Source organism: Cytobacillus gottheilii, assembly GCF_018582665.1.
Classification (GTDB): domain Bacteria; phylum Bacillota; class Bacilli; order Bacillales; family Cytobacillaceae; genus Cytobacillus; species Cytobacillus gottheilii.
Window position 1 is genome coordinate 3,546,762 of record NZ_CP071709.1, and the last position, 50,739, is coordinate 3,597,500.

The 50,739-nt window shown below is 39.5% G+C and carries 47 protein-coding genes, 18 tRNA genes and 1 riboswitch (2 of these 66 running past the window's edge); of the genes, 20 read left to right on the forward strand and 45 right to left on the reverse strand.

From position 1 onward, the window contains the following. A protein-coding gene (locus J1899_RS17470; protein WP_066442915.1) for an NAD(P)H-dependent oxidoreductase crosses the window boundary here: on the reverse strand, window positions 1–1,066 show its 5' portion. It extends 215 nt beyond the left edge of the window; the window shows 1,066 of its 1,281 coding nt (coding positions 1–1,066); its start codon is at window positions 1,064–1,066; its stop codon lies beyond the left edge, outside the window. 186 nt (window positions 1,067–1,252) lie between these two features. On the opposite strand from J1899_RS17470, the gene J1899_RS17475 reads away from it, so the two are divergent. Further along, the gene (locus J1899_RS17475) at window positions 1,253–2,200 is read left to right on the forward strand and encodes a sugar-binding transcriptional regulator (protein WP_066442914.1); all 948 of its coding nucleotides are present in this window, start codon (window positions 1,253–1,255) and stop codon (window positions 2,198–2,200) included. Between the two features lie 72 nt (window positions 2,201–2,272). Here J1899_RS17475 and J1899_RS17480 read toward each other — a convergent pair whose 3' ends face one another. From J1899_RS17480 to J1899_RS17490, 3 genes are all read right to left on the reverse strand, one after another. After that, window positions 2,273–2,611: a hypothetical protein gene (locus J1899_RS17480; protein ID WP_066442913.1), complete on the reverse strand. Its 339-nt coding sequence runs from the start codon at window positions 2,609–2,611 to the stop codon at window positions 2,273–2,275. Between the two features lie 300 nt (window positions 2,612–2,911). Beyond that, complete coding sequence (locus tag J1899_RS17485; protein WP_066442912.1) at window positions 2,912–3,094, reverse strand: glycogen biosynthesis protein GlgD; 183 nt, start codon at window positions 3,092–3,094, stop codon at window positions 2,912–2,914. A gap of 13 nt (window positions 3,095–3,107) precedes the next feature. Beyond that, on the reverse strand, window positions 3,108–3,371 hold the full coding sequence (locus tag J1899_RS17490; RefSeq protein ID WP_066442911.1) for a YtzC family protein: 264 nt from the start codon (window positions 3,369–3,371) through the stop codon (window positions 3,108–3,110). A gap of 357 nt (window positions 3,372–3,728) precedes the next feature. Between J1899_RS17490 and mnmL the strand changes: the two genes are divergently transcribed. Both mnmL and mnmM read left to right on the forward strand, forming a co-directional pair. Continuing rightward, a complete protein-coding gene (gene mnmL / locus J1899_RS17495) occupies window positions 3,729–4,694 on the forward strand; it encodes a tRNA modification radical SAM protein MnmL/YtqA (RefSeq protein WP_066442910.1) in 966 nt (321 codons plus the stop codon). Beyond that, window positions 4,691–5,275, forward strand: coding sequence for a tRNA 5-(aminomethyl)-2-thiouridylate-methyltransferase MnmM (mnmM, locus tag J1899_RS17500; RefSeq protein WP_066442909.1), 585 nt, complete (start codon window positions 4,691–4,693; stop codon window positions 5,273–5,275). Before mnmL ends, mnmM begins: the two co-directional genes overlap by 4 nt. Window positions 5,276–5,323: 48 nt before the next feature. Here mnmM and J1899_RS17505 read toward each other — a convergent pair whose 3' ends face one another. Further along, complete coding sequence (locus J1899_RS17505; RefSeq protein WP_066442908.1) at window positions 5,324–6,424, reverse strand: tetraprenyl-beta-curcumene synthase family protein; 1,101 nt, start codon at window positions 6,422–6,424, stop codon at window positions 5,324–5,326. Between the two features lie 23 nt (window positions 6,425–6,447). Next, window positions 6,448–7,251, reverse strand: a complete 804-nt coding sequence (locus J1899_RS17510; protein WP_066442907.1) for an alpha/beta hydrolase — start codon at window positions 7,249–7,251, stop codon at window positions 6,448–6,450. A gap of 162 nt (window positions 7,252–7,413) precedes the next feature. On the opposite strand from J1899_RS17510, the gene J1899_RS17515 reads away from it, so the two are divergent. Continuing rightward, window positions 7,414–7,926 carry a gamma carbonic anhydrase gene (locus J1899_RS17515; RefSeq protein WP_066442906.1) on the forward strand — a complete coding sequence of 171 codons (513 nt, stop codon included), beginning with the start codon at window positions 7,414–7,416 and terminating at the stop codon, window positions 7,924–7,926. A 236-nt stretch (window positions 7,927–8,162) separates the two neighbouring features. Next, on the forward strand, window positions 8,163–9,029 hold the full coding sequence (locus tag J1899_RS17520) for a C39 family peptidase (RefSeq protein ID WP_214475511.1): 867 nt from the start codon (window positions 8,163–8,165) through the stop codon (window positions 9,027–9,029). A gap of 32 nt (window positions 9,030–9,061) precedes the next feature. On the opposite strand, the gene asnB is transcribed toward J1899_RS17520, so the two are convergent. From asnB to J1899_RS17535, 3 genes are all read right to left on the reverse strand, one after another. Continuing rightward, complete coding sequence (asnB, locus tag J1899_RS17525) at window positions 9,062–10,957, reverse strand: asparagine synthase (glutamine-hydrolyzing) (RefSeq protein ID WP_214475513.1); 1,896 nt, start codon at window positions 10,955–10,957, stop codon at window positions 9,062–9,064. Between the two features lie 1,351 nt (window positions 10,958–12,308). Further along, window positions 12,309–13,508 carry a methionine adenosyltransferase gene (gene metK, locus J1899_RS17530; RefSeq protein WP_066442903.1) on the reverse strand — a complete coding sequence of 400 codons (1,200 nt, stop codon included), beginning with the start codon at window positions 13,506–13,508 and terminating at the stop codon, window positions 12,309–12,311. Between the two features lie 245 nt (window positions 13,509–13,753). After that, window positions 13,754–13,870: riboswitch (SAM riboswitch) on the reverse strand. A gap of 98 nt (window positions 13,871–13,968) precedes the next feature. Then, window positions 13,969–14,343, reverse strand: a complete 375-nt coding sequence (locus J1899_RS17535; protein WP_066442902.1) for a thiol-disulfide oxidoreductase DCC family protein — start codon at window positions 14,341–14,343, stop codon at window positions 13,969–13,971. 215 nt (window positions 14,344–14,558) lie between these two features. Between J1899_RS17535 and pckA the strand changes: the two genes are divergently transcribed. Then, window positions 14,559–16,145 carry a phosphoenolpyruvate carboxykinase (ATP) gene (gene pckA, locus J1899_RS17540; protein ID WP_214475515.1) on the forward strand — a complete coding sequence of 529 codons (1,587 nt, stop codon included), beginning with the start codon at window positions 14,559–14,561 and terminating at the stop codon, window positions 16,143–16,145. A 105-nt stretch (window positions 16,146–16,250) separates the two neighbouring features. Here the strand turns inward: pckA and J1899_RS17545 are convergent, their stop codons facing one another. Continuing rightward, on the reverse strand, window positions 16,251–16,493 hold the full coding sequence (locus J1899_RS17545; RefSeq protein WP_151576062.1) for a DUF2584 domain-containing protein: 243 nt from the start codon (window positions 16,491–16,493) through the stop codon (window positions 16,251–16,253). A 39-nt stretch (window positions 16,494–16,532) separates the two neighbouring features. Continuing rightward, complete coding sequence (locus J1899_RS17550) at window positions 16,533–17,312, reverse strand: alpha/beta hydrolase family protein (RefSeq protein WP_214475518.1); 780 nt, start codon at window positions 17,310–17,312, stop codon at window positions 16,533–16,535. 123 nt (window positions 17,313–17,435) lie between these two features. Between J1899_RS17550 and J1899_RS17555 the strand changes: the two genes are divergently transcribed. From J1899_RS17555 to J1899_RS17565, 3 genes are all read left to right on the forward strand, one after another. Continuing rightward, window positions 17,436–18,431, forward strand: a complete 996-nt coding sequence (locus J1899_RS17555; RefSeq protein WP_214475520.1) for an ABC transporter substrate-binding protein — start codon at window positions 17,436–17,438, stop codon at window positions 18,429–18,431. Window positions 18,432–18,518: 87 nt separating this feature from the next. Beyond that, window positions 18,519–19,298 carry an ABC transporter ATP-binding protein gene (locus tag J1899_RS17560; protein ID WP_066442897.1) on the forward strand — a complete coding sequence of 260 codons (780 nt, stop codon included), beginning with the start codon at window positions 18,519–18,521 and terminating at the stop codon, window positions 19,296–19,298. Further along, window positions 19,276–20,082 carry an ABC transporter permease gene (locus tag J1899_RS17565; protein ID WP_246586510.1) on the forward strand — a complete coding sequence of 269 codons (807 nt, stop codon included), beginning with the start codon at window positions 19,276–19,278 and terminating at the stop codon, window positions 20,080–20,082. Before J1899_RS17560 ends, J1899_RS17565 begins: the two co-directional genes overlap by 23 nt. A 113-nt stretch (window positions 20,083–20,195) precedes the next feature. Here the strand turns inward: J1899_RS17565 and ytkD are convergent, their stop codons facing one another. Next, window positions 20,196–20,663 (reverse strand): RNA deprotection pyrophosphohydrolase, encoded by a 468-nt coding sequence (gene ytkD, locus J1899_RS17570; protein WP_066442895.1) that lies wholly within the window; start codon window positions 20,661–20,663, stop codon window positions 20,196–20,198. 199 nt (window positions 20,664–20,862) lie between these two features. On the opposite strand from ytkD, the gene J1899_RS17575 reads away from it, so the two are divergent. Then, on the forward strand, window positions 20,863–21,717 hold the full coding sequence (locus J1899_RS17575; RefSeq protein ID WP_425514979.1) for a DUF6612 family protein: 855 nt from the start codon (window positions 20,863–20,865) through the stop codon (window positions 21,715–21,717). 54 nt (window positions 21,718–21,771) lie between these two features. On the opposite strand, the gene J1899_RS17580 is transcribed toward J1899_RS17575, so the two are convergent. Further along, window positions 21,772–22,095, reverse strand: a complete 324-nt coding sequence (locus J1899_RS17580; RefSeq protein WP_066442894.1) for a hydrolase — start codon at window positions 22,093–22,095, stop codon at window positions 21,772–21,774. A 189-nt stretch (window positions 22,096–22,284) separates the two neighbouring features. On the opposite strand from J1899_RS17580, the gene J1899_RS17585 reads away from it, so the two are divergent. Beyond that, entirely contained in the window at window positions 22,285–22,542 is a 258-nt protein-coding gene (locus J1899_RS17585; RefSeq protein ID WP_066442893.1) for a DUF6154 family protein, read from the forward strand. Window positions 22,543–22,730: 188 nt separating this feature from the next. Here J1899_RS17585 and J1899_RS17590 read toward each other — a convergent pair whose 3' ends face one another. Beyond that, on the reverse strand, window positions 22,731–23,168 hold the full coding sequence (locus tag J1899_RS17590) for a Dps family protein (protein ID WP_066442892.1): 438 nt from the start codon (window positions 23,166–23,168) through the stop codon (window positions 22,731–22,733). Window positions 23,169–23,303: 135 nt separating this feature from the next. Here J1899_RS17590 and ytzI point away from each other — a divergent pair, with 135 nt between their 5' ends. Continuing rightward, window positions 23,304–23,474: a YtzI protein gene (gene ytzI / locus J1899_RS17595; RefSeq protein ID WP_082851616.1), complete on the forward strand. Its 171-nt coding sequence runs from the start codon at window positions 23,304–23,306 to the stop codon at window positions 23,472–23,474. 21 nt (window positions 23,475–23,495) lie between these two features. Then, window positions 23,496–24,944: a cardiolipin synthase gene (gene cls / locus J1899_RS17600; RefSeq protein WP_066442891.1), complete on the forward strand. Its 1,449-nt coding sequence runs from the start codon at window positions 23,496–23,498 to the stop codon at window positions 24,942–24,944. A gap of 73 nt (window positions 24,945–25,017) precedes the next feature. On the opposite strand, the gene J1899_RS17605 is transcribed toward cls, so the two are convergent. Next, the gene (locus J1899_RS17605; RefSeq protein ID WP_066442890.1) at window positions 25,018–25,491 is read right to left on the reverse strand and encodes an S-ribosylhomocysteine lyase; all 474 of its coding nucleotides are present in this window, start codon (window positions 25,489–25,491) and stop codon (window positions 25,018–25,020) included. Window positions 25,492–25,683: 192 nt separating this feature from the next. Between J1899_RS17605 and yidD the strand changes: the two genes are divergently transcribed. Then, complete coding sequence (yidD, locus tag J1899_RS17610; protein WP_066451402.1) at window positions 25,684–25,944, forward strand: membrane protein insertion efficiency factor YidD; 261 nt, start codon at window positions 25,684–25,686, stop codon at window positions 25,942–25,944. On the opposite strand, the gene J1899_RS17615 is transcribed toward yidD, so the two are convergent. Continuing rightward, window positions 25,922–26,485, reverse strand: coding sequence for a beta-class carbonic anhydrase (locus tag J1899_RS17615; RefSeq protein ID WP_066442889.1), 564 nt, complete (start codon window positions 26,483–26,485; stop codon window positions 25,922–25,924). The genes yidD and J1899_RS17615 overlap by 23 nt on opposite strands. 292 nt (window positions 26,486–26,777) lie before the next feature. On the opposite strand from J1899_RS17615, the gene J1899_RS17620 reads away from it, so the two are divergent. The 3 genes from J1899_RS17620 (at window position 26,778) to J1899_RS17630 (ending at window position 30,760) form a co-directional block, all read left to right on the forward strand. After that, entirely contained in the window at window positions 26,778–27,773 is a 996-nt protein-coding gene (locus J1899_RS17620) for a metal ABC transporter solute-binding protein, Zn/Mn family (protein ID WP_066442888.1), read from the forward strand. Window positions 27,774–28,241: 468 nt separating this feature from the next. After that, window positions 28,242–28,883 carry a pentapeptide repeat-containing protein gene (locus J1899_RS17625; protein ID WP_214475523.1) on the forward strand — a complete coding sequence of 214 codons (642 nt, stop codon included), beginning with the start codon at window positions 28,242–28,244 and terminating at the stop codon, window positions 28,881–28,883. A gap of 425 nt (window positions 28,884–29,308) precedes the next feature. After that, the gene (locus J1899_RS17630) at window positions 29,309–30,760 is read left to right on the forward strand and encodes an IS1182 family transposase (RefSeq protein ID WP_214475527.1); all 1,452 of its coding nucleotides are present in this window, start codon (window positions 29,309–29,311) and stop codon (window positions 30,758–30,760) included. A gap of 378 nt (window positions 30,761–31,138) precedes the next feature. On the opposite strand, the gene J1899_RS17635 is transcribed toward J1899_RS17630, so the two are convergent. From J1899_RS17635 to J1899_RS17655, 5 genes are all read right to left on the reverse strand, one after another. Beyond that, window positions 31,139–32,620 carry an o-succinylbenzoate--CoA ligase gene (locus tag J1899_RS17635; protein WP_214475529.1) on the reverse strand — a complete coding sequence of 494 codons (1,482 nt, stop codon included), beginning with the start codon at window positions 32,618–32,620 and terminating at the stop codon, window positions 31,139–31,141. 92 nt (window positions 32,621–32,712) lie between these two features. Further along, a complete protein-coding gene (menB, locus tag J1899_RS17640) occupies window positions 32,713–33,534 on the reverse strand; it encodes a 1,4-dihydroxy-2-naphthoyl-CoA synthase (protein WP_066442885.1) in 822 nt (273 codons plus the stop codon). Between the two features lie 75 nt (window positions 33,535–33,609). Beyond that, entirely contained in the window at window positions 33,610–34,428 is an 819-nt protein-coding gene (menH, locus tag J1899_RS17645; RefSeq protein WP_214475530.1) for a 2-succinyl-6-hydroxy-2,4-cyclohexadiene-1-carboxylate synthase, read from the reverse strand. After that, window positions 34,425–36,179: a 2-succinyl-5-enolpyruvyl-6-hydroxy-3-cyclohexene-1-carboxylic-acid synthase gene (gene menD, locus J1899_RS17650; protein ID WP_214475532.1), complete on the reverse strand. Its 1,755-nt coding sequence runs from the start codon at window positions 36,177–36,179 to the stop codon at window positions 34,425–34,427. The genes menH and menD overlap by 4 nt, the downstream gene beginning before the upstream one ends. After that, entirely contained in the window at window positions 36,176–37,582 is a 1,407-nt protein-coding gene (locus tag J1899_RS17655; protein WP_214475534.1) for an isochorismate synthase, read from the reverse strand. The genes menD and J1899_RS17655 overlap by 4 nt, the downstream gene beginning before the upstream one ends. Window positions 37,583–37,976: 394 nt before the next feature. Between J1899_RS17655 and J1899_RS17660 the strand changes: the two genes are divergently transcribed. Beyond that, complete coding sequence (locus tag J1899_RS17660) at window positions 37,977–38,909, forward strand: 1,4-dihydroxy-2-naphthoate polyprenyltransferase (RefSeq protein ID WP_214475537.1); 933 nt, start codon at window positions 37,977–37,979, stop codon at window positions 38,907–38,909. Between the two features lie 196 nt (window positions 38,910–39,105). Continuing rightward, complete coding sequence (locus J1899_RS17665; RefSeq protein WP_214475539.1) at window positions 39,106–39,864, forward strand: TraR/DksA C4-type zinc finger protein; 759 nt, start codon at window positions 39,106–39,108, stop codon at window positions 39,862–39,864. Between the two features lie 59 nt (window positions 39,865–39,923). On the opposite strand, the gene J1899_RS17670 is transcribed toward J1899_RS17665, so the two are convergent. The 6 genes from J1899_RS17670 to glgB form a co-directional block, all read right to left on the reverse strand. After that, the gene (locus J1899_RS17670) at window positions 39,924–40,136 is read right to left on the reverse strand and encodes a hypothetical protein (RefSeq protein ID WP_066442879.1); all 213 of its coding nucleotides are present in this window, start codon (window positions 40,134–40,136) and stop codon (window positions 39,924–39,926) included. A 264-nt stretch (window positions 40,137–40,400) separates the two neighbouring features. Beyond that, window positions 40,401–42,809, reverse strand: a complete 2,409-nt coding sequence (locus J1899_RS17675) for a glycogen/starch/alpha-glucan phosphorylase (protein WP_214475542.1) — start codon at window positions 42,807–42,809, stop codon at window positions 40,401–40,403. Further along, window positions 42,799–44,250 carry a glycogen synthase GlgA gene (glgA, locus tag J1899_RS17680; RefSeq protein ID WP_214475544.1) on the reverse strand — a complete coding sequence of 484 codons (1,452 nt, stop codon included), beginning with the start codon at window positions 44,248–44,250 and terminating at the stop codon, window positions 42,799–42,801. Before glgA ends, J1899_RS17675 begins: the two co-directional genes overlap by 11 nt. Beyond that, a complete protein-coding gene (locus J1899_RS17685) occupies window positions 44,247–45,278 on the reverse strand; it encodes a GlgC family sugar phosphate nucleotidyltransferase (protein WP_214475546.1) in 1,032 nt (343 codons plus the stop codon). The genes glgA and J1899_RS17685 overlap by 4 nt, the downstream gene beginning before the upstream one ends. A gap of 35 nt (window positions 45,279–45,313) precedes the next feature. Beyond that, a complete protein-coding gene (locus J1899_RS17690) occupies window positions 45,314–46,453 on the reverse strand; it encodes a glucose-1-phosphate adenylyltransferase (RefSeq protein WP_214475547.1) in 1,140 nt (379 codons plus the stop codon). Continuing rightward, complete coding sequence (glgB, locus tag J1899_RS17695; protein ID WP_214475550.1) at window positions 46,395–48,332, reverse strand: 1,4-alpha-glucan branching protein GlgB; 1,938 nt, start codon at window positions 48,330–48,332, stop codon at window positions 46,395–46,397. The genes J1899_RS17690 and glgB overlap by 59 nt, the downstream gene beginning before the upstream one ends. A gap of 252 nt (window positions 48,333–48,584) precedes the next feature. Between glgB and J1899_RS17700 the strand changes: the two genes are divergently transcribed. Then, complete coding sequence (locus tag J1899_RS17700) at window positions 48,585–48,782, forward strand: hypothetical protein (protein ID WP_066442875.1); 198 nt, start codon at window positions 48,585–48,587, stop codon at window positions 48,780–48,782. A 68-nt stretch (window positions 48,783–48,850) separates the two neighbouring features. Here the strand turns inward: J1899_RS17700 and J1899_RS17705 are convergent. From J1899_RS17705 to J1899_RS17790, 18 genes are all read right to left on the reverse strand, one after another. Further along, window positions 48,851–48,922: transfer RNA gene (locus J1899_RS17705), tRNA-Glu, on the reverse strand. A gap of 4 nt (window positions 48,923–48,926) precedes the next feature. Continuing rightward, window positions 48,927–49,017, reverse strand: a tRNA-Ser gene (locus J1899_RS17710). A 3-nt stretch (window positions 49,018–49,020) separates the two neighbouring features. Beyond that, window positions 49,021–49,095 (reverse strand) — tRNA-Asn (locus tag J1899_RS17715). A 9-nt stretch (window positions 49,096–49,104) separates the two neighbouring features. After that, window positions 49,105–49,181 (reverse strand) — tRNA-Ile (locus J1899_RS17720). Between the two features lie 7 nt (window positions 49,182–49,188). Continuing rightward, a tRNA-Gly gene (locus J1899_RS17725) sits at window positions 49,189–49,262 on the reverse strand. 20 nt (window positions 49,263–49,282) lie between these two features. Then, window positions 49,283–49,358, reverse strand: a tRNA-Phe gene (locus J1899_RS17730). A gap of 150 nt (window positions 49,359–49,508) precedes the next feature. Further along, window positions 49,509–49,585 (reverse strand) — tRNA-Asp (locus J1899_RS17735). A 3-nt stretch (window positions 49,586–49,588) separates the two neighbouring features. Beyond that, window positions 49,589–49,662, reverse strand: a tRNA-Met gene (locus J1899_RS17740). Between the two features lie 184 nt (window positions 49,663–49,846). Next, window positions 49,847–49,939: transfer RNA gene (locus tag J1899_RS17745), tRNA-Ser, on the reverse strand. A 12-nt stretch (window positions 49,940–49,951) separates the two neighbouring features. Beyond that, window positions 49,952–50,028, reverse strand: a tRNA-Ile gene (locus J1899_RS17750). A 13-nt stretch (window positions 50,029–50,041) separates the two neighbouring features. Beyond that, window positions 50,042–50,118: transfer RNA gene (locus tag J1899_RS17755), tRNA-Met, on the reverse strand. A gap of 24 nt (window positions 50,119–50,142) precedes the next feature. Then, window positions 50,143–50,218, reverse strand: a tRNA-Ala gene (locus tag J1899_RS17760). Between the two features lie 20 nt (window positions 50,219–50,238). Then, window positions 50,239–50,315: transfer RNA gene (locus J1899_RS17765), tRNA-Pro, on the reverse strand. A 7-nt stretch (window positions 50,316–50,322) separates the two neighbouring features. After that, window positions 50,323–50,399: transfer RNA gene (locus J1899_RS17770), tRNA-Arg, on the reverse strand. 15 nt (window positions 50,400–50,414) lie between these two features. Continuing rightward, window positions 50,415–50,503 (reverse strand) — tRNA-Leu (locus J1899_RS17775). Between the two features lie 7 nt (window positions 50,504–50,510). Beyond that, a tRNA-Gly gene (locus J1899_RS17780) sits at window positions 50,511–50,585 on the reverse strand. A gap of 10 nt (window positions 50,586–50,595) precedes the next feature. Beyond that, window positions 50,596–50,680: transfer RNA gene (locus J1899_RS17785), tRNA-Leu, on the reverse strand. 9 nt (window positions 50,681–50,689) lie between these two features. After that, window positions 50,690–50,739: transfer RNA gene (locus J1899_RS17790), tRNA-Lys, on the reverse strand; it runs 26 nt beyond the window's last position.

Below are 50,739 nucleotides of genomic sequence, written 5' to 3' on the forward strand. Positions count from 1 at the left end.
CCAACACTCCACGGATACAGTAACCGCCTATGCCATCTAATCTCTCTCCAGCTTTAATCTCTTTTTTAGAGACTGCTACTGTTTCTGAAACGGGAGCGCCAATTGGTGCAATTGCATATTCCTGATTTAAGACAGCCTTGGCAATGGTGATAGGCGTCTCCAAGCTTGCCAGGTGATAAGGACGATATAGGATATGATGATCACGATCTCCCTTTTTCATTAGATAATTCATTTCGTGTGCCACTGCCTCATTTTGGCCTTTCACAATGACAAACACTCCAGGAGCCAGACCATCAACATATTCCACAACACCATGCTGACTTAAAATGCCGCCATTGCTTTTTACATCCAGATCATTGATAACTGAATCTAAATCACCTGAAATACCATGCATGCCAACTACATCTGGGACAAAGCCAATTGCATTTGATAATAAATTCATCTCTGCCATTGTTTTCGTTCCATCCTGAAATGCTGCAAGCATATGTGCTGCCATTTTGTTTCTTTTTGCTTCTTCCCTTGTACTGTCCGGGTTTGCCGAGATTTTTAGTTTATTATTTTTCCCTTTTCCGGCCACTAAGACTTCCATGCCCATTGTTTTCGCGAATTCATATAGCTCAAAGGTTGCTGCAGGTTCATCTCCATCTGATCCTGTATAAATGAGACCTGCTGAATCATACAGCTTTTTCATTAATGGGCCAATTGTGATATCAACTTCAACATTTAATAACACAAGCTGTTTCTTAGCAAGAAGACATTCCAGTGATATTTTTGCACCAACCTCAGGAACACCTGTTGCATCTACAATTACTTCGATATCCTCTGACTGAATCACATCTTTAAAGTTTGAAGAAATGATTACCTCTTGTTTTTTATGAAGATTATAAGCATCCCTGGCTCTGGCGGCTGCCTCTACATTTATATCACTTATTCCAGTAACTTCCATTCCAGGGATTTGAGCAATTTGTGAGATCATCCCAAAACCCATTTGCCCTGCTCCAATGACACCAACTTTTATCGGATTTCCGTCTTTTTCTCTTACTAAAAGCTGTCTATATAGACTCATTTTTTTCTCCCTCCTGCCTTTCTGAACATTTGATCTAACACTGAACAAATTTCCTTTGATTAAAAAAATAACATTGTAAGCGCTTTAAGTCAAGAAGATACTTTTCATTTTTTTCGACAATTGCGATAATTTTTAGTAAAATTCTTTTTGTTCAGATACAGAAATAAATTTCAAAGGGTGAGTTGGTTGAATTGGGAAGAGCGCAAGGAAATTGTGAAAATCGCAATCTATTATTATTACCAAAACCTAACACAGGAACAAATAGCGAAGAAATTAAATGTTTCGCGGCCAGCAATATCCAGAAGTTTACAAAAGGCGAAAGATTATGGAATTATAAACTTCTACATAAAAGATGAAAGTTTTCAAATTGTTAATCTGCAGAGCTCTTTAGAAGAAAAATATGGTCTAAATAAAGTCATCATTGCTCCTGCCTATCACTTGAGCGAACACGAAGTATTCAATCTGGTCGTCAAAGAAGCAGTCCATTATCTAAAAAATGCCTTAAAATCGGTCAGTACCGTTGGGGTATCATGGGGAAATACACTGAGCACGCTTGTTAGAGAATTTCCATTTGAAGAAATCAAACATCTTACACTTTTGCCGCTAATCGGGGGAATTAGCAAGATGCATATTGAATTACATTCCAATCAAATATGCTATGACTTAATGAAGAAACTATATTGTAATAGTAATTTCTTAAATGCTCCAGCACTTGCAGAAAACACTTTAATTAAAAACGCCTTTTATGATAGCCCCCCTATTTTAGAAGTCCTGGAAGCGGGCAAAAATGTAGATATGGCGATTCTGGGGGTTGCAAGTCCCTACTCAAGTGATAACCTGATGAGAAAGATTGGGTATACAGGGAATCGCGATTTAAAAGAATTTGAAAGGTTAAATGTTGTTGGGGATATTAATTCACGTTTCTTTAACAGAGAGGGAAAAGAAGTGGATTGCAGAATTAATAACAATGTTATTGGAGTAAGCTTAGAAGATATTAAAAACATACCAAATATTGTACTGATCGCCAGCGGAGTGCAAAAAAGTGAAGCTGTTCTAACTGCGGTTAAAGCTGGTTATGCCCATACATTAATCATTGATGAAAAGATAGGCAATTATTTAATGGAAAAGAACTGAAGTGCCATTTTTGGAAGCGTTACCATGTTTATTGATAAATAAAAAGGCTGTTTTCAATTAAAAAACAGCCTTTCATTTATTGCCCTTAATCTTTTTATAAGCTTCCTTTGTTTCATGTAAATATTTGACAAGCCGATAAGGTTTTGTGAAAACTCTTCTAGGCAAGGCTTCAATCAATTTAATCCGATCGTCATTTTTATATTCTTCAGACATTCTAGAAGGCTTAGAAACAACTCTTTTATACACTTCTTTATATAATTCTCTCTTAAAGTCCAGGTCCATTTCATTGGTGCGCTTACATTTCTCGCATTGTACCCGATGCAGTTTTCCATTCAGATAACTTACATGATGAATGGTTTCATCCAAACATTTAGAGCAAAAAAGGTAAGTATCTATTTCTGTAAACTTCATACCTCGCCTCTCCTTTAGAAGTGCTTGTTTTACCCTATTTTACGAAAAAGTGTTTAAACTTAAAAGGAATTTTTATAAATATTTCTCAATCTATGTTATGTAAAACATCGTTAAATGTTTTATTAATATTCTAATTCCACAAACATATTTAAAGAAAACTTCTGACAGGCAACTGAAGAAAAGAGGTTTAGTTGACTTAACTAATAATTCCACTGCGTACATTGAGTATAGCTCTATGCTGTTCAATTGTCATTTCCGATTATATGAATAAACCCCGCAAATGCGGGGTTTTCTTTTCAGTTATCTTGACTGTTCTGGCTCCGGATGAAATTTTGATTTTACCGGCTGGCCGCCTGTTTTTTCATAGTTTTTCTTTGACTTCTTTATAATATCAAAATCCCGGCCCAGCTCCAAATCAGCATTATTGATTCCATTGCGCGTCTTTTGTTCCGGATTGTTTTGCTTTGAACGTTTTTTGACCATTTTTAGTCACCTCTTAATGGGGATTAATAATCATTTTATTTTGAAGCTGCTGCAGCTGGAGTCTCATACGGTGCAGCTGTTCCCGCTGCTGAGAATTTGCACTATGTGCCAGCTGGCTTAAATCATTATAGGCATTTTCAAGTGCTTCAAGGGCATTGGTATACCCGTCATCATTATAATGCTCCTGAAGACGTCCATCCTGAAGCTGATCGCCGGCGAAACGAATTGCATCTTCACATTGCTGTAAAAGCATATCAACAGATTCACGAGTTGCCATTCTGTTCTCCTCCTCAAGTCATTGCTCTGAAGCGTGTGCTTCATTCATTATTGTGTGCAATACGATGACTTCTTACTTACAGTTTCAAAAAGTATAAATTAGCAGTGACGAATTGCATACGAAGCGGGATATAGTATTGGGACAGCAGTCCTAATCACACCAAGCCGGTTTGCCAATCCTCAGATTTACTATTCGAAGTTGCTTCCAATTGCATTGGATAACCTGTTTACTTCATGATAAGATTATTCGTATGTTTATATTAAAAGCAGTTTGCTGCAGCGATTTCGGCATGGGAGAACTTGTAATTCCTCCTGTTTTCATTAATCGGACAGATCAGCAATAGGAGGTATTTTTCATATGAATGGAAATCCCTTTCCATATGCTACTGATGATAAAAGGTATCATACATGGAATTACCATTTACGTAATGAATTTGGACATAAAGTGTTTAAAATTGCCTTAGACGGAGGATTTGACTGCCCAAACCGTGATGGCACTGTGGCATTTGGAGGCTGTACTTTCTGCAGTGCTGCTGGCTCAGGGGATTTTGCCGGTAATCGGGCAGATGATCTCTCAAAGCAATTTCATGATATAAAAGCAAAGATGCATCATAAATGGAAAGACGGCAAATACCTTGCTTATTTCCAGGCATTTACGAATACTCATGCACCAGTTGCTGTGTTAAGAGATATGTACGAGCGGGTGCTGCAAGAAGAAGGGGTTGTCGGCCTTTCTATTGCTACACGGCCAGACTGCCTTCCTGACGATGTTGTTGAATATTTGGCAGAGCTGAATGAAAGAACGTATCTTTGGGTTGAGCTTGGACTGCAGACCGTCCATGAAAAAACAGCTGCCATTATTAATCGAGCCCACGACTATGCCTGTTATACAGAAGGCGTAGAAAAGCTAAGAAAACATGGCATTCGTGTATGTTCACATATCATTAATGGCCTGCCGCTGGAATCAGCTGAAATGATGATGCAAACAGCCCGAGAAGTTTCCAAACTGGATGTGCAAGGAATTAAAATTCACTTGCTTCATCTTTTAAAGGGTACTCCAATGGTAAAACAATATGAAAAAGGATTACTGCAATTTTTAGGCCAGGATGATTACGTAAGCTTAGTTTGTGATCAATTAGAAATTTTACCACCGGAAATGATTGTTCATCGCATTACAGGAGATGGACCGATCGATTTAATGATTGGCCCAATGTGGAGCGTAAACAAATGGTCGGTATTAAATGCAATTGATGCTGAATTAAAACGAAGAAATAGCTGGCAGGGAAAATACTTCGATACAGCTGGTCTGGAGGTAAAGGCATGAAGCTTGAAAGAGTGCTGCCATTTGCACGAACATTGCTGGAGCAAGCCATTTCCCCTGGAGATATTGCCATTGATGCAACATTAGGAAATGGTCACGATACCTTATTTCTCGCACGGTTAGTTGGTGATTCAGGCAGAGTATATGGATTTGATATCCAGGATGACGCTTTGCTCTCCACAAAGACACAGCTGATGCAGCATGAGTTAGCTGATCGTGTTACGCTTTTTCATAGCGGTCATGAAAACCTATCAAGCTGTATACCGCCCATCCATTACGGAAAGGTTACGGGAGCCGTTTTTAATCTCGGCTATTTGCCTGGAGGAGATAAGTCCATTGTTACTCGCCCGGATACCACGATCTCTGCCATTGAACAGCTGCTTGACATGCTGGCCCCGGAAGGAATCATTGTACTTGTTATTTACCATGGACATCCGGAAGGAGCCGTTGAACGCGATTATTTAATACGCTATGTCAAACAAATTGATCAAGCAAGAGCCAATGTATTACTGTATCAATTTTTAAATCAAAAGAACCATCCTCCATTTATTGTAGCCATTGAAAAGAAAAATGATTTAAGCTAAATCTTATAAAAAGGCAATCCGGTTACCGGATTGCCTTTTTGAATGGATCTATTCGTTCCGCACAGGTTTTAAATTTTGAAGAGGCAGCCACTTTTGCAAGGTGCGATAAATTCTCCCATTCCAATAAAAGAAATAGCTTACCATTCCGCCTGTTTTAATCATATTTTTTGCTACTCTTTTAATATTGATGTCCTTACGAACCTTATCGTCCGATAGATATACACCAAGCAGCCCTCTATTAATAAGATGATGAAACTTGCTATGCGGAAGCAGGCTTGTCTGCTTGTCCGCCTCTTGCACAAAATGTCTTAAACGATTAAAAAGCATTTGTTCATTTTCATAATAAAAACAAAAGTTTAAATCCCCACCTGCACGATCTTCCTCTTGATCAATGAGATAATCAAGCAGAATATGCAGTCCTTGAATATATGGAAAATACCCTTCTCTTATATGATCTGCATATTGGGGAAGAAAATCCTCTCTCAATGCATAAGATACCAGACAAAAGATCCCCAAGGTAGATCCTGAGCAAGCTGAAAACTCATACCATTCCATGTGTGGTATTTGTTCTTTATTCTGGCTGAACCACTTTTGAAGACGAGGAACCCTTTCGTCTGGTGTTACGTGCTTATGTATTTGCAGATCACAATAATATCTGCATAATTCAAGTAAATACTTCTCGATATTGTCATAATTCTTTAGTTTGCCCAGCGCATCTCTGCAAGAGGCAACAAGAGCTTCTAAATACCCCCCATCATTTTGATCATCCCGAAAGCGATAATATTGATTTCCAGGAGCAGAATCTAATGTCAAGGCATCCTCCATCGCATCGTGTAAGGCAGAAAAATCAGCAGGATCAAGTGAAGTGCTGCGGTCGCATAAGTTATCCAGATAATCACTGATGGTCTGATAGGCTACAATAAATTGAATGGCATCTTTATAATTTTCCGCTGCAATTAATGCCATTATTGATCCGCCTTCACAATGAAATGTTTTGCTTTCTATACTGGCCAAAGCCTGCGTGCGCAGTTCATGATTCGGAATGGCTTCCGCACGTATTTTCCATTTCTTAAGCTCAGCATGAACTTCAGGAAATATTTTTCTGTATACATTTGCCATTAAGCTAATGGGCATGGAAGGTACACTCATGATTCTCCCCCTTTCTAAAAAAATTAAATAATATAACCAATCGCTTTCAGCTGACTTTCCACAAAATCTTTTGCGTATTCAAATACTTCTTCTCTTCCTTCTTCATTAAAAATCTCATGATAATAGTTTGGCCATTCTTTAAAACGCTGTTCAGATAAAGGAGCCTTATTAAACCAATCTCTTACAAGCGTTTTATTCACGATTAGGTCGTCCCCTCCCTGCATAAGGAGAAGGGGAACATTCTGGGTTTTTTCAATTTTTTCAAAGGCAGTTTTCATCGCTGAAACCAGTTCTCTATACCACCGTACAGAAACCTTTTGTATATATAAAGAATCATTTTGATCTGCTTCTCTGACATCGGGATTGCTTGTTGCCATTTCAACTGTAATGCCTGAGCTAATCCTCATTCTAGGAATTACCTTGTTTAAAATAACTGAAGCAAATTGAATCATTTTCGGTGTTTGACGAACCAGCCCTAAGCATGGAGAAGATAAAATAACTCCTGCTAAATCAGTTTTTTGCTCTTGGAGCAGCCGGATAGCAATAAGACCGCCCATACTATGGCCTAAAAGAAAAACAGGCAAATCAAATTGATATGCTGCATCAACCCACTGTTCTGCTTCTTTTATATATTCATCAAAGGAGTCAATATGCCCTCTTCCTGATCTTGTCGTTAACCCTTGCCCAGGCAGATCTCCCATGATGACATGAAAACCAGACATGCGCCATTTTTCTATCAGCCAGCCATAACGGCCATGATGTTCCATCGCACCATGAATCATGACAATTACAGCTTTTGCATCTCCTTCGGCTTCCCATTTCCACATCTGCAATTCCTCCCCGGACTACTTCTTTCTTTCCTATTATAGCTTAGAAGCTTACTTACTTCACGATTAAACCTATCTCGATAGTTTAAGCCTTCATGCAGTCTCATTTCAATCATTGTGATAAAATATGGGCAAGACATTAAATGAAAGGCAGGTCTAAATATGATCTATCCTTATCAGGAAAAATATCCAAAAATCCATGAGTCAGTCTATTTAGCGGATAATACAATTATTACAGGCGACGTGATCATAGACGAATTTTCCAGTGTGTGGTTTAATTCAGTTATTCGCGGTGATGTCTCCCCTACTATTATCGGAAAACGGGTGAATATCCAAGACAATTCTGTATTGCATCAAAGCCCAGGCAGTCCTTTAATTATTGAAGATGAAGCTACAATTGGACACAGTGTTATCCTCCATAGCTGTAAAATCCGAAAAAAGGCGTTAATTGGGATGGGATCGATTATATTAGATGATGCTGAAATTGGCGAAGGTGCATTTATAGGAGCAGGCAGCCTTGTACCTCAAGGAAAAATAATCCCGCCGAACACACTAGCTTTTGGAAGACCAGCAAAAGTCATCCGTGAACTAAACGAAGATGACCTTAAAGATATGGAGCGTATCACTAGAGAATATGCAGAAAAGGGACAATACTATAAATCACTGAAGAAATAACTGTGCTATCCAGCGGGCTATTTTATGCTAAACACGTAAATTGAGAAATAAACCTTGAAGGCATATGCTGTCAAGGTTTATTACATCTAATAAAAGAAACTTTATCATATAGTTACCCCAAAATTTTCAAATATATCCCTAATTACTTCTGTGATTGTGTTCACATTTATTGAAAGAAACCGATATTAAATAAAAGAGCTCTAAAAAGGATTGTTCTACAAAGGCGGTGATGCGGAATGGGTTTATTGATAGGAGCTTTGCTTATTTTGATCATAATGAGCATTCTTGTCCTATTAGCAAGAAGGTCCCGTTCACGTTTATATAAACCATCTCTATTTATTTTACTTCTAATCGCTGCAACGGTTATTTCCTCTCTTGCAGGAAAGCAAAAGATTGTATTAGCGATGGAAAATTTCAGAAATTGGCTGGATGGACCTGTACAGTCTTCTGCATCATTGGAGACTGAGGAGGAAGAACCTTTAATCATAAAATTGAAAGAGAAGATTTTAATTGATGTGGCAGCACTCAATCAGTTTCCACAGCTTCCCCGCGGCTGCGAGGTCACTAGTCTCGCCATGCTGCTTACACATGCCGGGGTGAAAGCAGACAAGCTTACACTGGCAAAAGAAGTAACAAAGACGGATGTTCCTTATATAAATAAGAATGGACAAATTTCATTTGGACATCCAAATGATGGATTTGTCGGTGATATGTACTCATATGACAATCCTGGATTTGGGGTATATCATAAGCCAATCAAAAAATTAGCGGAACAGTATTTACCTGGAAGAATTATGGATTTAACCAGTTCCGACTTTACGGAATTAAAAATCCATTTATCCGATCATCGCCCTGTATGGGTGATCACGAATACAACGTATCAAAAGCTCCCTAAAAACATGTTTGAAACTTGGCAGACACCGAGCGGAAAAATTGATATTACTTATAAAGAGCACTCTGTTCTTTTAACAGGCTACGATCAATCATATGTCTATTTTAATGACCCGCTAACAGGTGAAAAAAATAAAAAAGCACCGCTTGATTCGTTTGCAGAAGCATGGGTTCAAATGGGCAGCCAAGCAATCACCTATCTATCTGAATAACGAAAAGCCTGGGCATATGCCCAGGCTTTTTCTTAGTGCTGCATCTGTTTAGCTTTTAGTGCTTCTTCTTCAAACGAATACTTCTTTTCAATATAGACTGCATGCCAAACCATAAACATAAGCACTGTCCATATTTTACGGCTGTAATCTGCTTTATTTTGGCAATGATCTTCAAGAAGCCTTAAAACATAATCCTTGTGAATTAAATGATCTGTTTGGCTTTCACGAATGATGTTTTTCGCCCATTCATTCATTTCATTTTTTAGCCAGTGACGAATTGGAACTGGGAATCCAAGCTTCTTCCTGTTCAAGACGTGATCAGGCACAACACCTTCAGCAGCTTTACGAAGAATATATTTAGTCGTGCCATTCGTCGTTTTTAAGCTTGTCGGAATAGTTGAAGCCACTTTAAACACTTCTTTATCAAGGAAAGGCACGCGAAGTTCAAGAGAATGTGCCATTGTCATTTTATCTGCTTTAAGAAGAATATCTCCGCGCATCCAAGTATGAATATCGATATACTGCATCGTATCAACCGGGTCATATCCGCGGCTTTCCGCATAAAGCGGCTTCGTGATGTCTGTATATTTCAAACCATCGTTATACACATGCAGGAGATTCTTCTTTTCCTGTTCTGTAAACATCTTGGCATTCCCGATATAGCGCTCTTCCATTGGTGTTACTCCGCGTTCAATAAAGCTTTTACCTTTCATGCCCTCTGGCATCATCTTCGCTAATAAACGCAAAAACGATTTCCCGACCGCAGGAATTTTGTTGAACATTTCTAGTGATTGAGGCTCTCGGTAAATATTATATCCGCCAAATAATTCGTCTGCACCTTCACCTGAGAGGACAACTGTAACGTGTTTCCGTGCTTCACGCGACACAAAATAAAGCGGTACACAAGCTGGATCTGCAAGCGGATCATCCATATGCCACATAATCTTTGGCACTTCATTCATATACTCTTCCGGCGTAATAATATAACTGATATTCTCAACACCAAGCTTTTCAGCCGTTTCCTGTGCCACATCTACCTCACTAAAGCCGTTGTGCTCAAAACCAACTGAGAACGTTTTAATGGATGGATGATATTCTTTAGCAATGGACGCAATGATAGAAGAATCGATACCGCCCGATAAGAAGGAACCAACCGGCACATCACTTCTCATATGCATTTTAACTGAATCGAACATTACATCTTTAATTTCTTTAATGAAATCTGTTTCTGATTTTTGAACAGGATGGAAGGATGCTTTCCAATAACGCTTAATCTCCATCTTTTCGCCCATTTTTTTCGTAAAATAATGGCCAGGTTCAAGCTTATGAATACCATCTGTCATCGTAAACGGTTCAGGCACAAATTGATAAGTTAAATAATGCTGAAGCGATTCATAGTTAATAACATCATTTTGCTGAGCCAGCATAATACTCTTCTTTTCAGATGCAAAGAATGTTTTCTCCCCATCATCAAAATAGAAGAACGGCTTGATGCCAAAAGGATCACGCGCGCCATATAAACGTTCATCCTGCTTATCCCAAATAACAAATGAAAACATGCCGCGAAGCTTTTCAACGGCCTTTTCCTTATAATAACTGAACAGCGCAATGATCACTTCCGTGTCAGAATGTGTTTCAAATGTCAGTCCCTCTTGAATTAACTCTTCACGGAGTTCTACATAGTTATAGATCTCTCCATTAAAAATAATCCAGTAGCGTTCATTTTCATATGTTAGGGGCTGATGGCCGCTTTCAATATCAATAATACTCAGTCTGCGGAAACCGAACTGAACATAATCATCGTAATAATAGCCAGAATCATCTGGACCTCTATGTGTAATCACATTGTTCATTTTTGTAAATTGTTCTTTAGCTTCTTCACGGAATTGCTGTGCCTGATTATGCACGCAACCTATAAAACCACACATGTATGTAGCACCCACTTATCTTTTCAGTCTTTAAACTTTCAACACAAATACCTTCTAATACTACCACTAATTAGCTGAAAATGGCACTATCTAATGTATTAAATTCGTGTTACTTTCATTGGAAATGGAAGGAAACAGGAAGTTGTATCATTCTTAGCTTTGACGATTTACAGTAAGGATAACCATCTGCGGTTACACCTATATACATTTGACGTAAAAAGATGTGAATTTGTTTCATTATTTATGGTTTGTGGCTGCGATGACTTAATTTAGGATTTGGTCGAGTGTTAAAATGTGAAATTCACTGGTAGAGGCCTTTTGGCACGACTGCATTTTTCTTTTTTTGGATTATAGAGGGGGGTTTCTTCCTTATGCGCGACTCTATTTTCCTTTTTCTGGATTATAGAGGGGGGTTTCTGTCTTTTGCGCGACTCTATTTCCCTTTTTCTGGATTATAGTGGGGTGTTTCTTCCTTTTGCGCGACTCTATTTTCCTGTTTCTGGATTATAGAGGGGTGTTTCTCCCTTTTGCGCAACTCTTTTTTTCCTTTTTCTGGATTATAGAGGGGTGTTTCTTCCTTTTGCGCGACTCTATTTTCCTGTTTCTGGATTTCAGAGGGGTGTTTCTGTCTTTTACGCGACACTGTTTTCCTTTTTCTGGATTATGGAGGGGTGTTTCTTCCTTTTACGCGACACCGTTTTCCTTTTTCTGGATTATAGAGGGGTGTTTCTGTCTTTTACGCGACTCTTTTTCCCTGTTTCTGGATTTCAGAGGGGTGTTTCTCCCTTTTGCGCGACACTGTTTTCCTTTTTCTGGATTATAGAGGGGGGTTTCTGTCTTTTGCGCGACACCATTTTCCTTTTTCTGGATTCTGTAGGGGTGTTTCTGTCTTTTACGCGACACCATTTCCCTTTTTCTGGATTATAGAGGGGTGTTTCTCCCTTTTGCGCGACTCTATTTCCCTTTTTCTGGATTATAGTGGGATGTTTCTCCCTTTTGCGCAACTCTATTTCCCTTTTTCTAGATTTCAGAAGTGAGTTTCTTCCTTTTACGCGACACCATTTCCCTTTTACTGGATTATAGTGGGATGTTTCTCCCTTTTGCGCGACTCCATTTTCCTGTTTCTGAATCCTAAGGGAGTATTTCTCCCTTTTCAACCTCTGTTTCCCTATATCTAGATTAATAAGCCCTGCATACCAACCTCTTTCGCTCCCCTCTCCTCATTCCAAAAGAAAGGCATCCCTCCTCACTTTCCAAGACCTAAGCCCTTGAAAATCTCTCTACAATAAAAAAAGCTAACCATCGGCATCTAAACCAATGATTAGCTTCTTTCGCTAATTGCTATCTGCTATTACTGAAGTGCTTCAGCACGAAGAGCGTCAGCTTTGTCAGTGCGCTCCCATGGAAGATCTAAGTCTGTACGGCCAAAGTGTCCGTATGCAGCAGTCTGCTTGTAGATCGGACGGCGCAGATCAAGCATATTGATAATGCCTGCTGGGCGCAAGTCAAAGTTGTTTCGGACAACATCAACAAGAACATCCTCAGATACCTTGCCAGTTCCAAATGTGTCTACAGAAATGGATACAGGCTGTGCTACACCAATTGCGTATGCAAGCTGAACTTCAACTTTATCAGCTAATCCAGCCGCTACAAGGTTCTTCGCAACATAACGAGCAGCATAAGCAGCAGAACGGTCCACTTTAGTTGGATCCTTACCAGAGAATGCGCCGCCGCCATGGCGTGCATAGCCGCCGTACGTATCAACAATAATCTTACGTCCTGTTAAGCCAGCGTCCCCTTGAGGTCCGCCGATTACGAAACGGCCAGTAGGATTAATGAAATATTTCGTGTTTTCGTCAATTAACTCACTTGGTACAACAGGGTTAATGACATATTCTTTTAAATTGCGCTGAATTTGCTCTAATGTCACTTCAGGGTGGTGCTGAGTAGAAATAACAATTGTATCAATGCGAACTGGTTTGTTGTTTTCATCATACTCAACTGTTACCTGTGTTTTACCGTCAGGGCGCAGGTAAGGAAGAATTTCCTCTTTGCGAACTTCAGTTAAACGGCGTGATAATTTATGAGCCAATGAAATAGGAAGCGGCATAAGCTCCTTTGTTTCATTACAAGCAAATCCGAACATTAAACCTTGGTCTCCTGCTCCAATTGCTTCAATTTCTTCATCGCTCATTTGGCCTTCACGCGCTTCAAGCGCCTGATCAACACCCATAGCAATATCTGCAGACTGCTCATCAATGGATGTTAAAACAGAACATGTTTCAGCATCAAATCCATATTTCGCACGTGTATAGCCAATTTCTTTAACTGTTTCACGAACAATCTTTGGAATATCTACATATGTAGAAGTTGTAATTTCTCCAGCAACTAATACAAGCCCTGTTGTGACAGACGTTTCTGCAGCAACACGTGCATTTGCATCCTTTGAAAGAATAGCATCTAAAATAGCATCAGAAATCTGGTCACAGATTTTATCCGGATGACCTTCAGTTACTGATTCAGAAGTAAACAAACGGCGTTTTGTTGACATCTGGGTTCCTCCCTAACTTCAAATTGGCAAGATTATTGTATGACAATGAATCTTAAATTGATACGGAACTCATTCCCTTAGTAGTATGAAATAAACATGGCGATTTTATTATAATTGGTCGAAAATCAGCGGTTACAGAAAGTTAAATCCGCTTGATTCTGCCGCCATAAAAAAGCGTCTGACTGCAAAATAAAAAACCTTCCCACAAGTGAAAAGGTTGAAAGCAAATCAATTCGCGCCTTTCACTCTTATCGTTCAAGGACTAGATCCTTGCTTCAGGTTAGCACCTTTGCCTTATTTTAAAAAATAAGCAGGTTGCTGGGTTTCATAGGGCCTGTCCCTCCACCAGCTCGGGATAAGAGAGTATCCGTTCAACTGTAAATATTAGCGCACAAGTCTAAAGGATGTCAATTTATTTTTCTAAACTAATTCTAATTCCTTATTAAACCAATCGGATTTATTACAAAGCACAGCTTCCATCATCACATTTTCGTCTGAAGAATTTATGTCTATTTTTAGCAACCATCTTATAAATAGGCTTTCCAATAAGGGGCACGAGCGGGAAGTACATCAATAGACCAGGCACAAAAGCAGGCGGGCATTGAAGCATAATCAATCTTACAGCATAGAAGCCTTTCAAAACTTTTCCACTTCCTGTAATCAGATGAATTTCTTTGCGCAATTCTTTTTGATTGTACCCTGTTTCCCCATTTGTTTTTTCATATTCCTGCAGAGAAACCCAGTTTATTTTATCCAGCCAATCGAGCTTTTCGAAAAGACGTCTCGACTCCTTGCATAATGAACAAGTTCCATCATATAAAACGGTCATTTTCATTTTGATCAGCTCATTTCGTTGTTTTCTTTATTTTAACATTCCCATTATAAGTATGTAAAAAAACAGTCCGGGAGGGTTGCACATTTATTTAATTCTTTTTCATAACACACACAAATAGTATAGACTATTCATATAAATGTGTTATACTATTCGAGAGATGTAATCACTTTCATACTTTGTACTACTAATTCTAAAAAAAGGAAGGTATTCATCAGATGAACTCTGTTAGCCTGTCGAACGGATTATCACAACTATTAAATTCCGAGCATACTCAAACTCAGCTTTCTGTCCCGCAGCTTGTTGAAAAAGTATTAAAAAGGGGCGAAGGTGTGTTAACCTCTACCGGCGCAGTTCGTGCCACTACTGGAACATATACAGGACGTTCCCCTAAAGATAAGTATATTGTTGAAGAAGCTTCAACGATTGATAAAATTGATTGGGGCCCTGTAAACCAGCCGATTTCTGAAGAAGCATTTTCCCGTTTATATGACAAAGTCCTGACTTATTTAAAAAATCAAGATGAAGTTTTTGTCTTTAAAGGATATGCAGGTGCAGATGCAAAACATCGCCTTCCCATTCAAGTAATCAATGAATACGCATGGCATAATTTGTTTGCACATCAGCTCTTTATCCGGCCAACCGCTGATGAGCTGCCTGGTCATAAGTCTGAATTTACTGTTATTTCAGCCCCAAACTTTAAAGCAGATCCTGAGATTGACGGCACAGGATCCGAAACTTTTATTATTATTTCTTTTGAACGGCGCACGGTGCTGATTGGCGGAACAGAATATGCTGGAGAAATGAAAAAATCAATTTTTTCGGTTATGAATTATATACTTCCTGAAAACGGAATCCTCCCGATGCATTGCTCAGCCAATGTCGGAAGAGAGGGTGATGTTGCCTTATTCTTTGGATTATCCGGAACAGGAAAAACGACCTTATCAGCTGATAACAATCGCCGTTTAATTGGAGATGATGAGCACGGATGGTCACCGAATGGCGTATTTAATATCGAAGGCGGCTGCTATGCAAAATGCATTAATCTTGCAGCTGAAAAAGAGCCGCAGATTTTCAATGCAATCCGTTTTGGAGCTGTTCTTGAAAATGTTGCTCTAGACCATGAAACTAGAATAGCTGATTATGATGATAACACGCTGACAGAGAATACGAGAGCTGCTTATCAATTGCAGGCAATTAATAATATTGTTGATCCAAGTGTCGCAGGGCATCCAAATACAATTATCTTCCTGACGGCTGATGCGTTTGGCGTACTGCCTCCTATTTCTAAACTTACGAAAGAACAGGCCATGTATCATTTCTTAAGCGGCTATACATCCAAGCTGGCTGGCACAGAGCGTGGCGTTACGTCACCGCAGGCTACATTTTCTACCTGCTTCGGTTCGCCATTCCTTCCGCTTCCAGCAGTACAATATGCTGAAATGCTCGGCAAAAAAATGGATGAACATAATACAAAAGTTTATTTGGTCAATACAGGCTGGACTGGCGGAGAATACGGTACTGGAAGCCGCATGAAGCTTGCCTATACGAGGGCAATGGTAGAAGCAGCATTGGAAGGCGAATTAAACAATGTTGAAACCATCAAAAATGAAATCTTTGGTTTAGATGTTCCGCTTCATGTAACAGGCGTTCCAGATGAAGTACTTCAGCCTCACAAAACGTGGTCAGACCAAGAAGCCTATAATAAAAAAGCGAAAGAACTTGCAGCTAAGTTCCGCGACAACTTTAAAAAGTTTGATCATGTGGCACATGACATTATTGTAAAAGGCGGGCCAACGCTTTAAAGAAAATTTGCCGCTTCAATAGACGAAGACAAAAGACTATTTGTATGAATACTCCCGATAAAAATAATAAAACAACCCCAATCCTGTGACGGATTGGGGTTGTTTTTAATTAGTGCTTTTTAAGGCAACAAGCTTATAGGTAATCGTGGTCTGATTATCTTCAAGTGTCAATGTTTGGATGATGCCCGTTCCGCTCAGTTCACCGTCTTTTGTCTTCTTGACTTCAAGCGGGATGTCTAGCGGATAAAGGCGATAGCCGTCTTTTGTCAGTTTAAAATTGTTTTCATCTAATCTTTTCTCTTTCCCTTTTGTCACAATCATTGTATTTAACTCTAATGGCATTCCCATTATGATCGCTCCTCCATATTACTCATTTATGCTATTTTATCATGTCTTGGTTTGTTTTTTCATCCAGGCGGTTAAGTCTTTGACTATTTTCCTGTTCATAGCTGGAGGGAAATAGTGTGTGTATTCTTTAAAATACCAGCTATCATATGGTTTCTGAAGCTCAGTTAAACGATTTTCTAGCCGATAAGAGTGTTCAATTGACACATTCTGGTCTTTAACACCATGAATGATTAATACAGGTGCTGACACCTTCTCCAGCTCGTATAGAGGAGTGCGTGAACGGTATTCATCAGGAAATTTTGACGGTGTTCCGCCAATCACCCTTTTCATCATTCTGCGGAGGTCCTTGCGTTCCACATATGTCAGTGACATATCACTTACACCGCCCCAGGTGACAACAGATGCAGTCTGAGGGAATTGAATGGCTGTTAAAAGCGCCATTACACCGCCTCTTGAAAATCCAAAGACATGGACATTTTTTACACGAGGATGCGATTCTACTAATTCAAAGGCAGCAAAGGCGTCGCCCCTGTCTTCTCCTGCAAAATCCTCATTCCCTTCTCCCCCTTGATTTCCTCTATAAAAAGGGGCAAAAACAATAAATCCCTCTGACGCAAATTGGGTAATCCTTGATGGTCTTACTTTACCTACGTTTTTGATTCCGCCTCTTAGATAAAGAAACCCTTCGTACTGTCCATCTGCTTTAGGCTCTGCCAACAGGCCTTTCATCAGCAGCCCATCACCGTAAAAAGTGACGAGAAAGAGATCAACCTCTGGATGTGGCGATGGAAAACGAATTCTAGAATGTAAATGTTTCATGTAAGTCAGCTCCGTCAGATAACAATAATTTTTCTTTTATAGGCAATCACACATTCCGCCCTTATTCATACGATATTTTAGGCATTTACACCAAGTTAGTTTGTAAAGGAGGATTATTTACTTATGAAAAAATCTCTAAAAATCAGTTTCTCTATTTTGCTTATATTTGTACTTATTATTCCACTGGCAGCCTGCGGAAGCAGCGATCTGCAAAAAGTAAAAATTGGCGAGGTTACGCGCTCCATTTTTTATGCACCTCAATATGTCGCCATTGAAAAAGGCTTTTTTGAGGAAGAGGGGCTTGATATCGAGCTTACCACAACAGCAGGCGGAGATAAAACAATGACTGCATTGCTCTCCGATAGTATTGATGTTGCACTTGTTGGTTCTGAAACTTCTATTTACGTTGCAGCTCAGGGAGCAAATGATCCGGTCATTAATTTTGCACAGCTTACTCAAACAGACGGTACTTTTTTAGTTTCCCGTGAAAAAATTGATAATTTCTCTTGGGAAATGTTAGAAGGCAGCACATTCCTTGGCCAGCGTAAAGGCGGTATGCCGCAAATGGCTGGTGAATTCACATTAAAGAAACATGGAATTGATCCACACAATGATTTAAACCTTATCCAAAATATTGACTTTGCAAACATTGCACCATCCTTTTCTTCGGGAACAGGAGAATTTGTTCAATTATTTGAACCAACTGCCAGTGTTTTTGAAAAAGAAGGCATCGGCCACATTGTAGCTTCGTTTGGGGTTGAATCAGGTCATTTGCCTTACACAACTTTTATGACAAAAGACAGTTATATGGAAGAAAACAAAGAAACTGTTGAGAAATTTACAAGAGCAATCTACAAAGCACAGCAATGGGTAGATTCGCACAGTGCAAAGGAAACTGCTGAAGCCATTAGCGGCTACTTTGAAGACACAGATACCGAAATCATCGAAATGGCAGTCGATCGCTATAAAAGTCAAGGTTCATTCGCGACAGATCCGATCCTTGACGCAGAAGAATGGGATAACCTGCAGAACATTATGGACGAAGCAGGAGAACTACCAAAAAGAATTGATTATGAAGAACTTGTTAACACCGAATTCGCAGAAGGTGTTATGGAATAAGAAAAGCGCAGGCGGCTTGACCAGCCGCGACAAGCTAAAAACAATTTAATAGAATGCTATATCACTTAGAAAAAGAGGAGGCCGATGATGGATTTCTTAAAAATTGATCGAATACATCACACCTATTTTACAAAGACCAGTGCAGTTACGGCCCTCTCCGATGTTTCGCTCACGGTCGAAGAAGGGGAATTTGTTTCCTTTCTTGGCCCAAGCGGATGCGGGAAAACGACGTTGCTATCAATCATCGCCGGACTGCTATCTCCAACGGAAGGAGATGTAACACTTAAGAATCAGCCTGTTCAATCGCTTCAGCATGATATTGGGTATATGCTGCAGCAGGATTATCTTTTTCCCTGGAAAACAATTGAAGAGAATATTTTACTTGGTTTAAAGGTTGCGGGCCGTTTAAATGAAGAAAACAGAGAAACGACCATTCGTTTACTGGAAGAAATGGGCCTTGTAGGGGTTGAGTCACAATTTCCGAAACAATTATCAGGAGGCATGCGTCAAAGAGCAGCTTTAGTAAGAACGCTCGCAACAGAACCGAAGCTGCTTATGCTGGATGAACCTTTTTCTGCGCTCGATTATCAGACAAAACTCAAGCTCGAGGATCTCGTTTCAAACACGCTAAAATCATTTAAGAAAACGGCTATTTTAGTCACCCATGATATAGGAGAAGCAATTGCAATGAGTGACCGGGTATTCCTATTTTCAGCTGGACCAGGGCAAATTCATAAAACGTTTATCATTCCAAAGGAATTAAGAGACAGCACCCCATTTGATGCACGAAATCATCCTGCCTATTCTGATATTTTCCAAACGATATGGAAGGAGCTGGAATCCCTTGGAACAAAAGACGAATACTAAAATTTTGCATAACCAATACATCCAATCATTAAAAAAAGAGAAGAGATGGATTCGTTTCTATCAAATCGTTATTTTTATCGTCTTCTTTGCTATTTGGGAGATTGCCAGTCAACTGCAGTGGATCGATCCGCTCATTTTCAGTTCACCTTCTAAAGTATGGGCATTATTTCTTGATAAAATGGCAGATGGGAGTCTTTTGGCTGATTTAAGCTATACATTAGGTGAAACGGTTCTTGGGTTCATATTAGGAACACTTTTAGGAACTTTGCTGGCTGCTGTCCTCTGGTGGTCGCCTATGCTCTCAAAAATACTGGATCCTTATTTAGTAATCTTAAATTCCATGCCTAAGGTAGCGCTTGGCCCTATTTTAATCGTTGCTCTCGGACCAAGCTTTACATCTATTGTGGCAATGGGTGCCATCATTTCAGTCATCATCACAACCATTGTTGTATATACCGCCTTTAGGGAAGTTGATCCAAACTATGTGAAGGTTATGCAAACCTTCGGAGGTACTAGAAAACAGATTTTTAAAGAGGCCATTCTCCCATGCTCATTTCCTGTCATTATTTCCACATTGAAAGTGAATGTCGGGTTATCGTGGGTTGGGGTTATTGTCGGAGAATTTCTCGTTGCTTCCAAGGGATTAGGGTATATGATTATTTATGGATTCCAAGTATTCAATTTTACATTAGTGATGCTTGCACTGCTTGTCATTGCTGTTCTAGCAACCGTTATGTATCAGCTTGTCGAATTGCTTGAAAAAAAGCTGATTCGAAATAACTGATGATCCTTTTCACTATGCTAAGGAGGCGGCCATTCCCTTATGCACCGATTCCGGCTGCTGGAGATGACCGCCTCTTCATATGATGAGGAACTTAAGGATAAAACGATCTTTGTCTATTGCAGGGATTGCCATCTTTTTATAAATACTTCTACAATATCATCCTGCATAATAAAACTGAATTGAGGTTCCCATCTTTTATGCAGAATGTCTCCTTCAATTAATGCAGGACCGTTTGTTTCCAGGTAAGATTCCATTACGGACAAGGCTTCTATTTCTGCGAAAAAAACTGCTTTCACATAAGAAGAACCATTTATATTTAGTTCGTATTCTCCCAGATGCGTCAGGGCTGCAATCCTTCCTCCCGTTTCTTCCCATACCTCCCTAATGGCTGCTTCTTCAATGGTTTCACCCTTTTCTGCCTTACCTCCGGGAAACTCCAGACCTCTTTCTTTATGTTTGGTCAGCAGCCACTGATTATTATAGGATGTTAACACTAACACATGGGATGCAGGCTGATGAAAACTGTCTTGTGAAAAAGACCAGCTCAGCACTTCTCCTTTTCTATTATGAAAACCGACCATCAAAATCACTACTTTACTTGAAATATTTTCATTATTTTATCATGATTTTCAATTTGGTGCTTAATACACATTTTTCTTGGGTAATAGAAAAATAAGTTCATATTTACATAGGAAATATGGAACATTTTTAACAGTTTTGAAACTTTTCTGGAAAAAACAGCGTATAGTTTAAGTGAAAAAACAAAAGGAGATGTATATCTTGAAAAAAAAGCCGTTTATACTTATTAGCTTCCTCACAGCCGTTATGCTGTTTTTAGCAGGCTGCGGGCAGACAGCTGACCCTGTAGGCAGTGAAGACGAAGAGCAGAATCCAGAAGAAGTTTCTGAATTAACACTCGAAGAGGTATTCGAGAAATCAGCAGCTGCTTCTGAAGAATTGAAAAGCTTTAGTGTTGATATGAATTTAGTCCAGGATATTAGCCTTGGTGAAGAAAGCATGGAAACAAACTCTGATATCAGCATGGATGTAACAGCTGAGCCTTTAGCTTTTTATCAGAACATGACGATGAGTCTTGCAGGCGAATCAATGGAAACAGAGAGCTATTTTACTGAAGATGGAATTTTCATTTATGATACAGCAAGTGCACAGTGGATGAAATTCCCGCAGGAAATGTCAGATCAGCTTCTGCAATTATCCGATCAGCAAACAAACCCTGGAGCAGAATTAAATAATCTGCAGGAGTTTGCGGATGATTTCACATTTGAACAGGATGATCAAAATTATATCTTAACGTTAGATGCCAGCGGTGATAAGTTTAACGAATTCATTAAAGAAACAGCTATGGAAAACCTGCCGCCTGAATTAGCGGCTGGTGCTGGAGAAGATGCATTTGAAGGCCTAAACATCAACAGTGTGCAGTATGAGATTTTAGTTGATAAAGAAACTTTTTATCCAAATGTTCTTAATATGACAATGGATATGGAAATGGGTGTTGAAGGCGATACCGTTAATGTTATTCAAACGGTGAACGGTGAATACACAGACTTTAACAATATTGAGAGCATTACAGTACCGCAGGAAGTTCTTGATTCAGCGGTTGATATGGCAATATAATATGGCGCTCCAGCATTTCTAGAGAATGCTGGAGCTTTTTAATCGCTCTGCACTTTATTTTTCTTCAGGAAGAATGCCCATGCTTTCAATATGCCTTTTAGCCGTATCATCGCCATGCTTGTAGATAAAACCATAGATCATCTGTAATGTTGAGTCATAAGCATCATTTTCCCGATCGTAATGATATTGTACATAAGGAACATGTGCCCGGTAGAAATTTTGCCATTCGGTAGAATAGTTCTGATCGAAATATTCACGAAGAGTGATAATCTCTTCATCATTTGCCTCGATTTTAAAATCCCATGGTGAGCTTGTAGCGCTTTGCGAAATTTCCCCGTTGGCTAACCCAATGTAATAGGTTTTTCTTTCATTCATCATTTTTACCGCTCCATTCCAAACGTTTTCTCTTAGTATGAAACGGAATCGAACATTTCATGAAAATAATTTGAAAAATACGATCAAATGAAAAGTTAATACATATACTAACGTAAGACTTGCGCTTCAAAAGCGCATATATTATCCAACTTCAGGGTAAAAACATATTAAAGAAAACGGAGGTGAATAGACATGAAGCTAATCGACGAACTGTATGAGCTATACCGCGATAAGCTCACAGGAGATGAAGAAGACATTGACATGCTCGCCTTTGCTTTCCTGGAAGAAATGAATCGGGACGATCTGCTTGCCATCATTCATGATCTAGATAACCAAGAGCTAAATAATCTGATGGGCATCTACTTAATTGAAAGCTTAAAAGGTAAATTCGCAAGTGAAGACTATGGGCAAAAAAGAGTACTTCCTGTGCATCAGCGAAATATTCATTGATTTACATAAAGCTGAAAAGAAAGTGGCTGAAAATAAAATGGGAGGAGGCTCAGCTTCCTCCCCACTTAAAATGAGGTCCGCAGCGCAAGTGGAACGGGCTTGTTTAAGTTTAACTTTCTTAATGTATACCTTTTTGAGGTAGAAAAAAGGCTGATTCAACTCATTGTTGAATCAGCCTTTTCTAAGAATTATCCTAAGTATGCTTTCAGCATCCAAATATGTTTTTTCAAGCTTTGTTTGACGGCAATAAGCATATCGCCAGTGCCCTCATCATTCGCTTCCTCTGCCAGTTCAATGGCTTCTTGAAGCTCGTCCACCATTTTTTCAAAGTCTTCACAGATGCTTTTCACCATTTCATCATCTGTTTCATTGCCAGTAGCTTCTTTTATAGAAGACGTTTCTAGGCAATCTTTCATTGTGGCAACTGGTTTTCCTTCTAGTGCCAGTATTCTTTCTGCCAATTCATCAATATGCACATTTGCTTCATTATAAAGTTCTTCGAATTTTTCATGTAGTGTAAAGAAATGACGTCCTTTAATGTACCAGTGATAATTATGCAATTTTACATATAGAATGGTCCAGTTTGCAACTTGCTGATTAACTGCTTTAATTAAGTTATCGTTCATTTTTATCATCCTCCCTTTTTATATTACCCATTTCCCAAAAAGTAAAACGGAAATTTAGCAGCAAGAAGGGTATTTGATTTTATCATGAATGATTCATTTCATGGTAGAATAGCATGTGTAAAGGGGGACGATCAGATGTATATAGCTATTGTAGTTATTGCCATACTAATTGTATTTACAATATTGATTTTAAGTGTAGTGACAACGTCTAAAGCATACACGATTAAACATACGGTTGATCCGCTTCAGGAGGAAAACATTTCTGATCCTTCTTCAGATCATCAGCCAAGACAAAAGGAACAATAAAATAGAAGGGACTTACAATCAATGGATATATATTCCATCCTTCTTGGGGTGCTATTCTTTTTAAATATTGTGCTTGCGGTTATTGTTATTTTTCTTGAGCGCAAAGATGCAGCATCAACTTGGGCATGGCTAATGGTTTTATTCTTTATTCCTTTTCTCGGATTTATTATGTACCTTCTATTTGGACAAAATTTGACGAGAAGAAAGATGTTCCAGTGGGAAGATCGTAAAAAAATTGGGATAGATAAAATGCTTTCTGATCAAATTATTGGAATTAGTACACGAAATTTTGAATTCCATAATGAAGTCATTGAAGATAGCCGTGACATTATTTACATGCATTTAGTCAACAACGATGCAGTCTTAACACAAGATAATGATGTCAAGCTTTACACAGATGGCGATGACAAATTTGCTGCATTATTCAATGATATCGGAGCAGCCAAGGATCATGTTCATTTGCAGTACTATATCCTAAAAAGGGACAATCTCGGAAAAAGACTGCTAAAGCTTCTAACCGAAAAAGCAAAGCAAGGTGTTAAGGTGCGGGTTCTTTATGACGACCTTGGATCCAGGAGTCTAACGAAGGGCTTTTTTAAAGAGTTACGAGCAGCCGGCGGTGAAGTCGAAGCCTTTTTTCCGTCGCGATTCCATTTTATTAATTTGCGGTTAAATTACCGTAACCATCGTAAATTAGCTATTATTGATGGGAAAATTGGTTATGTCGGCGGATTTAATGTAGGAGATGAATATTTAGGGTTAAATCCTAAATTCGGCTATTGGCGCGATACCCATTTACGTATTGAAGGCAGTGCGGTGTATCCGATTCAGACAAGGTTTATTCTAGATTGGAACCAAGCTTCACACCGGCATGATATCCATTATGCTCCTTCTTATTTTCCATTCCTTGAAAACACTGGATCTGTTGGCATGCAAATTGTCACGAGCGGTCCAGATTCAGAATGGGAGCAAATAAAAAATGGTTATTTAAAAATGATTTCTTCAGCTAAGGAATCGATCCTGATTCAAACGCCATATTTTATCCCTGATGCAAGTGTTCTTGATTCCTTAAAAGTAGCAGCTTTATCAGGAGTAGATGTTAGAATCATGATTCCTAATAAGCCTGACCATATGTTTGTGTATTGGGCTACTTATTCTTATATTGGCGAGATGCTCAAAGCAGGTGCTAAGATCTTTATTTATGACAATGGTTTTATTCACGCAAAGACCATCATTGTCGATGAACAGATCTCATCGGTCGGTACAGCAAATATTGATGTAAGGAGCTTCCGTCTGAATTTTGAAGTGAATGCTTTTATCTATGATCAGGAAATTTCAACTAAACTCGTTGACAGCTTCCTTGAGGATGTTGCCCTTTCAAAAGAACTGACACAGGAAGATTATTTACATCGCCCGTTATGGATCCGCTTTAAGGAATCCATCTCAAGGCTGCTTTCTCCGATTTTGTAGGAGAACTAGAGGATCTAAACTATAATAAACGAAAAAGGACGGAATGCCTGGGGCGCTCCGTCCTTTTTAACACTTATGCAAATACTTGCTTTAAATCTTCTTTTGATTGCTGAAGCCAAAAACGCATAAGACGCTTTGCACCTTCTAGATCATGAAGTTTTGCCTGACCGCACTGCTTCTCATTGGCAGCAGGAATCTCGACTGTTTCTAATGCATCTGTTAAAGTTGCTTCAAGCAAATCAATAATTTCCTCGACAGTCGGCTCTCCGCTGACTACTAAGTAATAGCCTGTTTGGCAGCCCATTGGCGAAATATCAATGATATCAAAATGATCGTATTTCTCAGAATGTGTACGAATATTGAAGGCAAGCAAATGCTCTAATGTATGAATAACATCTGGCTTCATTGCCTGTTTATTTGGCTGACAGAAGCGGATATCAAATTTATTAACAACACCGTCGGAACCTACCTTATGCACTCCGCAATGTCTTACGTAAGGCGCTTTAACGGCATTATGGTCTAATTCAAAGCTTTCAACTGAAGGCATTGTATTCACTCCTTAATATTATAGCTAACATTGTCTCTTTGCTGATGTTAACGTACTGATTTCTATTATACATTAAATTCCGAGTAATTTCATCAACTTAATCGTAATTTCTATAATTTAGACGGATACACTAATATATGTTATCGTTTTAGCATACATGATAAGTTGAATATAGAGGATTGATTGAATATGATTTTCAAAAAAATGTTAATAGGAATTTTTCGCTTTTACCAAATCGTCATTTCACCATTAAAGCCTCCTACTTGCCGTTTCTACCCAACCTGCTCTCACTACGGGATTGAATCTGTTAAGCGCTTCGGAGCCATTAAAGGCGGCTGGCTTGCTATTAAGCGTATTTTAAAATGCCACCCATTTCACCCGGGCGGTGTTGATCTAGTACCCGAGGAATGGCCAGATAAAAAGAAAACAATTAAGACTGATAACCATCAATAACCAAATCAAGCTTGCCTGTATCAGGATGGATTACTAAACCATGTACAGGAACATCATTAGGCATTAACGGATGCTTCTTAACCATATGTACACTGTGGGCAACGCTATCTTCCACTCTTTCGAAGCCGTTTAGCCAATCTTTTACATCAATTCCTGAATAAGTCAGTGAGTCTAGCGCATCATCTGATATTCCTCTATCTTTCATGCTTTCAATGACTGCATCTGCTTTCATCCCGCTCATCCCGCAATCATGGTGACCAATGACAAAAACCTCATCTGCCTGAAGCTGATACACTGCCACAAGGACACTGCGCATAATACTGCCAAAAGGATGCGTCACTAATGCACCTGCATTTTTAACAATCTTCACATCGCCATTCCTTAAGTTCAGTGCTTTAGGCAATAGCTCTACAAGCCTGGTATCCATGCAAGTAATGATTACCATTCTCTTATTTGGGAACTTTGTCGTTGAGAAGTCTTTAAATCGTTCCTCCTTAACAAATTCTCCATTATACTCTAATAATTCATTTAAAAGCTTCATTGTCTTTACCTCCAGAATCAAACTAAATTAAAAATGCTTATACACATCATACAAAATCCTTCCTTTCTAGACAAATTTAACACTTGCAATTAAGTGCGGGATTTTGTAAGATAACATAGTTAAAATCGTAATCATTACGAGCCGCAAATCGGAATAACTACGATAGCGATCGATTGGTGCATGTTTTGTAAAGCGAGCTGTTAGCTTAAGAGGAAACCTTTTGCACATGACAGATTCACAGTTTACGAGAAAATTCGTTTGATCGTTTTATATAAAGGAGAAAAGATATTTTATGAAAAAAATCATATATACACTTATACTGCTGCTTAGCTTGGTCCTATCAGGCTGCGCTAGTAATAATACAACAGCTGAAAATGAAGACGGAAAGTCCATCATCTATACAACGGTGTACCCTCTTCAATTTTTTGCGCAAGAAATTGGCGGCGACTATGTAGAGACAAAATCCATCTATCCGCCAGGAACAGATGAACATACTTTTGAGCCTTCTCAAAAAGATATGATCTCTTTAGCAGATGCTGATCTTTTCGTATACATCGGTCTAGGTCTTGAAGGTTTTGTTGAAAAAGCAAAGGATACACTTAAAAATGAAGATGTTACACTCATTTCAGCAGGAGAAAACGTATCCATTCAATCTCAAGAACATGAAGAAGAGGATCATGGGGATCATACCGATCATGAGGAACATGACCACGAACACGATCACGAAGGTCATGATCATGAAGAACATGATGGTCATAACCATGGTGACATCGATCCGCATGTATGGCTTAATCCACAATATGCAAAAGAGCTGGCAGATTCTATTAAAAACGCTCTAATTGAAAAAATGCCTGAACATAAAGCAGTGTTTGAAGAAAACTATGAAACTCTTACGAGAGAATTAGAAACTTTAGATCAAGAATTCAAAACTGCGATTGAAGCTGCACCTAAAAAGGAAATTCTTGTTTCACATGCTGCTTACGGATATTGGGAAGAACGTTATGGTATTGAGCAAATTAGCGTTTCAGGACTGAGCACATCTAATGAACCATCCCAAAAACAGCTGCAAAATATCATTGAAGAAGCAAAAGAACATCAGCTTGAATACATCTTCTTTGAACAAAATGTCAGCTCTAAATTAACTGAAATCATTCGCACAGAAATTGGCGCAGAAGCTTTGACACTTCATAATTTAGCTGTATTAACAGATCAAGATATTCAAAATGAATCAGATTATTTTACACTTATGAAAGAAAACCTGAAACATTTAGAGAAAGCTTTACAGTAGGACTCCAAACTCTTGAACTGCGCCCTGTTGCTAGACTCCTTCTAGCAACAGGGCGCAGTTTTTGTATGCTTCAGAGCTAATATTAATAATCAAAATACAAAGATGAATAGTTTAATTTTTAACCAATATCCAACAATTTGTTTAATCGCTGATAAATCGGGAATGATATTAGTAACAACAAATAACAGGAGTGAATTAATAATGATCACAACATTTATCACACTTGGAATTGCATTTGCTGCTGCGGCCGGTTTAAGTTCAATTGCTGTAAAAGAAGAACATTTCTTATCCGAATAATCTTTTAAAAGATGCCAAATAAGGCATCTTTTTTGTTTATAGAAAGTCTTTCATCGCCTGCCTTTGAAAGACTCTTACATGCAAAGTCTTTGAAACACTTCCAGCGAAGTATGAAGGGGCAATGATTATTATTTGTTATAATAATAGAATCAATTGGAAAGAAGGAATATCATGAAAAAACAAGCCTCCATACAGCCACCGAAAATGCCTGCTGCACTTACTGAATTTAAAGAATTAGAGGATGATGATTATTTTATACATGCTTGCATCTTTTCTCATACAGATTTTCCATTATTCAACACAGACAGACTTACCCTTGAGCAAGTTAAATTCCAGAATGTAAGATTTACGGATGAAGAACTGCCACAGTTAAACCTTACAGATGCCATCTTTGAAAGCTGTGATTTATCGAATGCGGACTTATCAAATGCAGTGATTCATAGAACGGTATTTAAGGATTGCAAGCTGACTGGTGTCAATTTTTCGGATGCCACTTTACGAAATGTTGTCTTTGAAAATTGTCATTGTAATTATATTTCATTTGGGTTTGCAGATTTAAAACAAACAAAGTTTCTTCATTCTGCATTAAGACAGGGGGATTTCTTTGAAATGAAGCAATCTCAACTCCTATTTCAGCAATGTGATTTAGAAGCTGTTAATTTTACTGGAACTGAATTAGATGGGATTGACCTTACTACCAGCACATTTGATGAATTAGTCATTACGCCAGAATTGCTCAAAGGCTGTATCATTACAAGCACGCAGGCAGCCTCATTTGTGAGTGCTTTTGGAATGCTCGTTAAATATGAATAGCACTTGTTAATCATCTTGATAGCTTTTCTGAGCTTAAGAGGAACCTTTTCATGGGCAACTGGAGATGATTATTTAACAGGAAAAGGGACTCAGGATCTGCGTGGTGTAATTCCTGAGTCCCTTTTAACATGCTTTTTTCCATTATTCTTCTATAAATCATTTTTAGGCAATTCTCTTTGAGGCTGGGACAAAACGAAATTAATATTTCTAAAACACGAATATTCAATATCTTAGTTTCGGTATTTAATCAAGACCGTTCCATTGCGCTGCGGACAGACCCCCTCGCTTTCGCGGGGAGCAAGCTGAGCCTCCTCGTCACTTCGTTGAGGGCACTGAAAAAGTCCTTTTTAAAGCCAGTGAAACATTGTTTCGCTGGTTTTTTGTTTTATAATAAAAAGTAATAATTATATTGCAGGTGAAATCCAATGATCTCCAACCAACAATCCTTTAGTTTCAGCCCATATTCACAAATATACGACCTTGTTGTTCCTCAAGACAATATGTTACGTAAAATCAACGATCTTGTGGACTTTAGCTTTATTCTTGAAGAATTAGAATCAAAGTATTGTTTAAATAACGGCCGGAATGCCGTTCATCCTATTCGTATGTTCAAATACCTCTTACTCAAATCAATCTTTAGTTTATCCGATGTCGATGTTGTTGAACGCTCAAAATATGATATGTCATTCAAATATTTTCTTGAAATGGCACCAGAAGAACCTGTCATTGATCCAAGTTCCCTAACGAAATTTCGTAAACAGCGACTACAAGACATGAATTTATTAGACATGCTTATAAACAAAAGTGTAGAAATTGCGCTAGAGAAAGAAATCATAAAAAGTAAAACGATTATTGTCGACTCCACTCACACAAAATCACGCTATAATCAAAAGTCAGTTAAAGAATTCCTACAGGAAAAATCAAAAAATGTACGGAAATCTGTTTATCAGATTGATGAATCGATGAAAGAGAAATTACCACCCAAAACGATTAGTAATAATGTGGAGGATGAAATCGTTTACTGCCAGGATCTCATAAAGGTCATTGAATCAGAGCCAAGAATTTCAGAAATACCTGCGGTAAAAGAGAAAATAAATGTTTTAAAAGAAGTCGTTGAAGATTGTACAGAACAATTGAGTTTTTCCATGGATCCTGATGCCAAAGTAGGACATAAATCTGAAGAATCCTCCTTTTTTGGTTATAAAACACATCTGGCAATGGCTGATGAACGGATTATTACGGCTGCGGTGATTACGACTGGAGAAAAAAGTGATGGAAAATACCTACAAGAATTAGTGGAGAAAAGCATAGAAACCGGAATGGAAATTAAAACGGTAATTGGAGATACGGCATATTCGGAGAAAGAAAATATTCGTTTTATGAAGAAAGAAGAGTTGGAGCTAGTTTCGAAACTGCATCCACTCGTAACACATGGTACCCGTAAAAAAGAAGACGAATTCACGTTTAATAAAGATGCGGGAATGTATGTGTGTAAGGCAGGCCATTTAGCGACCAAAAAGAAATTTGAGGAAAGAAAGGGCCAAGATCGAAACCAAAGAATGAAATATTTCTTTGATATCGAAAAATGTAAGGTTTGTCCATTCCAAGAAGGCTGTTATAAAAAAGGAGCGAAATCAAAAACATATTCAGTCACCATAAAATCAACCGAGCATAAAGACCAAGAGGCGTTCCAGAATACAGATGAATTTAAGGAGTTATCTAAAAGTCGATATAAGATTGAGGCTAAAAATAGTGAACTGAAGCATGGACACGAGTATGATACAGCGAAATCCTCGGGTTTATTTGGCATGCAAATTCAAGGGGCCACAACCATATTTGCAGTCAATCTAAAACGGATTTTAAAATTAATGAAGTGACTAAAGAGATAAGACAACCCAGAAATTAAGGTATTAAGACAGAAAAAGCCACTTTTCTATCTGATAAAAGACAGAAAATGGCTTTTTTGCTTTATAAAATTCAGTATAGATTCCCACTGGGTTAAACAAGAAACATAAAATTATAAGAAAATCAGTGCCCTCACTTCGTTCCTGCGGGGTCTCACCCTATGCTCTGCAGCCCGCCCGCAGGAGTCGAGGGCACTCCGCTCCATTTCACTCATGAAATAAAATATATTTTATAATTATAAATAAAAAACCGAATGATTAGAAAGATGATCTTCCTTACCATTCGGCTCAATAGGTATGTTAGTTACTTATGTCCCAGCCTCAGTATTCCATTTCCCCATCAATTAAACACTACGCGTCTATTAGTTTTCTAAGTTCTCTCCTCAAAATCTTTTTAGCCGCATTTCGGGGAATCTCTTCAATAAAGTATATATTCTTTGGGATTTTATATTTTGCCAGCCGCCCAAGGCAATAAGTCTTAATATCTTCTTCTGTCAACGTTTTGCTGGAGGCTTGGATAAAAGCAATTGGCACCTGACCCCACCGCTTATCTTCCATGGCAATAACGCCTGCATCAGCTATCTCGGGATGAGCTGTTAAGACACCTTCTATTTCGGCTGGATACACATTCTCCCCGCCAGAAATGATGAGGTCCGAACGCCGATCTAAAACAAACAAAAATCCATCCTCATCCATATAGCCAAGATCACCAGTCGCAAGCCAGCCATTTTTAATTTTCTCTTGGGTGTCCTTCTCTCTGTTTAAATAGCCTATCGTAACGTTGAAGCCCTTTACGATAATTTCCCCTGCTTCACCTGGGCTGGCTTCTTTTTCATCATTATTCATTATTTTCATTTGTGCAGGGAAAAGCGGTTTTCCTGCCGATCCCAGCTTTGTGAGACTATATTCAGGTGATAATGTAGCAACCTGCGATGAAGTTTCTGTCATTCCATAGGTTTGATAAACAGGTATTGATTTTTCCTTACAGCTTTCAAGAAGACTTAGTGGTGCTGGCCCTCCTCCCAGCAGCATGCAGCGAAAATGCTTGGGAAGCCGCTCCTGGCCCAATTCCTCCAGTATCTGAGTAAGCATCGTACTCACAACTGACATGACCGTTATATTCCTTTTTTCGATAACTTCAATGACTTCTCTAGCCTGAAAACGCTCTAAGATATGTATGTTAATTCCGTAAATAACAGAGCGCATTAAAATAGAATAACCGCTAATATGAAATAGCGGAACTGTACATAACCATGAATCATTTTCAGCCAAACCAAGGTTTAAAGCTGATCCTGCAGCACTCCACCAATGATTTCCGTACGTTTGCAGTACACCTTTCGGATTCCCGGTTGTCCCTGATGTATACATGACTGTACAAACATCATTCAAGTCCAATTCTCTTACTATTGGTGCTTCACTATATGGAAGGGTATGCAATTTTTCTTTCTGCAATACAATGACGGCCGGGCAGCTCTCTTTTACTTCTTCAGCAGCGGAAATGAATGAATCCTCAATTATTAAATAGGCTGAGTCTGAATCTTGAACCTGCCAGGAAAGTTCATTTGCAGTAAGGCGGCTGTTTAAGATCACTGCTTTTACTCCCAGCAGCTGAAGTGCATATAAAATGATTGCACTGTCTGCACTGTTTTTTAAGAGAACTGCAGCAAAATCATTCTTTTGTATACCTTGTCCTGCCATTCTGCCTGCAAAATCCACGGCACGGTCATATACTTCCTTAAAAGAAAATTGCATTCCTTCAAACTCAATCGCAGTGCGATCAGGTGTTAAGAAAGCACGCTTAATTAAAAAGTTTTCCATGAGCTGCTCTCCCATTACAGCACGCTCCTTTCTTCGATGCTCATTTATATCTTCTGATATTACAAAAAAGCTTGATGGAGTTCACCATCAAGCCTTGTTTATTGACATTAAGGGAAACGCGGAAATTGACCAAAGTCCGGTTTGCGTTTTTCTTTAAACGCATCTCTTCCTTCTTTTGCCTCGTCAGTTGTGTAGTAAAGAAGCGTTGCATCACCAGCGAATTGCTGAATACCAGCAAGACCATCTGTATCTGCATTAAATGCTGCTTTTAGGAAACGGATCGCTGTTGGGCTTTTCTCGAGAATTTCCTCACACCACTGAATAGTCTCTTCCTCAACCTTTTCAAGCGGGACGACTGTATTGACAAGTCCCATATCCATTGCTTCCTGTGCATTATATTGACGGCATAAGAACCAAATTTCGCGTGCTTTTTTGTGGCCGACAATTCTTGCAAGGTAACCGGAACCATAACCAGCATCAAAACTGCCGACTTTCGGGCCCGTTTGACCAAATACTGCATTATCTGCTGCAATCGTTAAATCACAAACAATATGCAGAACATGTCCGCCGCCGATTGCATATCCCTTTACCATTGCAATAACTGGTTTCGGAATAACACGAATTAAGCGCTGTAAATCTAGAACATTTAGACGTGGAATTTGGTCGTCACCGACATATCCGCCATGACCGCGAACTTTCTGGTCTCCACCGGAGCAGAATGCTTTATCTCCAGCACCTGTTAAAATAATAACACCAACATTTTCATCATCACGTGCATACGCAAATGCATCAATTAGCTCCATTACCGTTCTTGGAGTGAAAGCATTATGTACTTGTGGGCGATTGATCGTAATCTTTGCAATCCCATTATACGTTTCGTATAGGACTTCCTCATATTGGCGTCCTGCAACCCATTCAACTGCTGACATTTCTATTGCCTCCTTTAATGTAAAGCTATAAAAGGACAAATCATTCTTTTATCCTCTGTTATTTTTGCTTTTCGACTATTTATTCATGCGCGAAAAGAGAAACTCCTCTACTATTGTACCAAATTTTTCAGGTTTCTCCACATGAATTGCATGACCGCAATTTTTAACCTTTTGCCACTCGCAATTTGGCAGGGATGCTGTCATTCTATCTGCTATTTCGCAAAATTTCTTGTCTAATTCTCCGGTCATGAGGAGAACATTAAGTGATAGCTTAGCTAAATCCTCCCACCAAGACGGCTGAGAGCCTGTACCCATCCCCATCAAGCTGTTGCTCAATCCTTTAGGATCGTTATGCAGTCGCTGTTCGCGAATACGGTTCCGCTTATCCATAGGAAGAGCTTTTTGACTGTCAAACATCGGGATATTCTCCCAATAATTCACAAAGTGAAAAACGCCTTTCTCCAAAATCATATGAGCTAATTTCAGATCATTTGCTCTACGGATTATTCTTTCATCTTCTGTACGAAGGCCAGGAGTAGCACTCTCCAAAATAAGACGGTCCACCAAATGCTGATGTTTCAGAGCAAAGGTTAAGGCAAGCCGTCCTCCCATTGAATAGCCGAGTACATCTGCCTTTGAAATGTTTAAGTGCTGAAATAATTCTTTTAGATGCTCTGCTGCCTTTTCAACCGAATAGAAACTGACGTCATCTGGTGACTCTGTCTGACCATGACCAATGATATCAACGGCAAAAACAGATCTATTAGATGCCCAAAAAGGATGGAGCTCCCGCCACCCAGTACTATTGCCAGTGAAGCCATGCAATAAAACCAGTGGTTTTCCTTTTCCCCAGCAATCGACATGGTAGCGAATGCCGTCTATAACAAAATTCATCGGTATTCGCCTTCCAAAAACCGACTTATTTCCCGGGAAACAGCATTCGTCAAGTCTCGATGTTCTTGTACATTTTCGTCACGGTTTGTCGTAATTTCCAGAACGTTCAAGCCCTTATTCTCCAAACTTCGCGCCAAAGAGGAAGATAGGTGATTCCAATCTTCAATAAGGTCGTAATGCCCGCCAAACATGCGAATACTGTGCTCAAATTGAATATCTAGCGGAGTTCCAAAGAGCCTCTCAAAGTTTTTTGGATGCTCAGATTGAGGAAGGAAAGAAAAGATTCCGCCGCCATTATTATTAATGAGTAGAACAGTTAAGTTAATATCATATAGCTTAGAAGCAATGAGACCATTAAGATCATGGAAAAAGGTTAGATCTCCCACAATTAAATATGCAGGCTGTGTAATGGAAGCCGCACCTAAAGCTGTTGAAACAACCCCGTCAATTCCATTGGCACCCCTATTTGCCATAACCTTAAACGACTTCTGATTATAATGGAAGAACGTATCCAGGTCTCTGATTGGCATACTGTTTCCTACAAATAGAAGTGACCTATCAGGCAGCAGCTTTGAAAGCTGTGCAAACAATTTTCCTTCGCTTAAAGATTCAGTCTGATTAATTTCCTGCAGGCATTCTCTTGTTATTTCATGTAATGATCTCCAAAGAGAAAAGTAAGCATCATTTTTATTTTCATTCAAAAGTGGAAGTAATGCTGAACAAAAAAGTGTTTCATGACAGTAGATCATATCTGTTGATACGAGTCCCTGATCACGCCATCCGGCACCTCCATCAATGACTAATTGGCGTGCATGGGCATGCTCTTTTAAAAAGATGGACAGAGGTTTTGAAACAGGCATTGCTCCAAAACGGATGACAATCTCAGGCTGCAGCTCCTGCAGTGCCTTTTTATTCTTCAAAATCGTATCATATGTATCGATGATAAATGCTCCATCATGTTCTCCGCTGCGAAGTTGGGATAACGGATCTGCCAGGATAGGGAACTTCAGCTTTTGAGCAAGCTTCACCACTTCTCCTGCAAACATCTCTTCTTCCAGCGGTCCGCAAATTATGATCCCATTCTCAGTTTTGGAGATTGTTTCGGCGATTTCAGCGAATTCATCTTGTGACAGAGTATACTCACCTGTTTGAACCTTCACATATCGCTCCTCACGTTCATGGGATAAAAATAAATCTTCTTGATCTAAGAGAGGAATTAATGGCTCTCTAAAAGGAAAGTTCAAATGAACAGGTCCGGAAGGTGCTCTTTTCGCAGCTGCAGCAGCACGTGCACAAACGGTCCTTGCATATCGAATCATTTCCTCTGAACTTTCAGGCGGTGCCATTTCCACGAACCATTTGACATGATGACCATATAAGCGGATTTGATCAATCGCCTGTGGTGCCCCAACATCTCTCAGTTCATGTGGCCGATCTGCTGTCAGAACGATCAGAGGAACTCTTGAATAAAAAGCTTCCACAATTGCCGGGAAGTAATTTGCTGCTGCCGTTCCAGAAGTGCATAGTAACACAACAGGCTGTTTTGATGCTTTTGCCAGTCCTAATGCAAAAAAGGCAGCAGACCGTTCATCCACATGAATGTGGATGTTTAAGTCTGGATGCTCTGCCATTACCATCGCCATAGGGGTAGAGCGGGAGCCAGGACTGACCACTGCATTTTCAACCCCATTTTTGACAAGCTCCGCAACAAATGCAGCAATATAGGAAGTTAAGGCTGCTTGATGATTCATTGTTTCATCCCTCCAAGAGCTGACCGCATTGGCCGGAATTTAATTTTTGTTTCCTCATATTCACTTAGCGGATCGGAATGCTGCACAACTCCACATCCAGCAAAGATGGATGCTTCATCCCCCTGAATTAATCCTGAACGTAACGCAACAGCAAACTCTCCATCTCCTCTATAATCCAACCAGCCAATTGGGGCGGCATAAAATCCACGGTCCAATTCTTCCCGTTCGCGAATCACTTTAATAGCTGATTCAGTTGGGACACCGCCAAGCGCTGGTGTAGGATGCAACCTTTCAACAAGCGTGAGTAATGAACTATCCTTGTTGGCTGTTCCAGTTACAGGTGTATATAGATGCTGTATATCTTTTAGCTTCATTAATACAGGCTTATCTGGTATGCTCACAGACTCGCATGTTTCCTTCATAGCGGCCGTGATCATTTCAACTACATAGTGGTGCTCAACTGTATTTTTGGGATCTTGTAGCAATTCTTTGCCCAGCTCTTGATCCTCTTCTTCCGTAACTCCTCTGCGGATGGATCCTGCAAGACATGTAGAAAACAAAGTCTTTCCTTCTTTTTTTACTAAGCGTTCAGGTGTCGCTCCTATAAAACAGTCCCCGCTTGCTTCAAACGCAAAAATAAAACTATTCTTTTGCCTTGATAATAAGTTTCCAAGTACATCTTCAATTGAAATCTGCTGTGAAAATGCCAGCCTTTCTTCCCGTGCAAGTACTACTTTCTGATAAAGGCCATTCATCATGTCATTGACAACGCTCTCAACTGTCTCCATCCAAGCTTCTGGATTTATTTCTTCATCTTTTAGAAGGGTATTTGACCTTGCAGGAAGACCTGATGGCAGATCAGTTAAAATGGCCTGACGGTTTGCTTCTATTTTTTTGTATAGTGATAAATCATCATGCTGAGTACAAATAACATTGGTCGTTAAAAAGGCTTCACCATCAACGATGCTATACATAAATAAAGGAAGATGGAAAAGAGAATGTGAAAATTTGGACCACAGCTTTGTCTTTTCTTTATTTGGATCGAAGGAAAAGCCTCCGAATAATAGTGGACCTGTACCTTTATTGGAATATGAATTATAAATAACCATATCTTGCAGTAAAGCTTCCCACTCTTTTTTCACAAGAAAAAAGCGGTCAGCTGCCTGATCCGACTGAATTTGTCCACATATTCCCATTCCAACAAAAACCTCATTGCCGGAATCTTCTTTCCAAAAAAATCGTTCTCCTTCATATCGAGCCTGTCCAGCATGAAAGAAAAGTAAAGGATCTATTTCATTTATTTTTTTTACTTCGCTCACTAAAATGGGCTTTGATAAAGCTTTTGCCTTTTCAATCGCTTCATGGATCCCTTCTTTTAGTTCCGTGTCATGAATCGTAACCAAAAAAATCCCTCCAATAGCTGCATTAGCGGCTATTCTTCATTCCTTTAAGATACACCTCAATCGCTTGACATGTCAATGATTCAGGATGTTTCGCCTATCTATCATACCATATATATTGAAGAAAACGAGTTCGTAACTTCTACTATTCTCATTAATAGAGCTTTTTTAAAAGCCGTTTTCTGTTGATTAAATTGAAAATAAATTGATCACGCTCTAGTCATTGATTTTGCAGGGCTGCTTCTGCTGGGAATTACCGCCACTGCTTCTTGTAAAATTTCATTGACACCCCATCAAACATTTCCTAAACTTATGATTGTAATGTTAATAATATCGTTTTATTTGGCATATTTCATTAACAATTGACACATATATACAACAAAGGGAGAGTGTAATCATGCAACCTGAAGTGCAGACGAGCTTTAAGCCTGCAAATGGGGCAAAAGGCTGGAAAGTATGGTGGCAGTTAACAAGACCACATACATTAACTGCAGCGTTTGTCCCAGTCCTAATCGGAACAGCATTAGCGATCAGTGACACTGATATACATTTCGGATTATTTCTTGCCATGCTGCTGGCAAGCTTGCTTATTCAAGCAGCAACGAATATGTTTAACGAATATTACGATTTTAAAAGAGGACTGGATACGGAAGAATCTGTAGGAATTGGCGGAGCGATTGTACGAGATGGAATCAAACCAAAAACCATTATGCAGATTGCCTTAAGCTTATACGGCATTTCCATGCTGCTTGGAGTCTACATTTGTATGCAAACAAGCTGGTGGCTCGCTGCTGTTGGTCTTGTCTGCATGGCTGTCGGTTATTTGTATACGGGTGGACCGCTTCCAATTGCCTACACACCTTTCGGAGAACTTTTTGCTGGCTTTTTTATGGGGATGATGATTATTCTGATTTCATTCTACATTCAAACCGGTACTGTTTCTTTAACAAGTGTGCTTGTCTCTTTCCCAATCCTGCTGCTTGTTGGCGCCATTCTGTTAGCCAACAATATCCGCGATTTTGATGGAGATAAGGCTTTTGGCCGTAAAACTTTAGCTATTTTGATTGGCAGAGAGGGAGCTGTAAAGCTTCTTGCCGCTATGTTTATTGTTTCTTATGCATGGGTGTTTATCTTAATTTTTACAGGTGTCAGCTCGCCATGGCTTGCTCTTGTTATTTTAAGCACACCGAAAGCAATTAAAGCCACAAAAGGCTTTATCGGAAAATCAATTCCTGTTACAATGATGCCAGCTATGGTTGCAACCGCACAAACTAATACCATTTTTGGTTTCTTACTGTCAATTGGCTTATTTTTAGGTTACTTTTTATAATAATTCCATCCCTTCGCACACATGTGACAAAGGGATTTTTTCTGTGTAATCAGGCAATAATAGATCATCCTCTATCCTAAAACATGGTTAACTTTTTTGAAATCAGGGTATTTTCAAGATATGACAATAAAAAGGACAAGTACCGTTCATAATAAAAAGAACCAGAAATTTAAGTTCAAAAGAGGATGTGGATTGTTTGCTTACGAATACACAACTAGACCAATTAAAAAGTACACTGCTTGAGGAAAAGCAGTCACTCGAAAACCAGCTCCAGGATAATAAAGACGGCAGTTTAGAGGGTGTAAATGCCCGCGAAACAGTTGGTGAGCTTTCACTATATGACAATCATCCTGCTGATATGGGTTCTGAGCTCTACGAAAGAGAAAAAGATTTCGCCTTAGAGGAACATCATGATTCACAGGTAAACAAAATTAATGTTGCATTACAAGCTATTGAAAATGGAACATACGGAAAATGTAAAGAATGCGGTACCGAGATTCCTTTTGAAAGGCTAGAAGTTGTTCCTTATACTCTATACTGTAAAGAACACAGTCCTGAACAAAGTATTAAAGGGGATCGGCCGGTTGAAGAAGAGGTACTGGAGCCCGCTCACGGAAATACTTTTCAGCATAAACAATTCAGAGAAGTTGTTGATAATGAGGACAGTTTCCAAGAAGTTGCTCGATACGGGACATCAGAAACACCTTCTGATTTAAGAGGGGATTACGAAGATTATAACTCTCTATACAATGAAGGACATGATGATGAAGGATTTACTGAGGATTATGAGACCTTTATAGGCAATGATATGGAGGGGAAATCCCGAAAAATCTATCCTTCCAAAAAGCATGAAGAGTATGAAGCAATGCTTGATTCTGAGGATATCGATGCACCATTTGGCGATGTGCCTTATCATCAATCAGACGGGTATGTGGATGACAAAAAAGATGAGTAAATAATAATTTAAAAAAGCGATACCATTCTTCCTAATGGTATCGCTTGTATTTATTATCTCTATATACTTGATTCAAGATCGCCAATAATCTCGTCAATGGTTTCCGTTACATCGTTTGTCCTTCTAGCAATATTAATACTAAATTCTAATAACTCTTTGTAGCTTTGCACAGGAATGACAGCATTGCTCTTCTCATATTCGTTCAACTGCAGGCCAATATTTTGCAAGTGAAGAAGTACCTCTTCCATTGAGCCTTTTTCCATTTCAAACATAATGCTACCCCCTTTTCTCTTGTATCCATTATTACCATAAAATATAAATTTTTATAGTGGTAATAATTTCATCTTCCTCTTATCACATGGGTATGTCCGCATTCGTCCTTTTATTCTACCTAAAAGTTTCCAGTTAAAATACAGATGATAACCTTATTTTCCTAAAAATTAAAATAGAAAGCGGAAGAAAAAATTGCCTCTCCCGCATCAGTGATGAATATATTAAGACGTTCAGCAACATACAATTTGCCGTATTTTACGGTTCTATACCTTAATATGAGATGAATGAATTCCCCATATATCGTCTGCATATTCTCTAATTGTCCGATCACTTGAAAAGAAACCAGACGTCCCAATATTTCTTAAACTCATTTTTAGCCAGCGCTGCTGATCAGCATAAGCTACCCCCGCTTTATGCTGGGTCTTGGCGTAAGCATCAAAGTCTCTGAGTACATAATATTGGTCATTTTCCATCAATAAGGAGCTCGCGATCGCTTCAAATTCTCCAGCAGTATCTGGAAAAAATCCGTTTGTTAATTGCGTCAGTACTTTACTAATTCGATTGTCATGATGATAATATTCCATTGAATTGTAGCCGCCTTGACGTTCGTATTTCAAGACTTCCTCAGCTGTAAGGCCAAAAATGAATATATTTTCCTCCCCAGCCTTTTCTTTAATTTCAATATTCGCTCCATCCAGCGTTCCAACAGTAATGGCACCATTCATCATAAATTTCATATTGCCTGTGCCAGAAGCTTCTTTTGTTGCTGTTGAGATCTGCTCACTAATATCTGCAGCAGGAAATACCAGTTCAGCTAATGATACTCGATAATTTTCCAGAAAAACGACCTTCAGCTGATCTCGTGTTTGCGGGTCATTATTCACTTTTGCGGCCACAGAGTTTATTAATTTAATGATTTTTTTAGCATAATAGTAGCCAGGAGATGCTTTTGCTCCAAAAATAAAGGTTCTTGGCGGCATACTGAAACTACTATTCTCTTTCAATTGATTGTATAAGTACATGACGTGAAGGATATTTAAAAGCTGTCTTTTATAAGCATGAAGCCTTTTTACTTGAACATCAAAAATAGATGAAGGATCAATTTGAAGCCCTGCCTGCTTCCTGATCACTTCGGCCAGACGCTCTTTGTTTTTCTTTTTAATAACTGAAAGCTGTTCCAGAAAAGCTGGGTTGTTCTCATAAGCAAGCAGCTTTTGAAGTTCCCCTGGCTGTCTGATCCACTCCTTTCCGATGCTGTCATTTATCAGGTTTGTTAACAGCGGATTGGATTTGATCAGCCATCTTCTATGGGTAATTCCATTTGTCTTGTTATTGAATTTATCAGGGTAATATTGATAAAACTGATTCATTTCCCTGAGTTTGAGTATCTCCGTATGCAAAGCTGCAACGCCATTAACACTATGACTGCCGCAAATGGCTAAATGAGCCATCTTCACTTGACCATGTGCAATAATGGCCATGTTTTCTATACGTGTCCAGTCTCCTTCGTACTCTTGCCATAGTTCCTGACAAAAGCGTTCATTTATTTCATTGACGATCATGTATATCCTCGGCAGTAAAGGCTGAAATATACGTATCGGCCACTTTTCCAATGCTTCTGCCAGGGTAGTATGGTTCGTATACGAAATCGTATTCACAGTAATATTCCAAGCTTCCTCCCAGCTCATCCCCTCTTCATCGAGCAGAATTCTCATCAGCTCAGGGATTGCCAGTACAGGATGGGTGTCATTTATATGAATACTGACATATTCGTGAAAGTCTCTTAAACTATTATGCTGTCTGCGGTAGTTTTGAACAATTGATTTCAAACTGGCACAAACAAGAAAATACTGCTGCTTTAATCTCAATATTTTTCCTTCATCATGCGTATCATCCGGATACAAGAATTCAGACACCTGCTCAGTTTCGCGTTTGTAATTTAATATATCTTTATTTACAGGATAAGGGGCCGGCTCCGCACTCCATAACCTTAACGTGTTAATTGTATCAGTTTGATAGCCTGCAACAGGCATATCATAAGGGACAGCAGTAATAAGTTCCGAGTTCAAGTGGCGAAAAGCGAGAGAACCGTCTTCTTTTGTCCAGCTTTCCACATGTCCCCAAAAGGGCACTTCAATAGCTAAATCTGGTTTTCTTACTTCCCAGACATGCCCATTGCGAAGCCATTGCTCCGGCAATTCTACTTGATATCCATCGACAATCTTCTGCTCAAACAGGCCATGCTTATAGCGAATACCAAAGCCATGACCTGCCAAATTTAAGGATGCAAGCGAATCAAGGAAGCAAGCGGCCAGACGCCCAAGTCCACCATTGCCTAAACCGGCATCTACCTCTATCTCCTCAAGATTCTTCAAATCGATCCCTAAATCATGTAACCCTTCTTCTACTACGTTCTCAATGCCTAAGTTCATTAAGTTTTGCCGAAGCAGTCGGCCAAGCAGGAACTCAATCGAGAGATAATACACTTGTTTTTCCTTATCAATACGATATCGTTCATTGGTGTTGATCCATTCTGTACTGATATGTTCTCGAACAAGCTGCCCTAAAGCAAAATACCGGTCTTTTTCAGTGCTTTCTCCAAAACTTTTACCGCAAGTCATCTCAAGCTTTTTTAGAAAAGCTTCCTTAAATGCATCCTTATCAGAAAACATGAGTTTCACTCCTAGTAATAAGACTTGCGTACAATCTATTATATTGAAAAGCAGACTGCGCCCAGCTAAAATCCTTCTTCATCGCATTGGTCATCACTTGGTCCATATCATTTTCATTCTGAAAAAAGTCCAAAGCCCTTCGAATCGTATAGAGCATATCATGAGCATTAAAATTGGTAAACGTAAAGCCGTTCCCTTTTCTCGTTTCTGGGTCATATGAAAGAACCGTATCTTTTAATCCTCCAGTTTCGCGGACAATTGGAACTGCTCCGTATCGCATCGCAATCATTTGGCCAAGTCCGCATGGTTCAAATTGAGATGGCATAAGAAATAAATCTGCACCCGCATAGATCCGGTGAGCAATACTCTCATCAAAACCAATATAGGCTTTGCATTTTTGCGGATATTTCTGCTCCATAGCCCGGAAAAATTGCTCAAATGGCTCATCGCCTGTGCCCAGCAATATAAACTGAATATCCTCCTGCATTAATTCATGAAAAATACATGTAATTAAATCAAGACCTTTTTGCTTCGTTAATCTGGTAACCATCGCAATAATAGGGATCTCAATATCTTCTTCCAATCCAAATTTCTGCTGAAGATCCAGCTTATTTTCTTTCTTCCCACGTCTATTACTTACATGAAAAGATTGCTTTAATGCAGGATCTGATGCAGGGTTATAAAATTCATCATCAATGCCATTTAGAATGCCTTCTAAATGATTGGCTCTTTGCTTTAGCAGACCATGCAGCTTTTCTCCATAATATTCAGTTTGAATCTCTTCCTTATAAGCTTCACTTACTGTTGTAATGGAATCTGCAGCCACTAATCCGCCCTTCATAAAATTCATAGCTCCGTAAAACTCTAATTCTTTACTATTAAAATGCTTATAATCCAGTTCAAATAAATCTCCAGCAGCCTCTTTAGCGAAGATCCCTTGAAATTGCAGATTATGAATGGTGAATACCGACTTAATATGCTGATACCCCTGTCTATGCTGATACTTTATTCTCAATAAATAGGGAATCATCGCAGTATGCCAGTCATGACAATGGATAATATCCGGAAGAAAGTCAATATGCCCCAGACTTTCAAGCACAGCTTGATTGAAGTAAGCAAATCGTTCTCCATCGTCATCATATCCATATAGATTTTCTCTATTAAAATAATACTCGTTATCAACGAAATAATAGGTGATATTTTTTAACACTAACTGTTCAATGCCACAATACTGTTTTCTCCAGCCGACTTTCACATCGAACTGCTTTACAGGATTCATCTCTTTTTTATACTGCTGATGGATTGTTCCATATTTCGGAAGAATTACTCTTACATCTGTTCCTTGCTTTATTAATTCATTAGGCAGTGAGCCAGCAACATCAGCTAGACCTCCAGATTTTACAAAAGGCACACACTCTGACACGACAAATAATACGTTCACGAATTCATCAGCGCTCCTTGTACCGTGCCTTTTCGAACTACGAATGGATTTTCTTCTGTTCCAATTAGGCTGGTATTTGGTTGTACCTTTACATCTTTATCTAAAATTGCGGACTCTAATACACAATTTTCTTCAATCTCACATTTTTGCATAATAATACTGTTTCTCACCACGGTTCCTTTACCAATGACAACACCGCGGGATATGATGCTATTTTCTACCGTTCCTTCGATCCGGCATCCATTCGCGATGATTGAATTGCGAACAGAGCTTCCTGTTAAGTAACGGGTTGGCGGTTCATCCTTGACCTTTGTATAAATAGGCTGATCTTTTAAAAAGAGGTCTTTCCATGTTTGAGCCTGCAAAAGCTTCATATTTGCCTGAAAATACGTTTCAATTGAATCTATAGCAACATAAGAACCTGTATACTCATACGTACAAAGTGTATAGTTATTATGATCTTGATCAGCTACAACGTCACACATGCATGTGTATCCTGTTTCATCTCTTGTACTTATCAGCTCAATTAAAAGGGATTTTTTCACTAAGAACATTTCTAATGATTGCTCTTCTTTACAAATAACTGTGATGTCACAGCCAGTATTGATATGGCGATCAAGAACTGGTTGAAAATCCATATTAAAGACAGTAAAGCAGTTAGAAATAAGTGCATATTCCTGTCTGCTTCTATAAAAATAATCCATATTGGCTGCAAAGTGGTTAAATGAACCAATGCCTTTATGAGGGCTGTCTAAATTAGGGGAAGGAAAAAAGAAAAGGCCATCCCGTTTACGATTTAAGTCCCAGTTCTTTCCTGATCCCAGATGGTCCATTAAAGAACGATATTGGTATTTGGGGAATATGGCTACACTGACAATTCCTGAGTTCACCATATTGGAAAGAATGAAGTCAATTAACCTGTAACGTCCCGCAAAGGGTATCGCAGCTAAAGAGCGGTGAAGAGACAGCTCCTTAAGCCCATCATGGTAGGTCGTAGCGTCGATAACGCCAAGCAACATATTATTCACATGTATCCCTCCTTCTTTTTATCAGCCTGTTTTGATTAGTTTGCAAGCAATTCAAGCATATCCTCTGTTACTAAAACAATTTTGCCGTCTAGGGATCTGATGACAGTTCCATCAGGTATATTAATGTCAGGCGGAACAATCGCTTTTTCTATTAAGACATTCTTGCCTACAACAGCCCCCGGCATCACAACAGATTCCCTAATTACCGTTCCATTGCCTACGGTAACTCCTTGAAAGAGAACCGACTTATGAATATCGCCTTCAATCATACAGCCTTCATTGATTAAAGACTGAGACACGGCAGCATCTGGTGAAATATATTGGGGTGGATGATTTGAATTTACAGAATAAATCCTCCAGTCATAATCAAAAAGACTTAACTCGCTATTTTCTTCCAGCAGATCCATATTTGCCTCCCATAGGCTTTCGACAGTTCCAACATCCTTCCAATATCCTTTAAAAGGATAGGCAAATAACTTACATTCATCTTTAAGCATTTGCGGAATGATATCTTTGCCAAAGTCATGGCTGGAAGTATGATTTAAATCATCTTCTCTTAATAGCCTTTTTAAAACACTCCAGTTAAAAATATAGATGCCCATGGATGCAAGATTGTTCTTTGGATTTGCCGGCTTCTCATCAAACTCAATAATGTTCAATTCATCATTCGTGTTCATAATGCCAAACCGGGATGCTTCATGCCATGGCACTTCAATAACGGATATAGTGGCATCTGCGCCTTTGTTTTTATGGTATTCAAGCATAAGATCATAGTCCATCTTATAAATGTGATCACCAGATAAAATGAGTACATATTCTGGATCGTATTGTTCTAAGTAGTTTAAATTTTGATAAATGGCACTTGCTGTTCCTGTATACCACTTTACCTCTGAAGATGCGCTGTATGGCGGCAGCACGGTTACACCGCCATCTTTTCTGTCCAGATCCCATGCACTGCCTATGCCAATGTATGAATTCAGAACAAGAGGCTGATACTGTGTCAAAACACCAACTGTATCAATGCCTGAATTTGTACAATTGCTTAAAGCAAAATCAATGATACGATACTTTCCTCCAAAAGGGACAGCTGGCTTAGCTAAGTTTTTTGTTAAAGAATTAAGCCTGCTTCCCTGTCCCCCTGCTAACAGCATGGCTACGCAGTTTTTCTTTCCCATTTCCTTTTCTCCCCTTTCTTTTTTTTACATGTCTTAAAATTGAAGCTCCAAAAGGAGGGATAGTCATTTGAATACACCATTGTTTACCGTGAAAAGGGATTTCCATTGATTTCAGCAATTTCTTATTGATTTGATTTGTTCCTCCGAACGCCTCCAAATCACTATTAAATATCTCCCGGTATTCACCCTCGTAAGGCACACCAATCTGATAGTCAGCATAAGAGCGATCTGTAAAATTGCAAACAACTACATAAAACTCCTCTGGATCGTCCCCTCTTCTGATAAAAGAAAAAATCGACTGCTCCTTATTATCTGCATCAATCCATTCAAAGCCTTCATGACGCTGTTCAACCTCATAAAGCTGCTTTGATCTCTTGTATAACTTAATAAGCTCTTTGACATATCCATTCATTTTTTTATGCATATCATATTGCAGTAAGTGCCAATCCAGCTGATCCTGATCTTTCCACTCAGAAAACATCCCTAGCTCAAACCCCATAAAAAGAAGTTTTTTACCAGGATGAGCAAACATAAAAGCCAAAAGGAGCCGCATCTGGGCAAACTTCTGCCAATAGTCTCCCGGCATTTTGTCTAACAATGACTTTTTTCCATGCACGACCTCATCATGTGAAAAAGGTAATATGAAATTCTCCGAGAAAGCGTACATAAGCGAAAAGGTCATTTTTCCATGCTCATGTTTTCGATCTGCTGCATGAGTTTCCATGTAAGAAAGAACATCATTCATCCAGCCCATATTCCACTTATAACTGAATCCTAACCCGCCATAATGAACTGGAGCGGTTACTTGCGGCCAGTCAGTTGAATCTTCTGCAATCATCAGCACACTCGGGTCATATAGTGTTACCTGTTCATTAAGTTTACGCAAAAATGCTGTTCCAAATGGATTTTCCTCCGTGCTCTGGCGATTCGGCCAATAGATTATATTGGACACAGCATCTACGCGGAATCCGTCAATATGATATTTTTCAAGCCAAAAAATAGCATTAGAAATCAAAAAACTTTGAACTTCATTTTTAGCAAGATTAAAATTTGCTGTTCCCCAAACATGATTCTCACGATCGGCTTCCGTTTCATATTCATATACATTGTCACCATCAAAGGCATATAGTCCATGTGCATCTTTACAAAAATGACCTGGTACCCAATCCAGTATGACTCCGATTTCATGCTGATGACATTGGTCAATGAAATACATTAAATCTTTAGGAGACCCATATCTGCTAGTTGCCGAAAAATAACCTGTACCCTGATACCCCCAGGAAATATCGAGCGGATGCTCAACAAGAGGCAATATTTCAAGATGAGTAAAACCGTGTTCTTTAATATATGGTATGAGTTCTGCTGCTAATTCCTGATAACTTAAATATTTTCCATTTTTCTTTTTCCAAGTTCCTAAATGGACTTCATAAATGACCATCGGCTTTGCTAAAGAATGGCTCTTTTCTCTTTTCTGAAGCCATTTCACATCATTCCATTCATATTCATCTAACCCGTATACAATGGAAGCAGTCCGTGGCCGCAGCTCAGATAAAAAGGCATACGGATCGGATTTTAATAGTACCTTTCCTTCCTTTGTGACAATTTCATACTTGTAAAGCTGACCTTCCAGATTCATTGGAATAACGGTAAACCAGACACCTTCCTGATTTACTTTTTGCAGCGGGTGCGCCTCTCCATTCCAGTTATTAAAATCCCCTGCGATTCTAACTTCTGCGGCATTCGGTGCCCACACGCAGAATCTAGTCTGAACTCCCTCCTCACTTTGTAGCAGATGCGAACCAAAAAGCTTATAGGCTTCAAACAATGTACCTTCATGAAACAAATGTAGTTCGTAATCAGTAGGAAATACTGTATCCATGCTTTTTATCACCTCTGCTGGTTCTATTTCACGTACTCCTTATAAAAGAGGTATTCGATAAGAAATGCCAAATCCCTTGCATTTATCTATCATAATCTTTTGACAATTTTATGCATATTTCGCCAGCTTCCATCATATTGCATCCAAATCTCTTAAAAATAGTCAGATCTTTTAGAGGTGAAGTTCTTTAAGGATAATTTTTTATGTTCATTGCATAATAAATAGAAGAGATTGAAAGGAGCGTGACCGTTGATGAGCAATCAGGAAGAAGAGTATCTTTTAAACGAAGCAAATAAAAATCAAACCAAAATCCCTATTTTTGATGCACCAGATGGAAAAATTATGGCGACCGGAGATATGTTTAGGGGGCCTTATACAGGCGTGACGTCGGAGATTGATTTAAATAATCCGGGACAAAAACTAGTAAGAAAAGAAGAAAATATGGATTAACTCCTTATTTGCACTTTCTTTAAGCACAAAAAAGCTGTCAACTTAAGTTGACAGCTTTTTTAGTATAATGACCCCTACGGGATTCGAACCCGTGTTACCGCCGTGAAAGGGCGGTGTCTTAACCGCTTGACCAAGGGGCCAATATGGCGGAGAAGGAGGGATTTGAACCCTCGCGCCGCTTACGCGACCTACACCCTTAGCAGGGGCGCCTCTTCAGCCTCTTGAGTACTTCCCCATATGGCTCCGCAGGTAGGACTCGAACCTACGACCGTTCGGTTAACAGCCGAATGCTCTACCACTGAGCTACTGCGGAACAATTGTATGGTGGGCCTAAATGGACTCGAACCATCGACCTCACGCTTATCAGGCGTGCGCTCTAACCAGCTGAGCTATAGGCCCATAAAATTGGAGCGGGTGAAGGGAATCGAACCCTCATCATCAGCTTGGAAGGCTGAGGTTTTACCACTAAACTACACCCGCATACTTTTTTTATATTAAAATGGTGGCTCAGGACGGAATCGAACCGCCGACACAAGGATTTTCAGTCCTTTGCTCTACCGACTGAGCTACTGAGCCATACTTAATTTTTCTTCCTAAACTCTTATATAGTAGGTCCTTTGCTTAAAATATCTTTCGATATTTCTCGCAGATTGCCTAAGCAGCGTATTCAGTGATGTGAGTAATCTGCTCTACCGACTGAGCTACTGAGCCATACTATATTTAAAATGGCGGTCCGGACGGGACTCGAACCCGCGACCTCCTGCGTGACAGGCAGGCATTCTAACCAACTGAACTACCGGACCAGATTGCGGGGACAGGATTTGAACCTGTGACCTTCGGGTTATGAGCCCGACGAGCTACCGGACTGCTCCACCCCGCGATAATGTTATTTGCACAAGCATTGCTTATGCTCTTTGTTACCAAATGACTGTCCCTATTTCAAGAAGTGATTTCAAGAAGCAGCTCAATCGGTACAACTCGCAGTGAATTCAACGATGTTTTGCTCGTTGTTCCACCCCGCGATAATAATATTCATAAAACTTGTTTTGCCATATATAAAATTATGGCGGAGGAAGAGGGATTCGAACCCCCGCGCGGTTTAACCCGCCTGTCGGTTTTCAAGACCGATCCCTTCAGCCGGACTTGGGTATTCCTCCGCATTTCGAAAATGGTGGACCTTGTAGGACTCGAACCTACGACCGGACGGTTATGAGCCGTCTGCTCTAACCAGCTGAGCTAAAGGTCCATTTATATTATTTTGGTAGCGGCGGAGGGGATCGAACCCCCGACCTCACGGGTATGAACCGTACGCTCTAGCCAGCTGAGCTACACCGCCAAAATAAATATAAAGGATAATTTATGGTGGAGCCTAGCGGGATCGAACCGCTGACCTCCTGCGTGCAAGGCAGGCGCTCTCCCAGCTGAGCTAAGGCCCCATAATAGGTAATTAAATAAATGGTCGGGAAGACAGGATTCGAACCTGCGACCCCTTGGTCCCAAACCAAGTGCTCTACCAAGCTGAGCTACTCCCCGTAAAATATGGCGCGCCCGAAAGGAGTCGAACCCATAACCTTCTGATCCGTAGTCAGACGCTCTATCCAATTGAGCTACGGGCGCATATTAAAATATTACTGGTGCCGAGGACCGGAATCGAACCGGTACGGTAGTCACCTACCGCAGGATTTTAAGTCCTGTGCGTCTGCCAGTTCCGCCACCCCGGCAAAAACTTGGAGCGGAAGACGGGATTCGAACCCGCGACCCCCACCTTGGCAAGGTGGTGTTCTACCACTGAACTACTTCCGCAATTTATAAATGGTGCGGGTGAAGGGAGTCGAACCCCCACGCCTTGCGGCGCCAGATCCTAAGTCTGGTGCGTCTGCCAATTCCGCCACACCCGCATATTTAAATGGTGAGCCATGAAGGACTCGAACCTTCGACCCTCTGATTAAAAGTCAGA

Coding starts and splice junctions, on each gene's coding strand:
- J1899_RS17560 (WP_066442897.1), top strand. CDS start 18,519: ATGGATTTCTTAAAAATTGATCGAATACATCACACCTATTTTACAAAG.
- menH (WP_214475530.1), bottom strand. CDS start 34,428: ATGAATTTTGTTATAGACGGCATTCGCTACCATGTCGATTGCTGGGGA.
- J1899_RS17520 (WP_214475511.1), top strand. CDS start 8,163: ATGGGTTTATTGATAGGAGCTTTGCTTATTTTGATCATAATGAGCATT.
- J1899_RS17550 (WP_214475518.1), bottom strand. CDS start 17,312: ATGAAACATTTACATTCTAGAATTCGTTTTCCATCGCCACATCCAGAG.
- ytkD (WP_066442895.1), bottom strand. CDS start 20,663: ATGGTCGGTTTTCATAATAGAAAAGGAGAAGTGCTGAGCTGGTCTTTT.
- J1899_RS17555 (WP_214475520.1), top strand. CDS start 17,436: ATGAAAAAATCTCTAAAAATCAGTTTCTCTATTTTGCTTATATTTGTA.
- mnmL (WP_066442910.1), top strand. CDS start 3,729: ATGAATGGAAATCCCTTTCCATATGCTACTGATGATAAAAGGTATCAT.
- ytzI (WP_082851616.1), top strand. CDS start 23,304: ATGTATATAGCTATTGTAGTTATTGCCATACTAATTGTATTTACAATA.
- J1899_RS17510 (WP_066442907.1), bottom strand. CDS start 7,251: ATGTGGAAATGGGAAGCCGAAGGAGATGCAAAAGCTGTAATTGTCATG.
- J1899_RS17690 (WP_214475547.1), bottom strand. CDS start 46,453: ATGGGAAAGAAAAACTGCGTAGCCATGCTGTTAGCAGGGGGACAGGGA.
- J1899_RS17660 (WP_214475537.1), top strand. CDS start 37,977: ATGCAACCTGAAGTGCAGACGAGCTTTAAGCCTGCAAATGGGGCAAAA.
- J1899_RS17580 (WP_066442894.1), bottom strand. CDS start 22,095: ATGATGAATGAAAGAAAAACCTATTACATTGGGTTAGCCAACGGGGAA.
- J1899_RS17615 (WP_066442889.1), bottom strand. CDS start 26,485: ATGAAGCTTTTAAATGAATTATTAGAGTATAATGGAGAATTTGTTAAG.
- pckA (WP_214475515.1), top strand. CDS start 14,559: ATGAACTCTGTTAGCCTGTCGAACGGATTATCACAACTATTAAATTCC.
- J1899_RS17620 (WP_066442888.1), top strand. CDS start 26,778: ATGAAAAAAATCATATATACACTTATACTGCTGCTTAGCTTGGTCCTA.
- J1899_RS17545 (WP_151576062.1), bottom strand. CDS start 16,493: ATGGGAATGCCATTAGAGTTAAATACAATGATTGTGACAAAAGGGAAA.
- J1899_RS17675 (WP_214475542.1), bottom strand. CDS start 42,809: ATGTTTTCTGATAAGGATGCATTTAAGGAAGCTTTTCTAAAAAAGCTT.
- J1899_RS17700 (WP_066442875.1), top strand. CDS start 48,585: ATGAGCAATCAGGAAGAAGAGTATCTTTTAAACGAAGCAAATAAAAAT.
- J1899_RS17515 (WP_066442906.1), top strand. CDS start 7,414: ATGATCTATCCTTATCAGGAAAAATATCCAAAAATCCATGAGTCAGTC.
- J1899_RS17535 (WP_066442902.1), bottom strand. CDS start 14,343: ATGAAAATGACCGTTTTATATGATGGAACTTGTTCATTATGCAAGGAG.
- J1899_RS17670 (WP_066442879.1), bottom strand. CDS start 40,136: ATGTTTGAAATGGAAAAAGGCTCAATGGAAGAGGTACTTCTTCACTTG.
- metK (WP_066442903.1), bottom strand. CDS start 13,508: ATGTCAACAAAACGCCGTTTGTTTACTTCTGAATCAGTAACTGAAGGT.
- J1899_RS17480 (WP_066442913.1), bottom strand. CDS start 2,611: ATGAAGTTTACAGAAATAGATACTTACCTTTTTTGCTCTAAATGTTTG.
- J1899_RS17630 (WP_214475527.1), top strand. CDS start 29,309: ATGATCTCCAACCAACAATCCTTTAGTTTCAGCCCATATTCACAAATA.
- J1899_RS17605 (WP_066442890.1), bottom strand. CDS start 25,491: ATGCCTTCAGTTGAAAGCTTTGAATTAGACCATAATGCCGTTAAAGCG.
- mnmM (WP_066442909.1), top strand. CDS start 4,691: ATGAAGCTTGAAAGAGTGCTGCCATTTGCACGAACATTGCTGGAGCAA.
- J1899_RS17485 (WP_066442912.1), bottom strand. CDS start 3,094: ATGGTCAAAAAACGTTCAAAGCAAAACAATCCGGAACAAAAGACGCGC.
- J1899_RS17590 (WP_066442892.1), bottom strand. CDS start 23,168: ATGAACGATAACTTAATTAAAGCAGTTAATCAGCAAGTTGCAAACTGG.
- menD (WP_214475532.1), bottom strand. CDS start 36,179: ATGAATCATCAAGCAGCCTTAACTTCCTATATTGCTGCATTTGTTGCG.
- cls (WP_066442891.1), top strand. CDS start 23,496: ATGGATATATATTCCATCCTTCTTGGGGTGCTATTCTTTTTAAATATT.
- J1899_RS17625 (WP_214475523.1), top strand. CDS start 28,242: ATGAAAAAACAAGCCTCCATACAGCCACCGAAAATGCCTGCTGCACTT.
- J1899_RS17585 (WP_066442893.1), top strand. CDS start 22,285: ATGAAGCTAATCGACGAACTGTATGAGCTATACCGCGATAAGCTCACA.
- J1899_RS17505 (WP_066442908.1), bottom strand. CDS start 6,424: ATGAGTGTACCTTCCATGCCCATTAGCTTAATGGCAAATGTATACAGA.
- J1899_RS17635 (WP_214475529.1), bottom strand. CDS start 32,620: ATGGGAGAGCAGCTCATGGAAAACTTTTTAATTAAGCGTGCTTTCTTA.
- J1899_RS17490 (WP_066442911.1), bottom strand. CDS start 3,371: ATGGCAACTCGTGAATCTGTTGATATGCTTTTACAGCAATGTGAAGAT.
- glgB (WP_214475550.1), bottom strand. CDS start 48,332: ATGGATACAGTATTTCCTACTGATTACGAACTACATTTGTTTCATGAA.
- menB (WP_066442885.1), bottom strand. CDS start 33,534: ATGTCAGCAGTTGAATGGGTTGCAGGACGCCAATATGAGGAAGTCCTA.
- asnB (WP_214475513.1), bottom strand. CDS start 10,957: ATGTGTGGTTTTATAGGTTGCGTGCATAATCAGGCACAGCAATTCCGT.